Raw genomic sequence first — 57,671 nt, 5'->3', positions numbered from 1 at the left:
TCAAGGAAGGGGGTACTGCGGCGCTCTACGTGGGGATTATCGCTGAGCACAAGTCTAGCGAGGATAGTGAAGTGATGAAACAGATTTCGGAATACTATCATCACCTGTATCTGGAACGCAAGAAGGACGTGCCCGTGGTTGCCTTCATTGTCTATAACGGTGAGAATGATTGGGATCCGCTTGCGGAAACGCATTATGCTGAATATCCCGAGTTCTATCATGATATTGGTTATCCGTTCAAGACAATCTTTTTAGACGTGGGGCATGCTGTTGATGACGAAGAATTGAAGGACTTTTCGCCCTTTACTCTTGTCGCGCTCACGGCAATGAAGTATATTTGGAATGCTCAGCAGTTTTCAGTTTCCTTCCGCGAGGCTGCGATGCGTTTGCTCAAGTGGCAAAATACTGACAAGGGGAAGGACTTCATTAAACAGGCTCTTTCCTACTTTTTGTGGAAATGGCCTTACAAGCGGGGGTACCTCAAAATGGACAGGCCTGAAATTGTCGCGAACAAGGGTTACGAAACCTTCGCTGAGCACTTCGTGAATGAAGGAATCAAGAAGGAACGCGAAAAGAACGAAGCTGACAATGCCGCTCGAGATTCTAAGCGCGCTGATTTCTTGCGTTCGCAGAACGTGCCGGATAGTGTGATTTCGGCGATGCTCGCCCTGAAGTAGCAGAACTCTTTCCCCCTTCCCCGAAAACTTTCGTGCCCGGATCCGCTGGATTCGGGTGTTTTTTTTGATAGACTTTATTGATCCAGAATTTGTCGGAATTTCCGACAGGTTGATTCCGGGTCTAACGCATAGGGGGTGGGTGGTTGGGGAGCGGAGGCAGGGTTGGTGAATGCTTGAAATATCTTGACAATATCTAGATAGAATTGTACATTGATTACGCTTTTCCCTAGGAGGTAAAAATATGACAGACAAAGAACTTGCTTTGGCCCTTGAAAGGGAATACGAGGAAACGGGTGATAACGCGGGCGTGCGTATGAAAAAGGTTCCCTCGATGGCCGCGGCAGTAGCCATGGTCAAGAAGCGCAAGACCAAAGTCGGGACAAGTTTTGATCCGGGTGTCTTGGAAGCGTTCAAGGCGAAGGCAGAGCGCGTTGGCATTCCATACCAGACTCTGCTCAACTCTGTGGTCAAGCGCTATACTGAAAGCAAACTGGATATCGAGGTTGCGTAGCGTTTTACGCAAAAAAGTAAGATTTCTGTGATAAAATGGGCTCAATTCACCCTGAGTTACGTAAAAATTACTTATATTTGCTCAGAATAAATTCACATTCCGGTCGGACTGGGCGCAGCGGTGGTCGCTAAGCGCAAAAAAGGCCGGGTAACACCGAAGGTTGCGGCGCGTATGAAGATTTCTTTTTCTCCTCCTGATATCACTGATTTGGAAATTGAAGAAGTCTGCGAGGCCTTGCGCTCTGGCTGGATTACCACGGGTCCGAGAACAAAGAAATTCGAAGCTGAAATTGCCAAGGTGTGCCATACCGACAAGGCTGTCTGTTTGAACTCTGCTACGGCAGCCCTTGAACTGATTTTGCGTATTTTGGGCATTGGCCCTGGCGACGAGGTAATCACCTCTGCCTACACGTACACTGCTTCGGCTAGCCCGGCAATCCATTGCGGCGCGACCGTCAAGTTCGTGGACACCGCCAAGGATTCCTTCGAAATGGACTACGAAGCCCTCGAAAACGCCATTACTGAAAAGACCAAGGTGGTTATTCCGGTGGATATCGGCGGCGTGGTTTGCGATTACGACCACATTTTTGAAATTGTTGAACGTAAAAAGGCCCTGTTCAAACCGAATAACGAAATCCAGAAGGGCTTTGGTCGCGTGATCGTGGTGGCAGACTGTGCCCATGCATTCGGTGCAAAGTGGCACGGCAAGGTGGCCGGCGAAATTGCCGACTTCTCCAGTTTCTCTTTCCATGCCGTCAAGAACCTGACCACGGCCGAAGGCGGTGCCGCTACGTGGCGCACCCGCGATTTTATCGATAACGAAGCCGTTTACAAGCAGTTCCAGTTGCTTTCTCTGCATGGCCAGTCGAAAGACGCCCTGGCCAAGACGCAGCTCGGCGCCTGGGAATACGACATTGTTGCCCCCAACTACAAGTGCAACATGACCGACATCATGGCGGCCATTGGTCTCAAACAGTTGGAACGCTACCCGGGCCTTCTCGAACGCCGTCACCAGATTATCGAAAAGTACGATGCCGCGCTCAAGCCGCTCGGAGTAAAGACCTTGCCGCACGCTACAAACGACAGTTATTCCAGCGGACACCTGTACCTCTCGCGCATTCCGGGAATCAGCGCCGAACAGCGCCACGAAATCATTGTGAAAATGGCGGAACAGGGGATCGCGACCAACGTGCACTACAAGCCGCTCCCGATGATGACCGCCTACAAGAACTTGGGCTTTGACATCAAGGACTACCCGAATGCTTACGCCCAGTTCGCAAACGAGATTACGCTCCCGCTCCATACGCTGCTGACCGACGAACAGGTTGATTTTATTGTTGAAACCTTCGTGAAGACCATCAAGGAATACGAGGTATAAGGTGGCTTTAGCCAAGTGGGACAACCTGCCTGCCGAAATGCGCTGCGACGAAGTTCGCAGGTATTACGACATTCTGGCAAAGCGCCGTGGCCAATTGGCCTTGAAGCGTTGCTTTGACTTGGCTGTAGCCTTGATTCTGTTTGTGATTCTTGCGATTCCCATGGCTGTTATAGCTGTCATGATCAAGCTAGACAGCAAGGGCCCGGTTTTGTACCGCCAGGAACGCGTTACCACCAACGGCAAGCACTTTAGAATCCACAAGTTCCGCACCATGGTAAGCAACGCCGACAAAATCGGTTCTGCAGTGACCGTTGGGAACGACAGCCGAATCACGAGAGTAGGTGCGAAACTGCGTAGCCTAAGGCTCGATGAGTTGCCACAACTGTTCGATGTGCTTAATGGCGACATGAGCTTTGTGGGCACAAGGCCCGAAGCCGTGAAGTACGTGGAAAAGTACAAGCCCGAATACATGGCGACCTTGTTGATGCCGGCAGGAATCACCAGCGAAGCTAGCATACGCTACAAGGACGAAGATAAACTCTTGAACGCCGCCGATGACGTGGACAAGGTTTACATAGAAGAAGTTTTGCCGGCAAAGATGAAGTGGAACCTAGAATCTGTACAGAAGTTCAACTTCTTTAGAGACATGTTGACTATGCCCAGGACTGTTTTTGCCGTGTTGGGGAAGGATTATAACTGATTGCGGGTAGAATTATGGTAGAAGGTCTTGTTTCGATTATTATGCCCTCTTGGAACACTGCAAAGTTTATTGCAGAGTCTATCCAGTGCGTTATTGACCAGACCTACCAGAATTGGGAACTCTTGATAGTGGACGATTGTTCTACAGACAATACCGATGCTGTTGTAGAACCGTTCCTGAAGGACCCGCGCATCAAATATTTCCACAATGAAAAGAATCTGGGTGCCGCATTGACCCGAAACAGGGCTTTGCGCGAAGCCCAGGGGGAATGGATTGCCTTCCTTGATTCCGATGATCTGTGGACTCCGCTAAAGTTGGTGAAACAGATTGGATTCATGCAAGAACATGGGTATGTACTCTCTTACACGGAATACGAGAAGATTGACGAAGAGGACAAACCCTTAAACATCTATGTGACTGGCCCCAGAGTTGTTAACAAGCGCAAAATGTACAACTACGACTACATTGGCCAATTGACCATGATGTACAGCGCCAAACACTTTGGCTTAATCCAAATTAAGGACATCAAGAAAAACAATGATTACGCCATTCGCCTGCAACTGTACAAGAAACCTGGAACAGAAGCACACTTGCTCAAGGAAAATCTAGCGAAGTACAGGATTCGCAAGAAAAGCATTAGTCACGACAAATTGAGCAAGAAACTCCGCAGTCATTACGACCTGTTCCATATGTGTGATGGTAAACCTGCTCCGGTTGCCCTTTGGTACGCCTGTTGGAACATGTGGTATGGACTGTGGAAGAAAAGAATTTATGAAGTACTAAATTCTGACGCAGTTGTATAATTAATTCTGGTTATGGCATTTATGTATGCAGGAGCTCTTATGGGCAAGTCTAATGTTGAAGTGTTGATCTCAGCAATGCACCAAAAAGATTTTTCAATAGCGAAAAAAACAGGGATTGAATCTGATTGCTTGATAATCAACCAATGCGATAAGGATGATGTTGCTTATCTAGAGCATGCAACAAAAAAAATAAGGTGTATTTCAACAAAACAAAGAGGTTTAAGTCGAAGCCGAAATATGGCTTTAGATAACGCAAATGGTTGCTATTGCCTTTTAGCTGACGATGACGAAACTCTATACAATGGTTATGAAAGTAAAATATTACAAGCGTATGATAGAAACCCAAAAGCAGATGTCATATGTTTCCAAGTAAAAAGTCCAACAAAAAAATATTCCAAAAAAGAGTGCAAAGTCGGGTATATTAAAGCCCTAAAGATGTCAAGCTGGCAAATAACATTTAATAGGGCAAAAGTAGTTAATTCCTGCATTCATTTTGATGAAAAACTTGGTTCAGGAACACCCCAGGGGTATGGAGAGGAAAATAAGTTTCTTTATGACTGTTTGCGGAAAGGTTTAAATATATACTATGTCCCTATTTGTATAGGTGAAGTTATGCAAACGGACTCAAAATGGTTTCATGGTTACAATGAACACTATTTTGTGCAATGTGGAACTGTGAGTAGAAGAATTCTGGGAACTTTTTTTGGCTTCTTGTATTGTTTGTACACGGCGTTCACTAAGCGGAACCTGTATATATCTAATGTGACAATGTTAGTTGCCATGAAGAATATGTTTAGAGGATTTTTAAAAAAATTATAATAATGGCTTGGGGATTTTATGAATGCAGAAATGCTAAAAAAACTTCATTCAAGATTGTTGATGATCATAGACGAAATTGATCGAATTTGCAGAAAAAATAAAATTGCATATTTTTTGGATAGTGGAACGGCTTTAGGAGCTGTCAGACATAAAGGTTTTATTCCATGGGATGACGATGCTGATATCGGTATGCTTAGAGATGATTATGAACGGTTTATTGAAATTGCCAAAAGCGAGTTGAATGAGAAATTCTTTCTTCAGACATCTGAAACCGATAAAGAATATTCAAAATTAAGCGCCAAAATTCGAATCAACAATACTTTTTTTCCTGAGCATCGAAATGAAAATGCGAAAATGCACCAAGGTATTTTCGTTGATATATTTCCATTTGATTATGTTGCGGATGATTTTGAGAAAGCAAAAAAAGATATATTAAAGGCTCGAAGACTAAACAAGTTGTATGCATTAAGGCAGCGAAAACCAAAGAATGAAAATATTGCACGTCGAATTGTGCGTGGTTTCGTGAGGTTAATTCCCGAAGGTTTCGTTTATAAATTGTGTAGCAATCATTATAAAAAATATCAAAATAAAAAGACTAACACATGCACATGTTATGCTTATAAAATGTCGGATACAATGTTTTTGACGTTTGATGTTGATAAACTATTGCCAACAAAGGATGTTGAATTTGAAAATAGAATGTACGAGATAATGAATAATTCGGACTATTATTTAGGGAAAATGTATGGTGATTATATGCAGTTGCCTCCTATAGAAAAGAGAATTTGTCATTTAAGCGGAAATATAATATTTTGAAATTAATAGAGAATAATAGCGAAACTTTGATTGCTTTTGAGACAATACAATTATGGCTAGGTGGTCTATACATTGTATTCTCTAGAGCGTTGGAACCTATAGGGTGGATTAGCTCCAACCTTGTATGGATGATTGTTGGATTGCTTTTTATTTTTACATTAATATGTGATAATTTTCGTTTTAATGTCAATGGTGTCATTATTTTAGAAGGCCTTTTAGTTGTTGCATCTGCAGTTACTGGAATAATTGTTGCAGACAACAAAGAATTCTTTTTTGATGCATTGAAGACACTTTCGCTTTCATTAATTGTTGGATATTCAATGCTTAATATTACAATAAATCAAAAAAACGTAAACTGGTTTGTATATTCTTGGGTGCTTTCAGGAGTAATTTTATGCTTGTATATAATAAAAAGTGGTGGATATACTTTTGGAAAAATAGTTCGGATTTCGCTTAATGAAGCTACAAATGCTAATACATTGGCGGTCTTTCTTATGTTTTGCGTTTGGGGCTTGATTTTTTTGCTTACAACGAAAAAAGTTAAACCATTAATGATTGTGATATATGTAATTTTATTTGCACTATTTGTGTATGTAATACTTAATACGGCTTCTAGAAAAGCGTTCATTGGGGTTTTGATTATTGTTTCAATGTGGGCAATTTTTGGATTGATTCCGTTTTTAAGAAAAATGAATTTTATTTATCGTTCATTGGTTATTGCTTTATTGTTTTTCGTCCCTATTTTTGTTGTCAATCGCTTCGGTGATGCTTTTCTTTCTGCATTTGAATTGATGAATGCTAGAATGGAAATGTTGTCGTCTAATACAGAACGTTCTGATTTGATAAAAGATGCTTTTTTAGTATTTGAAAATCATCCTTTATTTGGTGTTGGACTGAATAATTATAAAATATTCTCGTTTAATGGAAAATATTCTCATAATACCTATGTTGAAATTTTGGCATGCACAGGAATTATCGGAGCTTTCTGGGCATATTGTATTTGGGGTTTGCAAATTTGGAAGATTATAAAAATGTTTAAAAATAGAGCGAATAAATTATTACTAGTAAATGTCTTATCATTATTTATTGTGTTGGCGTTTATTTGTGTTGGACAAATATTGTACTATAATATAGGTCTTCTTATGATTATGCATCTGTTGTACATTTTATCTCATAATTATTCCATGTTTGAAGTGGCGAAGGAATAGATTTATATGAATGTATTACATTATCTTTTTTCGATTTCAAAATTTATATTGAGTCAATTTTATACAATATTATTTGGTCGAAAATTGCTGCAAGAAAATATATGGCTGGTTGGTGAAAAGAAAACTGAAGCTAGAGATAACGGCTATCATTTTTTTAGATATTTGAGGCTTAATCATCCTGAAATTAAAGCCGTTTATGCAATTTCAAAAGATAGTGTTGATAGAAAAAAAGTAGCTGATTTAGGAGAAGTTGTTGATTATGGATCATTTAAGCACTGCGTCTATTATATTTCAGCTAAAATTCGTGCGTGTAGTCAGGTTCATGGATTAATCCCCTTTGATGACGTGATTGGATTACGACATTTTTGTGTTTATAAACGAAAAAATCAAAAACAGATCAATCTAAAACATGGTATTTCGAAAGATTTTAGGCCAGGATCGTTTAATTTCCGTAAAGTTGGTTTTGACTTATATATTGCTGGGGCAAAACCAGAATATGATGAAATAAAAAAACAGTTCCATTATCCGGATAAAAACATTGCTTTAACTGGGTTCTGTCGTTTCGATTCTTTACATAATTTGCCTAAACCGAAGAAAATTATTCTTATTATGCCAACTTTTAGAGCTTGGCTTAAAACCTCAGATTCGTCTAAAGTTAAAGCCACAGATGAAGAAATGCAAAAATTTAAAGAAAGCGCATATTATGAGGCCTATCAAAATCTATTGACTGATCAAGATCTGATTGATTGTGCTGCCAAGAATGGATATAAACTTATGTTCTATTTACATTATACGTTCCAACCATATGTGGGGGCATTTGAATCTGTAGCTAATGATTCTGTGACAATTTGCAGGCGGGGAGAGTATGATGTCCAAAATTTGTTAATTCAATCATCTATGTTAATTACAGATTATTCAAGTGTTTTTTTCGATTATGGTTATATGAAAAAACCAATGGCTTTTTATCAGTTTGATTTGGAAGAGTATCGAAATAAACATTATAAAGAAGGCTATTTTTCCTATGAGAGAGATGCTTTTGGCCCTTTAGTAAAGACTAAAGAAGACCTTGTTGAATATATACAGCATGTCATAAATCAAAATATGAACATGGATGAAATGTACAAGAAAAGAGCAGAGAATTTTTTTATTCCGTATGATGATAAAAATTGCGAACGCGTGTATCAAGCAACATTAAATTTATTAGAGGAAAATGATGCTCAAATTAAATAGATTTGTTTGGAAAATTTTAGAGTATTTACCAGATAGATTGTACTTGTCTTTGCGTTTTAAAAGATTGACTGGGTACAGTATGAATTGGAAAAAACCGGTAAGTTTTAATCAAAAACTCCAATGGATGAAACTGTACGACAGGAATCCCTTGTATTCAACATGTGCAGATAAGGTCCAAGTAAGAGATTTCGTTGCCTCGGTGATAGGAACATCGTATCTTATACCAGTTATAGGTGTATATGACAAAGCAGAAGATATTGACTATGATAAATTGCCTAGTCAATTTGTACTTAAGTGTAATCATGGGGCGAAATATAATATAATATGTAAAGACAAAGCTTTGTTCGATAAAGAGAAGACGACGCGATTGTTGAATAAATGGCTTAAAGAAAAGTACTATAGAAAATTGAGAGAATATCATTATAAAAATATACCTCCTAAAATTATTTGTGAGCAATATATGGAAAATTTAGCAACGGGACAATTGGAGGATTATAAGGTTTTTACGATTGCAGGAGAACCATATATGATTCAGGTTGATTTAGATAGATTTGGTGAACATCGGCGTAATATTTATGACACTAATTGGACTCTTTTAGATGTGGAAATTAGTTTCCCGAAGGGGCCTGCTGTCCCCAGACCTGTTGTATTAGAAGAAATGTTGTCTTGTGCGAGAAAATTAGCTGCTCCTTTTGCTGAAGTACGTGTTGATTTTTATATAATTAATGGAAAATTGTATTTTGGTGAAATGACTTTTTTCAGTGGTGCAGGTTTTTCTAAGTACAGACCATTAAGTTTTGAATTCGAAATGGGAAATAAGGTGATATTAAGGAGGTGACAGACAATGTTTAAGATGCTGAAAAAAATCATTATTAAGATAAAGTATGGGCAAAGGCTTATTGGAAGTAAATTTGAAATAAGGAAAAACGCCTCCATAAAGATTTCGCAAAGAGGTCTTGTTGAGCTGGGCAAATGTTTGATTAATGAAAATGCTTTTGTCTGTGCGTCTAATTTGGGAAAAATAACCATAAAAGATAATGTTACTATTAATAGGAATACAATTATAGTTGCAAAAAAACATATATATATTGGAGATGGTTCTTCTATTGGGCCGAATGTTTGTATTTATGATCATGATCATAAATATGATGCAAATGGCTTTAAAAAAGATGAATTTACTGCGGCTGATATATATATAGGAAAGAATGTTTGGATTGGTGCAAATGTTATGATTTTAAAAGGTTCAAACATTGAAGACAATTGTGTCATTGGCGCTGGAACTATAATAAAAGGGCTTGTTAGAGCTAATAGTATTGTATATAATGCAAGAGATATTATTGAAAAAAAAATGGTGTGATCTTTCGGCGTTTGAATTTACAAGTAAGAGGGATTTATTATGAAAAAAGTTATTACGGTTGGGGTTTTTGATTATTTCCATCTAGGGCATTTACGTTTATTTGAAAATGCAAAAAAATGCGGTGATTATCTCATTGTAGCTGTTCAAGATGGCAATTCTATTCTTAAAACGAAACCAGATGCGAATATTCTCTACACAACGGAGCAAAGAATAGATCTTGTGAAGGCTCTTAGAGTCGTTGATGAGGTAATTGTGTATCAAGATGTTGATAAGATTTTGCAAAAAGTTGACTTTGATGTTTTTGCTGTTGGCGGTGATCAAAATCATGAGGGCTTTCAAAGAGCAATTTCATGGTGCCATGAAAACGGCAAAGAAGTTGTAAAACTTTCAAGGACTCCTGGAATTTGCTCTTCGAAAATTAAAAATCAATTGGAAACGCTGAAATAACAATGCCTTAAGGTGATTAATATGGTTGATACTTCTTATATTCGTGATTCTGAGTATAAAAGCGATTTCCTTGAATTAATAAGCCGAGACTACTTAGTTGAAAGAAAACTTAAAGTTGAAGAAGTTGAAAGCGGAATATTCCTTCCAAGAAAAAAATCTCCGCCAAATGGCCCGTTACACGGAATTGGAGGAATCGTTGATAAAAGTGGAAATTATGTAAAGCTTTCTGCATGTATTGCATTAGGAAAAACAAAAGATCGTTTTAATAGTTCGTATTCATTTGATAGTCATAAAATAAAAGAATATGACGAAAATGTGATTTACTTGGGCCTCTTCCATAAACAATGGGGGCATTTTCTTGTAGATTTTGTTCCTCGATTGTGGTATTTTCTTTACCATAAAAATTCTTACAAGATTGTTTATACATCTGATTCCGGCGAAATCGCTGGGAATTACCTAAGATTTTTGCAATTGATTGGTATAGATGAAAATCGATTGCTATTAGTAACGGAACCAACCCGATATAGAAAGATTATAATTCCCGAAGCCTCGTATTTATGTGGAGGTTATTATACAAAAGAATTTCGTGAAATATTTAATGTTGTAAGCAATAATATTAATATTAATTGCGTCCCTTATAATAAGGTTTATTTGTCGCGAAGGCGTTTTAAATGGTATAAATGTAAAGAAGTTGGAGAAAAAGGAATCGAGGATGCTTTCAACAAGAACGGCTTTGTTTCGCTTTTTATGGAAGAATTGTCCTTAGATCAGCAAATATATTATATAAATAATGCAACGACGGTTGCTGCTTTGTCAGGAACTTTGTGTCATAATATTTTATTTGCAAACGAAAAAACAAATCTTGTTATAATTAATAAGACAAAAAAAATTAACGAGCACCAAGTGATCATCAATCAAGTCCAAAATAATAAGGTTACCTATATAGATGCATATAGGGAGCCTTTTGAAAAATATCCATTGTCTTATGGACGAGGCCCGTTTTGGATATCGAATTCTACAAGGGAATTTTCGGCTTTTTCTTTTGATAATTCTATGGATTACGGAAAAGATTCTTTTATGCTTAATTGTGGGTATTTTTTTGTCTATATATTGTTATGCTTGATGACAAGTTTAAAAAAGGCTGTTTTGTGAAAAAATGTCTTTGAGGAATAATAGAAAATGCAGGAAAATATGCGTGAATTGACTGAAAATCATATTATGTTGAATTGGAATCGGTCTGCATCTCCTTTAGTATCCGTTCGTTGTATTACATACAATCATGCACCTTATATTGCATGTGCATTGGAATCTTTTTTGATGCAAGAAACGAATTTCCCGTTTGAGATTGTAGTGCATGATGATGCTTCTACGGATGAAACTGCTGATATTATTCGAACATATGAATCTAGATTTCCACATATCATCAAAGCCATTTATGAAACGGAAAATCAATATTCGAAAAATGACGGATCATTGAAACGAATTATTGATTCTGAATGTTGTGGAAAATATTTTGCGTTTTGTGAAGGTGACGATTATTGGATAGACTGCAAGAAGCTTCAAAAACAAGTGGATTTTTTGGAGTCTCATCAAGAATACGTTGCTTGCGCTCACAATACCTTGTTTATTGAACTAAACAATAGAAAAAAAGATCATCTAATGTTTTCTCAAAAAGATGCTGTGTTAACTATAGATAATCTTGCTGAACGTTATCACGCAAGTTCCTTAATGTGTAGAAGTTGTGAATATTTAGACATTCCTCTTTTTTTCAGTTGTTCGTTGGCTCCTGGAGATGTAAAGCTTGCTGCATATCTTAAATTTAAAGGACCTATTTTTAGATCCGGAGAGGTTATGAGTGCCTATAGGCGTGGTGTTCTTGGATCCTGGTCGAAAACAAATGCGGATTGTAAACGAAATGTTGCGAATCGTCTAAATGTTATTAGTTTCTATGAAGAATTCGACGAATGGACTGACCATAAGTATGAATCAGTTTCTCATAGGATAGATTGGTTAAAATTTAATTTATTGCTGAAACAAGGCTTTTTCTTCAAAGCAAAACAGAAATACCCAGGCTTGTTCAAGAAAATGTCCTTGCATGAAAAACTTTATTATTTTTTTAAAAAATTTTTTAGACGCTAAAACTTCAACATCGTTCCGCCCCAGCTAAGACCTACGCCAAAGCCGGAAATCATCACTTTCATGCCAGAATAAATTGTCCCATTATCCAAGCAATCTTTCAGGGCAATCATCACCGTTGAGGAAACTGTATTTCCTGTTTCAGCTAAATTGATATAAAATTTGTCCTTTGGCAAATCACACATTTTGCGGATGGTCGAAAGCATAAATTTGTTGGCCTGATGGAAAACATAATAATCCACATTATCTGTAGAAAGTTTATTTTTTTCTAAAATTTGCTGCATCATTGGCGGAACAACATCAAGGGTGAAATTAAAAACAGCTCCTCCACCCATATAAAGGAAGTCGTCTCGACGGACGTGTCCGTCATCGTCTTCTTCCTTATGGCCATTGGCATCTGGTTGACGAGCGCCCCCCCTTTTCAATATCAAATTATCGGCTCCACTGCCATCTGTACCTAAAACAAATTCGCCAATTTCAGCAATTCCTTCCGTAGAAATTAAGCATGCTGCGGCACCATCACCAAAAATCGAGCGGTTACTCTTATCTTGCGGATGCAGATATTTGTTATAAGTTTCAGCTGTTAATAATAGAACATTCTTTGCAATTCCGGCGGCGATCAGACCTTTTGCAATAGCTAAACCATAAACGCAACCAGAACAGCCCAAGTCATAGTCAAAAGCGCCTGCAGATGTCGGAATTCCTAAGCGATGCTGCAAAATACAAGCTGTTGATGGTAAAAAATAATCTGGACTTTGCGTACATAATAAAAGGAAATCTACTGATTTCGGATCAACGGAGTATTCCGCAAATAGTTTCTTTGCGGCTTTTTCGGCCAGGTCTCCTGCAGTTTCATCTTTTGCCGCAATATGGCGAGAATCCACACCGACTTTCGCAGCAACCTTTTCCATACTCCATTCAGGGAATTCTTTTACAAGCTCTTCATTTGTTAGAACCTGTTCAGGGAGATAATACGATATTGCCTTTATGTACGCCATAGTCACCTTGTTACAGTACCAACGCTCCACCGGTTAAATCTATTGCGGAGCCAGTCATCCAAGATGAGGCTCCACTTAATAGATAAATTGCCAAATTAGCAATGTCTTCTGGATTTCCATAACGCTTTAACGGATAAGCTTTTTGAGCGCTTTCAAGTTCTTCCTTAGTCAAGGCATCTTGAAGAATTAGATTTGTCCAAACCATTGCTGGGCAAATACAATTAACGCGTATTTGACGGGGGGCTAATTCTAAAGCCAAACACTTTGAATAAGAAACAATAGCACCCTTGCTTGCGCTATAAACTGCATTTCCGACACTTGGCAACTCATATGCTTTTGAGGCTATAAAAACTATTGATGCCCCCTTATTTATTTTCTTGTTTGCAAGAATTGCCGCTTGCAACAAAACAGGGGCTTCGAAGTTTGGCATCATTACAGCAGCAATAGAATTCTTGTCCAAAGATTTGCATGGCACACGAGATCCCACTCCTGCACAATGGACGATTCCGTCTAGCACTGGAATACTTTGGATTAGTCGTTCAATCTCATCTTCTTTTGTAAGGTCTGCCGATACAAGAGCGTGATTTCCTTTCGGCATTTGTTGCAGAGTGCCTTGCAAGCGGGCTTCATTTCGAGCTGTTGCAACAACCGTCGCACCCATTTTAGCGCAAGCAATAGCAATAGCCTGGCCTATGCCTGATGATGCGCCAGTCACAAGGATCGTCTTGTTTTCTAAAGAAAAAGGATTTAACGAATTATCCATCTATTTTCCCATAATCAAATTGTACAAATCGGCAATCGTTTCGCAAGAATGTATTTCTTTTGCTGTAATAGGTTTGCCACACTTTGTTCTTACCATAGCAATTGTTGACATGGTCATCAAAGAACTCCATTCATCAAGATCTTGATAATTCGTATTCTCATTAAATAGAGAGGCGTCTGTGTCATCAAACATATTTGCGAATGCTTGGGTAAATTCAGTAAGATTCATAATTGTCTCCTGTTATTTTTCCTCATTAAAAGTTATCTGCATAATCAAGCCTGTTTCAGTCGTGTTAGGAACAGAAATTTCTTCTACTGCTTCTAGCCCCATCAGCTTATAAAACTTTACTAAAGGTTTATTTGATTTTCTAATTTCGCACTTAAAACCTTTTGATCCATTTTCTCTGGCGAAATCTATCATCTTTTGTATTAGCTCGACGCCATACATTTCTTTTTGATATTCTTTTTTTACGCATACATATGTTCCAAAAGAATATGCCGGAGCATTGTTGAAATAAGTGGCTCCGAGTCCAATTATCTCGCCATCAAGCTCATACTCAAAGATTACCGCATATTTGCACATCTTTACGGCCCAGTCTCTAAGATTTACTCTCACACTCATGGCTGGAACAAAATAATCGTCCGTTTCCTGTAAAAACAGAAACAATTTATTCTCGTTGTATTCGCCTGGCTGATAGATATTCATACTGCTTCTCGTCAATTTCGTTTTTATCCTACAACTACCTTTATATACTTGTTTGGCTCAGACACAACCTTTTCTTGAAAATCCTGTGAATCAAACTTGAGTACGAGCGTCCCTATGGCATTATTTGCACCATTGAACGCTTCGACATGATCGCCGCATTTGACCCATAAGTCCCTTTCAATCACGTAAGAATCTATTTCCTTTGAAACAGAAAGTTCTTTAAAAACACCATCCTTATCAGCATGCAAAATAATTTCTGCCCAATATCCTTCAAAGGAAGGTTCTTGAACCTTTTCTACGGAATCTCCCACGGCGGCTCGGGTGCAAGCCGTAATAAGGTCAACTCCCGTAGCATAGCGAAGCATCTCGGAAAGTCTATTTCCGCCACCACGGGGTGAAACCTCCATAATGTAAGGCTTTCCATTTTTACCGATTCTGGTTTCTATGTTGTATACAGACGTTTTCATGTCTAGCAAAGTCAAAAGACGCTGTAATTCAGCCCTCAATTCTTTTTCATAATCCTGGCCGAATGTTGAAGGCCAAGAATAAGCTGCAGGAACATATGGTCCTGCTGCATTTTCATCAAATCGTTGAGCTGAAAATGAACAGAAAACGAGCTTGCCGTCTAAAGAAAAAGAGTCGCTATCAGAGGAACATCCCATTTTTTCAATAAATTCTTCGACAATGATTTTCCCAGAAATGGAGTTTGCAAAAGCATGTTCCAATGCTGAGCGCAAAGAGCTTTCAGAATCAACACGTGTCACACCCTTGCTGCCAGCCGAATCGGTAGGTTTCACAATAACCGGATATTGGTACCACGCCAAATCAGCAAGAGCCTCTTCCATGGAAGAAAAACCCTTTGCCTTCGGAACAACAAAATCATGTTCTGTAAGGAAGTTTCGGAAAAGGTCTTTATTTTGAAGAATTCTAACGGATTCATATGGCCCAAACGCGGGTAATCCCATTTTTTCCTGGACATACGCCGCAGCGACAACTCCAGGATCTACACCGAAAGACATAATTCCGTCAATCTGTTTCTCTTGCGCTACACGGAGAACAGCCTCTTTATCAACAATGCTAACGTTTACATACTCATCCGAATACTTGTGCGCAATGTTGTCTGGAATATAATCACAGGTTATTACATAATAACCTTGTTTATGAGCAGCTTCAATTACGGGGAGCAAATAGCGAATTCCACCAAGGAGCATCAACTTTTTCATTATACATTCCCCTTATTGCAAATGAGTTCAATAACTCTAGAAGCATCGCCTTCAGTAAGTCCCGCGTGCATAGGCAAGCAGATTACTTCATCGGCCATGCGGGTTGCTACGGGGAGGTTTTCCTTGGTTGCAGACGGCAAGCCTCGATAAATAGCGAAACTCGAAATCAACGGATAGAAATAGCGGCGACCAAGAACGTTGTGCTCTTTCATCTTTTCGTAGAGGGCGTCACGACTGATACCGAATTCCTTTTCGTTCACGAAAATCGGGAAATACGAATAGTTATAGGTCACTTCATCGCGTTCCTTGAACATTGAAATGCCAGGAACATTTGCCAGCGCGGCGCGATACTTCTGGGCTACTTTTTTGCGAGCCGCAATGGCTTCATCGATGTGCTTCAGGTTGCAGAGGCCGTACGCCGAACGGATTTCGTCCATTTTGCTGTTGATTCCTGGGGCAACCACGGTTGTCTCACCTGCAAAGCCGAAGTTCTTGAGGTAGTCAATGCGCTTTTTGGTGCGGGCATCGTGGCAAATCAAAGCACCACCTTCAACGGTGTTGTATGTTTTTGTAGCATGGAAACTGAGCGTGTTCATGTCACCAGCATCCAAGATGGTTCTACCATTCACCTTCACATTGAAAGCGTGTGCTGCATCGTAGATGACGGCAAGACCATAACGATCAGCGATTTCTTGAATAGCTTCGATGTCGCATGGATTGCCGTAAACATGCACAGGCATAATGGCCGTCGTTTTCGGCGTAATAGCCTCTTCAATTTTCTGCGGGTCTAAGTCGCCCGTCGTCGGATCCACGTCCACGAATACCGGAGTAAGTCCGTTCCACCAGATGGAGTGCGTTGTTGCGACAAAACTGTACGGAGTCGTAATAACCTCGCCCGTAATACGCATTGCTTGGAGTGCTGTAATCAACGGGAGTGTGCCGTTAGTAAATAGACTGATGTATTCTACACCCAAGTATTCCGCAAGAGCCCTTTCCAATTCCTGGTGATAATGACCATTGTTGGTAAGCCATCTACGATTCCAAATGTCTTTTAGCAAAGGTTCAAATTCTTCTAAAGACGGAAGAAGCGGAGAGGTGACGGTAATCATTTTGTCAGACATAGGTATTCCTTCTCAATTGCACGAATATAGCTAAATATTCTTATTAGTTTTTTGATCTATAACCTTAAATACTGGTTTTTCCAACAACTGTATACGAATAAAATCAATTACAGTACATATAGCGTAAACTGCAAGAACGCTTACAATAGCATGTAGATAAATGTTTCCAGCATAGTTTCCTACATTATCAAGAGTGTCTTTCCACAACCACTGTCGCATGGCGTCGCTATTAGCGTGTATTAGCAGTACACCGAACGCGGAAGCTGCAATGGTATTGATAACCTTGCTATAACCAATATTCAGATTTTTGAAAAATAAAAAAGCACATACAGCGGTTATTACTGCGAGGGGCTTATTTGAGTCTGACACGAAAAAAAAGAAACTTATTTTTTTACCTAGCAAACTGAACATTTGTGCCCCCCCCCAGACGCTAATTAATGACATTACCATACACGCCATTGTTGCTAAGCCGGTATATCTTGTATTAAGAGACCATTGAGGTGGATAAAGTCTAAGATAGGCTGCAATAAGGTATACAACCATAAACCAGCTAACATAGCTATAACTTATGGGAATAATTGTCTGCGGAAAGATGCTGAAAACTGTTAAGCACAGTCCCAATAAAATCTGATATTGTTTTTGATTTATATTTTTTATCAAAATATTGATAAATGGTATGAAACAAAAAAATACAATGTAACAAGCAACAAATCCGTTTTTCAATGAGGTAATAGGAGCCAAATTCAGGAAAATAGCTTTGGGAGATATGTCTATATAACCATTTGCAACGAAAATGCAAAATAGTACAAAATTATAAAACTCTATCTGCAATAGTAGTTTTAAAGCTTTTCGTAAAGTAATCTGCGAGGTACACATAAAATAACCCGTAATCAAGACGAAGCAATTAATGCCTATTTTGCCGGCACAGCCAAATAATGTGAGAAATGTTGATTTTGCAGATGGAAAATCTGCCGTAATAATCGGCATAAGGCCGGAGTTTACCACATAATGATGTGCTACAATCAAAAGCATAACTATAATGCGGAAAAGCTCTAGATTGGATTTGCGAGGCTTAGATATTACGGCGTTTTCATTTGACATAAAAAACTTTTCTTCTAATCTAAATAATGAGCTATTTTTTGTGGTTAATCACCTTAAAAACGGCATTAGAAATGTAGCAAAAACTTTCAATTTTAAAGATTTTTGAAAGAATTGCGTAAATAGTGATTCCCAAAACAACCTGCAATACTAACGTAGGCACATCACTAAGTTCAGCAAATTGGATGCAATAAACCGCTACACCCATAAAGCAAGATAGAAGTATTTGCGGAAGCATATCCTTTAACTGCGCCAGATAATTATAGCCAAGAAGTTTTTTATTCGGCCAACTGTTAATGATTTGCCCTAAAATGCTAGTCACAAAAAGCGTGTAAGCCATTGCCATAACGCTGATATTCATTGTCAATAAAATAGCAATAAGGCCAACAATTTTCTTTATAATTTCAAGTTTAAGAAATAGGTCGCTGCGCCCCAAGGCTTTAATTGCATTTAGATTTGCTGTATGAACCGGCCAAAACGCAAAAGAGAAACAAAATATACGCAAAAAAGGAACGCAAGGAAGCCATTTCTCAGTAAGAATTATCCTAACTAAAGGCTCTGCGCAAACGGCAAGTCCCATCATAATTGGCATCATGACGTATGTGCTGATGCTAATAGCTCTACGTGTCATGGTCCGAACTCGTGCCCGGTCATCTTGTTCTGCTGACATTGCTGGCAAAAGTACGCTGTCAATAGATGCATTGATGTTTGTAACTATTATATTGGGAAAAAGGTGCCCCTGATTATAAAAGGCAAGATCTTTGGCTGTGTAAATACGGCCAATAACCAATTGACATAAATGATTGTATGCCGTATCTAATAGTGAAGAAACTAATAATTTCCAACCATAACTAAATAAATGCTTAAGGCGTTGTAACGAAAATATTAATTTTGGACGCCAACGAACGGTTGCCCATAAAATAAGTGTTCCTAAAGCAACATTTGCAAGTTGTTGACCGACTAAAGCCCATACGCCATAATCCATATAAGCCATTGAAATTCCGACGATAGCGGAACCGAAGGTACCCCCTGCTGTTGCAAAAAAGAATTTCTTAAAAATTAGTTTTTTTGAAACGTAGGCCTGCTGAATATTTCTAACTCCAGAAACAATTAGAGTTAGGCTAAGAACTCGAATAACTGGGGTTAAATGCGGACTGTGATAAAAATCGGCAATGAACGGAGCACTAAAGAACATTATTCCATACATTAGCAAACACGCAACGAGATTAAAATAAAATACAGATGAAAAATCTAAATCGTCTGCATTTTTCTTTTGAATAAGTGCTGTACCAAATCCACTATTGACAAATACTTGCAAAATACACGTAAAAACTGTTATAAGGGCGATTTCACCATAAACGGTTGGATCCAACAGACGGGCAAGTATAATTGATACAAAGAAAGATACTAGCTGAGAGCCGCATCGTTCAAAAAAACGCCAAAAAAAATTAGCTGTAACGGTTTTTGCTGAAGGCATAGCGCAAAGATAGAAAAAAACTTACATTTTGTTTATAAAATATGAGGGGAGAATATGGGAAAATACATTGTTATGTTCAGTGTATAAATAAAACCGCGTCATCGACCGTTGTTTGATTTCTTGGGAAAAGTTATAAAATTACGAACGATCCGCCAAACCTAAATCAATGCTGTTGCGCGGTCAGCGATTAGTTTGCTAGTGGCCAGCAGGGAACGCCCATAAAGATTCCTGCGTGGAAATTTGCATTTTGACACTTTGTGCTAAAAATTATGTTATTTTTGTTGCGAACGAGTGTAAAGTTTTTAAAGAAATCGAAGGAGAGAATATGAATATTGCGATTGTTGGTACGGGTTATGTAGGCCTTGTGAGCGGCACATGCTTTGCCGAGATGGGCGTCAACGTCACTTGCGTCGATGTGAACCAAGCGAAAGTCGAATCCCTACAGAAAGGCGAAATCCCCATATACGAACCGGGCCTCGACGAGATGGTGCTCCGCAATCAGCGCGAAGGTCGCTTGAAGTTCACGACAGATTTGGCAAGCGTCCTTGACGGAGTCGAGATGGTCTTCAGCGCCGTGGGTACCCCCCCCCCGACGAAGACGGCTCCGCCGACTTGCAGTACGTTCTCGCTGTCGCGCGCACCTTTGGTCAAAACATCAAGAAATACACGGTTCTCGTGACAAAATCCACCGTCCCGGTCGGCACCGCCAAGAAGGTCAAGGCCGCCATTCAAGAAGAACTCGATAAGCGTGGCGTCAATATTCCGTTCGACGTGGCGAGCAATCCGGAATTCTTGAAGGAAGGCTCCGCCATTACGGACTTCATGAAGCCCGACCGTGTCGTCGTTGGTGTGGAAAGCGAACGGGCCAAGGAACACATGACCCGATTGTACCGCCCGATGATGCTGAATAACTTCCGCGTCATCTTTACCGATATTCCTAGTGCAGAAATGATCAAGTATGCAGCCAATAGCATGCTTGCGACTCGCATCAGCTTTATGAACGATATCGCGAACCTCTGCGAACTCGTGGGAGCCGACGTGAACATGGTCCGTAAGGGCATCGGCAGCGATACCCGTATTGGCTCCAAGTTCCTTTACCCCGGTTGCGGTTACGGCGGAAGCTGCTTCCCGAAGGATGTGAAGGCCCTCATCAAGACCGCCGAGAAGAACGGCTACAAGATGGGTGTGCTGAAAGCCGTCGAAGAAGTCAACGAATACCAGAAGACTGTACTTTTCAAGAAGTTGGCGGCCCGTTTTGGCGGGGTTGAAAATTTGAAGGGCAAGACCATCGCCATGTGGGGCCTCGCATTCAAGCCGGAGACCGACGATATGCGCGAGGCGACCGCCCTCGTGTTGATTGACTTGTTGGTGAAAGCGGGTGCGGTTGTGCGCGTGTATGACCCGGTCGCCATGAACGAATGCAAGCGCAGAATGGCTGCAAGGGGAGACGCCGCGACCATCGCAAGCCAAATCGTTTACTGCAACGACATGTACGAGGCCTTGCTTGATGCCGACGCCCTGTTGCTCGTGACCGAATGGAAACAGTTCCGCATGCCGAGCTTCGGCGTGATGAAGAAGTCCATGAAGAACGCTCTCATCATCGACGGCCGCAACATCTACGACCCCAAGGAACTCGCCGAAGCTGGATTTGAATACAGTGCCATCGGGTGCTAGGGTTGGCTAAAAAATGACAAAAAAGGGGGCTAACGCCCCTCTTTTTGGTGTTTTAGCATTTTGCTATAACTTGACCGTTAATTTGCGAGGAATGAACTTCCTCGTTTTTCCATATAACGCAGTTTTGAATGCTGGCGTTTTTGATGACGCTGTTGTCGCCGATGGCGACATTGGGGCCGATGGTGCTGTTCTCAATGATTACGTTCTTGCCGATGTTGCAAGGGGGAATCAGCTTGACGTTGTTCATGGACTTGTTCTGGCTAACGATGTGGCAAATGTTGTTGAGTGTAGGCCTGTTCTGCAGTAGCCAGGTGTTAGTCTGAATTAGCGTCTCTGGGAGCCCGCAGTCCAGCCATTCGTTTACGGGGGCGGTGCGGAATTTGCAGCCCTGTTCGATCATCATCTGGAGAGCGTCGGTCAGTTGGAATTCTCCGCGGGTGCGGATGTCGTTGCTTATCAGGTGCTGGAGCGCGTTTTTGAGTTCCTTGACGTCTTTGATGTAGTAGATTCCGACGATAGCCTCGTCGCTTACGAATTCTTGCGGCTTTTCGATCAGGCGTTCGATTTGCTTGTCCGCGTTGGTGACGGCTACGCCAAAGCGGCGCGGGTCCTGGACCTTGTAGGTGTAAAGGACGTTCTCGGTGGCGTTTGCGAGGCTCTGGATGTCGGCGTCGAAGAGCGTGTCGCCCAAAATGATGAGCAGCGGTTCGTCGTCGTTTACGTAGGGGAGAGCGAGGCTGATGGCTTGCCCCAGGCCTTGCGGGTCGCTTTGGAGAACTGTGCGTGTGTTGCCCCATTCGGGCTTTGCCTTGAGGTATTCATCCATCTTCTCGGCCTTGTATCCGGTAATGAAGATGGTTTCGGTGGGCTTGAGCGGGAGGGTGTCTTCTACAATCCAGTCGATAATAGTCTTGCCGCCCACGGGCAATAGGCACTTGGGCAGGTTGTTGGTGTAGGGGCGCATGCGCTCGCCCTTGCCGGCGACTGGCAGAATGACTTTCATTTCCTTCTTATCCTCTGGTTTTGTGTCTCAAAATGGAGGGGGATGCACAAAGATAATAAAAATGTATGCTTTGCGTTGGACTGAATGCGCCGTTTGCTGTCATCCCGGACTTGTGCTATGAATTTGCTCTTGTCATTTGCTTGTCTTCCCGGCCTCCGAGCCGGGACCTCCTTCTTGTTTTTACATGTCATCCCCGGCTTGACCGGGGATCTCCTCTTGTAGGTGAAGAATCCGGACTTCTTTGTAAAAAATCGTTTGGAATGGTGTTCAGTAGCTTGAAAAAAGCGTGTATATAAGAGGGGCTGGCGTATAAAGCGCCGATCCTGTAAAAGTAACTAGACTGTATTGACAAAATGTAATACAATTTGTAAATTAATTATGAAGTTTATAGAACACGCATTCGAACGATTTCAGGAACGATCCTTCACTCCAGAAATGGCTATGAAGCTCATTAATGGAAAACGGCTGCTCATGTGTTCTAAGTCAAATCCAAACAGGTATTTTGCCATAGGTATGGTTGACGGTGAATGTTGGACGGTTGTATTAGAAAAGGATCTTTATACTGTTGTTACGGCCCGTAGGGCTCACAAGGACGAGGAAGAATTATGGAAAAATTCAAGATAGCAAAGAATCCTAAGATGTCTGAGGCGGAAACGCTTGAATTTGCCGGGAGCCTAGCTGACGAATTCCGTAAAGGCCTCGCTGATGGTTCCACGATAGTTTCCGACGGCCCGTGGGAAGAAACCGTCAAGGCAATCAAGGAACGCCGCAAACGCAACGAAACGAAAATGACTTCGTTCCGTTTACCGGTCTGGATTATTGAGGGGCTCAAGCGTAACGCTGCCAAAGGCAGCGTCAAATACAGCGAGTACGTCATCGAGACACTCGCTAAAGCCGCTATGTAATTAAAATTCCCGCCCACCCAACCCTATCGCCCTCATGTCTTCCCGGCCTCCGAGCCGGGATCTCCTTTGATGAATGGAAAAATGTAAAATTATTCCAAAATGGAATAATTTTATTGAAATTTGAATAAAAATTATATATATTATTCCAAAATGAAATAAATCCATTTTTACTAAAGGACTGAAAATGAAATAATAGGAGTCGTTATGCCGCAAGCAGTGCAACCGTGGGAATACAAGATTGCCCCGTGCTATTCGAAATCCACCGCTGAAAAAATTTCCAAAAAACACCCGCAGGAATTCCAAAACGTACTCAAGAATCTGGATACCTATAAAAAGACACTAGATGAAGGAGTTCCTTTAGAACAAGCCAAAAGAACGCTCCCGTTTGTTCATAACGAACAAAAAGGTTTGCTTGCTATAGATCAACGGCCTCCAAAAGGAGGTGTACAACTTAGGTTGTACATTTATCCGCAGGAACAAGTCCGGATAATCCACCTGACGTCTATTGGCGATAAACAATCGCAACAAAAGGACATTAAGGCTGGACATCAGTTTATCCAAACGCTATGAAGCGACATGCAACCCACCCCTCAGGAGATCAACATGGACCAGAGAATATCGACCATATCAGATTTAATGAACGAAATGGGAGTTGAAAAAGAGACTGTAAAACAAGTAACGGAAAACATCAAGAACTACAGCATTAGTCAAAACCTGACAATCCTCCGAGCCAAGGCGAATCTTTCTCAATCCGAAATGGCAAAGAAAATGAAGACATCCCAGTCTTTCATTTCTAAGCTGGAAAGTGCAAGCAACGATCAAATTAAAGTTGATGATATGTGCACGTTCTTGGCTACACTTGGCTACGAAACGACCATTACTATTTCTAAACCGCAAAATATCGCACAAAAAATCAAGGCGAGTTACTGTCAGTTAGTCGATTTGGTGAAAGAACTGCAAAAGTACGCCGTCAACGATGACGCTATTCTTGAAGGCATTGCCAGTTTTGAAATCGAAGCGACGCAAAACATGCTGAATTTGGCATCGATGCTTATTGAAAGTTCTTCTGCAAAACTCGACAAAATCCACCCGCGTCAGGAACCTCAGATTATTCTTCAGAACGAGAATGTGAATAAACCCAAAAAGGTTCTTGCTTCGGTATAGCTTCTAAAAGACAGAAGTCTTCCCTACCCACCCAACTCTGTTTAGGGCGTATTATGACGGGGGAGGGGGTGCTAGGAATTGTTGGCGAATGTGCCGCCGGATTGTCTTCCCGGGCTCGACCCGGGATCTCCTTTGATGAGTGCGGGAAATCTGTTTTTGGTGATTGATTTCTTCTGTCTGCGTCCCACTTTAGGACTGGCGCTCAATAAGGTTCTTTTTTTGCTGCATCAGGAAACTCACGCAATCCACAGAAAACTCCTCCTTCCTGTACATCGTGTCGACATACTGATCAAATTCAGCTTCACTTAAATGAGCTGATTTTACCATTTCAAGTTCTTTTTTGAAATTTTGCGAAACAAAAGAAATTTCAAAAGGATTTTTTTCTTTGGGCGGTTTCATTTCGTTTTGAGTATTGACCATTTTTTTATTCTTTTCAACAAAAGAAATCATGGTGTCAATATCTTTTTTAACCGATTCCGTTACATTCTGTTTTAAGTTTTGAAGTTCTTCCATCAATGAATCAAATATCAAATAATTGAGTTTTTCGTCATTGCCTATAATCTTAAAATCTTTTTCTTCAAGTAGGCGAACATTGTGCGTATCAACAAAGCCAAGTCTCGACATGTTATTTAAATAAAGTACGAGAAATTTTTGATATTCGGGGATTGCGTTCATATTTCCAACAATATTCAGTTCGTTGAATATCTTCAAAATGTGCAAATACACATTTCTTTTTATTCCCCAGCATAAGTTTAGATTTTTTATTAGCTCGTAACTAATGGTATGCACATTTTCTTTTTTGATATAAAAATCCAACAGACGGTTGAATACTCTGGAGTCTTCTTCGTGTAATATAAAAGCGGGCAATAACGTGTAAAACCAATCAACAGCAAGTCTCATGATGGTTGTATTATCTCTTTTGGGAGATAAATTACTATACAAAGATTTCATGAATGCGTGAAAGTTTGCATCTGGATTATCGTCATTTTTGTTAAGGACATGCTCTATGAATTGCAATCTTGCGTTTTCTAAATCAGTATATTCAGATTTTCCGCGCCAACGTAAATAACGAATCAACCTGTCTATTTTTTCGTTATGTTCCTGAGATTGCATGACTTTGATGTTTTCGAAGTTGTCGTCAAACTTTTTCATTTCCCTATTAATAAGGATATCAAACTTATAGTCAAAGATGCGGAATAGGGCAAAGGCCGTTTCATTATTTACATCTTCCATAAATTTTTGAGAATCCTGAGCTTGCATTTCAGGGATATCCCTTATGGCGATAGAATCCCCTTTCCAGTTAAACAATTTAAGTCTGCTAAAAGGTGTGGCAACATCTATCTGTTTGTATATTTCATAAACAAAATGCTTTGTGAAATAATAGGCATAAACTGCCCTGGCATCCTGTTTTAGCTGTGGCGTGTCTAGAGCCAAATTAACATCATTCAAATACAATTTTACTCTTCGGATATTTACACCATTGGGGACAAATTGAATGGTTAGGTCAGCGTTAAATAATTTCTTAGTGTAATACTCTGTATAAAAAGGCGTGAAAATGTCCTTTAATATTTTCGTGTCAATATTCGGTAAGGAACTTTTCTCGTTGTCATATACACGCTCTATTGTAGTGCGTAAGGAAACTGGAGTCAAGTCAACAACATAGGGAATGTATTTTTCTATATAATAACGATCTTGTTGGAGGAGGTTCAGCAAATTATTTTCGTTATAAAGGAATAGAATCTTGATGTTTTCGTTTGAACTGGTTAGTTGTTCTGACAAATAAAATATTTTTTCAACGATGGATTTTTCAGAAACGCGATCAACATCTTCTATTGCTATAAGAAGTTTTTTGTCGAGGTGACAAATTTCTGATTTTAGGGATTGAATTAAATTGGTATACGAATCTTGCCCCCATAGGAAGTTTGCAAGCCAAGACCAATTAGAATCCTTCAAAAGTCTTTTAATCCTGGTCGTTGAAGTTGAAAAATAGCCGTTATTTTCAAGTACATGACCAAGTTCTGAAATAAAATAGCTTTCTATGGAGTCAACCGTCGAAGCCATTGCTTCGATTGATACAAAATGGAACTTCTCATTAAGCCTACTTTTTAGAATGTTAAAAAGATATGTCTTTCCTCCTCCCCATGGCGCGTTGATGCCTACAACATTAATCTTCTCAAGATATTCTTCAATTTTGTCTAAATCATATTTTCTTTCAAAAAAATAGTTTGGAGGTTCTATAGCTTTCTTGTTTTTGCACATCTGTTTTGCAATAAGTCTGCAAATTTCAACAACAATCGCTAATCCTGATAATGCTGCAATTGTGTACCATACGCAACAGCTGCGATTAGAACTAAAGAAGTGAATCAAGGCAGAAGCAAATATCACAGGGATACAAACAGTAAGCCAAAGCCTTTTATTTCGTGATAAGGGATAAACAAAGATTAAAATTGCAAATACGCAAGAAAATATTATGAGGTAGTAGTGGTTGTCTACCCCTGGTATGTAAAACAGAATTGATGAAAATATCAATCCTACAAATAAAGAAATGAAAAATTGTTTTAAATTACGTATCATATCGTCCAATATAAAAAACAGTAGGAATGGCGAATATGCCGGAGCAAAGTACACCATATGCTTTTGGTTTATCACGGACAGGGGATTCTGCCCACCCATCTGCCGTGTTGAATTCTTCATAGATTCCTCAACTTATCAGAGAACATTGCCCGTACCCATCTCCCTGGATGAGGATGTTTTGGCGGGTTTGGCAAGAGAGTCGTGGATTAATGACTGTATTTATTTACACCGTCTGTTATAAATATGCGGAGAAAAGACTGCATTTTTGAAAAATGTTGTTGAATAATTTTGAGTCTATAATCATAAATATTTTTTTATTCTCTTTTTTGTAGGCTTGCATACAGAGAAAAAAATGGTCATACATCCAAAGTTAAACGCTAAATAGGTGGTAATTGCGAGACTAATTCGTCTCTGTTCCTATGTTGATTTGATCAGGATTTGATATTTCCTTATACAAAGCTTTAAAACGGATGTATTCGTCAAATTCTTCATATTTCGAAAAGGTGCAAAAAGGCAGTGTGATATCAAATGTTTGGAATGTTTTTGCTTGGCTTATTTCTGCTATTCCTGAATCAACTATGGCTCGATATTTTTCTTGAGAAGTTCCTTTCATCCTGGAATTACCTGATCCAATTAAAGGGAAATGGATGTCATTGGGTTCTTCGTTGGACCGAATCCATGCCCAAATTTTTGATAAAAATTCGTTTCGATGGAATTTGTTTATTGGTTCTGCGTGGCAACTGTCGTCAAAAGTCGTTAAAGCTGCAAGAATAAAAATTTTGTTCTTTTTTTCAATTCTAACGCATGTACCTAAAGGGTAGCTTTTTTGCTTACCTTTTGTTTTGTTGGGTCTTGGAGTAAAGGATACTTGTTGTTTCTGTAATTCAGTATCAATGAGTGCGTTGAGGGTCGTTAAGTCGTTTTTGTAGAATTTATTTATAAATTTTCCATGTAAAGACCTTGGGGATACGATACCATCGCCAACAAAAGTGTCGAATTCTTGATTTACGGGGATGATGATAATTCCTGTTTTCTTTAATATGTTCCCAAATGATAGTGAAATTTTTGAATCTGTTTCCTCAATTGAGTAATCGGTAAAAAAGCATTTTCGTAATAAAGCGATAATGCAAACTATTACAGGAAGTACGCCGAAGACCAAGTAATTTGAAAAATTTTCTAATCTTTCTGAACCTGTCAGAACGTATATCAATTCTTTTATTAATAGGAAACTTCCAATGGTTTCAATATATCGGGCAGAAAAAAGTTTGAAGATATATTTCATAATCCTAAGCCCTCATATGTAGAATCATCATAATAAAAAGGACCTGTCTTACCGTTTTTCAAGCATTGTTCATGAAATGTCGGCCATTGATTTAAAGCCTTTTGGATGATTTTTTGTTTGAATGCAATATGAATGGCTAGTTTGTCTTCGAGAATTGGTGGGCAAAATTCGCTATCAATATGTCGGATGCCGTTTATGTTGACTACAATTATTGGCAATTGTAGTCGAATGGCTTGCTCTATTTCCCACCGAACAAAACGATATAGAAATCGCGTGTGTTCTCCAACGAGTAATACGAAAATTTTTGTATTTTCAAAACGCTTTAGTAATTGTCTCTTAATAGATTCTTCTTGGCTTGAGTCACGCGCTGTGTTTATTCCGTGAGCGTCATAGAATTTGAATTCAAAATTGTCATTTTCGCTCCATGCTCGCATTAGGTTGTAATACGGCATGTCATTGTCGCCGTCAAAAGCAATGTATGTTCTATTCCTATAAGCCATGTTTTGATTCTCCTATATTGCTTAAATCCTCACCGGTATCGATTCCGGATGCCTTAGTTCATTGATCAATGAGTCCATGTGCGTACAGGGATTTTGATTGCTCGGCTTGTCTGTTGCCTTGTATTTCGACTTTAATGCGGCGGCTCTCTTGATGGCGTCTGCCTCGTTGCCCAAACTCGTGACCAACTCGTAGATTTTGTCGTTGCCCTTGGAAAGGTCGAAAATGGCTTCTGGATTATTTTTGTGCAGGGCGTTTCGGATAGCCAACTCCAGTTCCTCAAATAGTTCCTTGCGCCCGGTGGGGGCGGATACATCCTTGAAATGCAGCAAGAGCCACAGTTCGAAACATTCGTTGGACCAGGCACAATTAATGCTCTTGCTTTCGGCTAGGCTGATTGCCTCGTCAAAGTCGTCGAACTCGTCCTTGTCAAAGACCGCCCAGACTCGGTCGTATTCCTGGTTGCAGTTCTCTATTTGGCGAACGATCTTGTTGACGAGTGCTTTTGTGGCCTTGCCTTTGCCTTCGATGGAAATCTCGATGTTGAAACGGTTGGTTGCCTCGAGTTCCTCCTTGAGTACATTCAGGTAGTTTGGCTCGGTTTTCGTGCCTTCGGTTGCAATCAAAAAGGTGACCTTGACGAACCTTTCCCTGGGAATGCCTGTTGCGGGCTTCGGGGCGCGGAGCATCTCTTCTTGTGCGATTTGTTCTGCGGAGAGTTTTTTCACGTTAACCCCTCAAGTACGGAATTGCGCCGTATTTTCCGTTGATGTAGTCCTTTTCGTAAACCCTGTCGTTTCGGATTTTGTCTCCGTTCTGTTCCTTGATTTCGCTTAGCGGATAGATGTCGGTGGATTCGTCTTCGCGGTTCTTTTCGGCAAACCAGATCTGGTCCCTGCGGAATATCTTGTTGCTGAGGAGGTTCGTATCGTGCGTGGCGAATATCAGCTGCGCGTTGTACGGGTTTGTTTCGGGAGAGTTGAAGATGTCGATAATTTTCTTGGTGAGTAGGGGGTGCAGCTTGGCGTCGAACTCGTCGATGACAATCGCACTGCCATTGGATAAGGCTTTGGCAATAGGACTTGATATGTTGATGATTTTTTTGGTCCCTTCGGATTCCATTTTTTTATAGAAGAAAAACTCTTCTTTTGATGAACCGTCGTTATAATGAACTGTATGGCCTGTTTTTATAGTTGATACCTTATTCTGATCAAGTCTTTCGGATAAAAGTTCTTTGAGATTGTCGTGTGGCTTAAACTCGGATAAATTACTCAATAAAAGAGTTTTGACTCCGATTTCGCCTTTTCGAAGGCTTGTGAATCCTAGATCCATTGATTCAATGAATTTTTGAGCCATTGCGGACACAGAATTCTTGGTGAATAGGGATTCTGTTGACTGAAATTCAAAGTCGGAATCTTCTAAACCAGAAATAATTTGCATTTCTTCAAACCAGTTCATGATGGATGTCGAAATTTTCCCGTTGAGTTGAGCCACCAAGGACAGAAAAAGACGGTTTTCTGCAGTGGACTCTTCCTTTCCTACACCCTCTGGAAAATCCTTGGTTACTCCGATTCCTTCGTTATTCCTGATAAAAAATATTTTTTGTCGATCATTCCTGATTGAATACAGCCATTCGCCGTTGATCTTTTTGGGGGAGTATTCGAAGCCGTATTTGTATGTGTTGTCGTTTAGGGTGAATGTGACTTCGAAGAAAGTTGGTTTTTGCGTATATTGTTCGTCTAGTTTAAATATATCTGTTTTTAATTCTTCGGTTGGGTTGGTTTTTACGGACGAAAGTAAGATGTCTTTCATCATTCGTAATGCCGAAAGCAGGTTGCTCTTGCCGCTGGAGTTTGCTCCATAAATGGCTGCGACCGGCAGCAACTTGGCGTTGTCGCTTTCACGGACAAAATCCTTGTGCTCCTGGATGGATGCGGCCTTCATTGAGAAGGTCTTGCTTTCCTTGAATGAGCGATAATTTCCTACGGTAAATGACAAAAGCATAATTGTAGCCTTTCTGAATTTTGAGAGATTTTCTCAAAATTTATATAATTTTTGTTGAAAAAGCAATGTTTTGAGTAGAAATTTGGACGATTTGTGCGATTTTGTAGTGTGACAGGTCTTCTGCCCCGCATTTTGCGTTAGGCCTCCAGCCACTTGCGGCTATGCCGCTTAGTGGCTATGGTCCCCTTTAGGGGAGATCGAAGCCCGAAGGGCCGCGAGAGCGCGGTCCTGCGCAGCAGGGAACGCCTTTTTTCAAAAAAAAGAATTTGGGTATTGGACGGCAAAACTGACGTTTCGGTGCGTTTTGCCGATGAAGATGTATGGGTGACTCAGGTTCAGCTTGCCGAACTGTATGAGACCACTCAGCAAAATATAAGCCTGCACATCGACAACATATACAAGGACGAGGAACTGCCTAAGGAGGCAACTCACAAGGAATTCTTGTTAGTTCAACAAGAAGGAAAACGGCAAGCATACGGTTGCAGAGCTTATATACGAGCGTGTTGATAGTGAGAAACCGTTCGTCGGCATGACAAATTTCAAGGGAAACTACATCACATTCTAATTGCAGACCCTTGACGAAAAGCCGATGAAAATGCAGGACTGGGTTGCGGCTCTGGACTGTCAGATTGTCATGAGCCAGCGGAAAATCCTGGAAGGCAAGGGGAAGATAAGCCTCGGCTTCGTGCCGCGAGAGCCCACCCCTGCGCAGCAGGGAACGCCCGCAAGCCACTTTTGTCAACAATAGGTTGCTTAATTAACTTTTTTTGCCCCGGCTATTGACAACCGCCCCGCGTTTGTGTATATTTGATAGTGAACAAATGTGTAGATTATGGATGCGGTACGAATCGGTAATCAAGGCTGGCGAATCCTCTACAGTGGAATTCAAATCCTCTTTCAATCAAGAGGTTGTCGAGGCTGTGGGCGTGTTTGCCAACAAGCACGGAGGTGTCATCTTTGTTGGGCTACGGAGCCTGTGCAGGTCCCCGATGTTGAAGTCGTAAAGTACAAAGGGAAGACGCTTGTTGCGATAAATGTCAAGGAAAGCCTGATAAAGCCGGTGGCGGTGCAGGGACGCTACTTTATTCGGCACGAGAACAGTGTTCATGCGATGAGCCCGATTGAGATTGGGGATTGCACGTTGCGTACTCAGAATTCTAGCTGGGCTTTTTCCAGTCCCCGACAATAATCAAGGACAGGGGCGAAGCCCATGGCGATTTGGTGAGCCAGGTAGAAGAAATTTATGAGTTCGTGAAAAAGCACATCAATTGTCAGGTCGTCATAAGCGACAAGCTTGAAAATGATCTTGTTTGGGATTATCCGCTAAAGGCCATCAGGGAAATAATCTTGAACATGATTGTTCACAGGGATTATCGTTCGGCATCGGAATCGTGCGTCAAAATTTTTGATGATCGTATAGAGTTTTTCAATCCGGGAAAACTGATGGATGGGATGACTCCTGACGATTTGAATTCGGGAAATTACTTGTCCACTCTTCGGAATAAGGCGATTGCAAACCACTTCAATATGTTGGGCGAGATTGAAAAGTACGGTTCCGGTGTTACTCGCGTTATAGGGCTGTTCCAAGAGGCCGGTTTACCTGTTCCCAGGATTGAGGAAAATGGTTGCGGAATACGTGTGACCGTGCGGAAAACTGTTGACAGGGATACAGAAAAGGATACAGAAAAGGATACAGAAAAAGATACAGAAAATATTACAGAAAATCAAAGGAAGATTCTTTCCGCTATAGAGCAAAACCCCTCTGCGTCGCAGGAGGGAATTGCACAGGTTGTTGGGATTAACCGCGCCAATGTCGCTAAAAACTTGAAAAAACTTGTTGAAATGGGGCTTGTCAAACGTATTGGTCCCGATAGGGGCGGTCACTGGGAAGTCGTCAAGAAATAGCTTTTATAATCTAGGCAGTTTCACATCGCTAATGCAACAAATGCCATTCTTGCGATTGAGTTGGGCCTCCAGCCACTTGCGGCTGTGCCGCTTAGTGGCTATGGTCCCCTTTAGGGGAGATCGAAGCCCGTAGGGCCGGGAGAGTCTGCCTCTGTCCCTAGCCGGGTAACGCCCATTGTCTTTTGTTTAATCTACTTTTACAAATCTTGCAATCAATTGATTGCAAAATTGTCTTTTTTTGTAGCTAAATTTGAAATTTATGAATACGATTGTGTTTTTGTTCTGTGTCGGATTGCTAATGTCGAAATTCAAAAATATTGCGAAACTGAGTCCGAACATATTGACAATGTTAACGTTTTTAGTTATATTCTTTAGCAATAGTACTCGCCACGCGATCCCGTTCTTCGGGAGCGGACCACGGCGAGTCTTTTTTGTTTTTAGGGGAAGCTGGTGAAATTCAAAAAGAAGCCGACTTCCCTTGAAGAACAGGTTGCCTTGCTGAAAAGCCGGGGGGTTGAGATAGATAATGATTCGGCCATGCAAGTGTTGTTACTGCTCAATTATTACCGTTTTTGCGGTTACGGGCTTAATTTTGAGGAGTTTGATAACAATGGAAATCGTTTAGACAAGTTTTTGCCTCAAACGACGTTCAATCGTATTTACAATCTGTATTTGTGGGATGAAAAACTTAGAACGTTACTGCAGAAATATCTCGGACGTTTTGAAATAATGTTCCGCTCTGTTCTGAACTATGTCATGGTAACGGAGACGCAGGACCCATTTTGGTTTCTAGATGATAAGTTGTTTACAACTTCCATTGATTTAATCAATTTGAGACAGGAATGTGTAGATGCTTTGGAACGGGCGATAGACAATAATGAACTCTCCGCAGTACATTTTAAAACCACATATGCGGAATCAGATGTCCCTCCATGCTGGATTCTTTCTGAGTATCTCTCGTTCGGGAAATGGTCAAAAATCTTTGGTACATTTAAATTTCAATCGCATGTAAAAATGGTTGCGGCAAGGCTGAAAGCACCGCCTCACGACGTGGTGTCTTGGGTGCGTTGCTTGGTCATTCTCCGCAATCGATGTGCCCATCATGGACGTCTTTGGGGTTATCGCTTCAAAATTAGACCATCTCGGACTCCAGCCATGCAAAGGTTGCATTTGGGGAACGATTCGGTTGGAGCCTTGATATTCATCTTGCATGATCTTCTTTCGATGGATATGTCTGCCCAGAAGGAAATGACTTCCACTTTCAATGAGTTGATTTGGGCTTGCCCGGAAAACTTTGAGAATGCTTTGGGATTGCCGAAGGGCTTTAGATTTTAAAAAGGAATGTATCGCTAAGTTAAATGCCGAAGAAAAATGAAACCCTTTTATTTGCTAAAAAGTTCAAAAAGGATGTATATTGAGTTAAGTGATTCTATTTGCTTTTAGGTTTTGTTATGAATTATGACTTTAGCGTTTTAAACGATATTGATTTTGAACAAATGGTCAACAAACTCTTGATTGGCAAGACTAGAGTTGTTGAGCAGTATGCAGAGGGCCGTGATAGCGGGATTGATGGACTTGCTTGTGACATTCCCAAAAGGGCCCTTATCCAGGCGAAACATTATCTTAAATCGGGTTTTAATCAATTAAAGAATAAGATTGAGAAAGATGAACTCCCTAAAATTCAAAAAAAGCGTATTTCTTGCTATGTTCTTGCGACCTCGTTGAATCTTTCCCAAAGTCAGGCCGAAATATTGAGGAATTTGATAAAGGGGGCTGTTTCAAATGTTGTAGTATTGGGTGCGGTTTCAATAAGTAGTTTACTAGACAATGATACGGCGACCTTGAAATCCACTGTGAAATTATGGGCGACAAATGCCGATTTAGTTAGAGCAGTGCTGAAACCAGCCAACATGAATTGTTTTTATGAACTGCAGAATCGATGGGAAGGCTTAAATAATGTGTTCGTTGAAACACCTGATGTGAAGAATGTTGTGGATTCACTTGAAAAGAACCATGTGGCTGTAATCGCGGGGGAGCCTGGCGTGGGCAAGACGACCTTGGCAGAATACATTTGCCTTCTTTATTATAAGGAAGGTTTTGAGGTTCATTTCTTTGAAGATGAATTTTCACATGATGATTACGATTTAAGTGATACAGAAAAGAAGATTGTTTTCTATTTTGATGATTTTTTGGGTAGTACTTATTATGACTGTTACTCTGGAAAACAAGAGAGCTCTATAGTCAATTTCTTAAAACGAATTTCTAAAGAAAAGAACAAAAGATTTGTTCTTACGTCTAGGACGAATATCATTCAAAAAGCGTGTTTATATAGTCAATGCTATCGAGAATATCGTCTTGCGAAAAAGGCGTATATCGTTAGTGTGGGGGAGTACTCCGATTCAACAAAAGTTAGAATTTTGTACAATCATTTGCTGAATTCAAATATAGATGCTGATGAAATTGCAAATATTGTAAAAAACAAAGCTTATAATGCCATTATTAAACATCGAAATTTTAATCCCAGACTAATCCATTTTATTACAAAACAGGAAAATTTTGAAGATTCCCGACAAGAAAGTTATTTAGAGTTTGTCAATAAAACATTGGATGATCCCAAAGAAATATGGGAAAACTGCTTTACAAGGCATTTAGACGCTTCTCAACGTCTTTTAGTTCAATTAGTTGTTGCAAATAGAGGAAAAATTCTAGAATGTTTGCTAAGGGATGCCTATAGTAGAGCGCTGACCTTAATGGGAATAAAAAAGCCGGATCAAGAACGTAATGATTTTGATTATGTTTTAAGTGGTTGTCTTCGATCTATCTTGAGAAAGGATGTTGAAATATCGAGTGGTTCCAAGGAGTTTTTTGTATCCGTATTTAACCCGTCTGTTTCTGATTATGTCCTGCCCACCATTTTGGAAAGAGATGTAATTGTCAAGTTGAGCTTAGCCCTTGGTACAATTGATTCTATAGAAGTTATAGAGTATAACAACGAAAAGATTGTCGATGTTCAATCGGTTTACGGTGAACTTTTAAATAACTGTCCTAAAAATGAATGGACTGGCTTAAAGATTCATTTAGTCAGGCTTTTGGGTTTTGAATGTGGACTTGTGCCTAACTTGATAGAATCAATTCATGAAGGCGATGATATACTTATTGAATATAACAAATTTAATTTTTTCTGTATTGTTTTGGATAATTTGAGTAAATATGATTTTTCGGATTTTATTATGTGTTTCTCCTATTGTTTTTGTGATGATTATCATGATTTTGGGGCTATTTTAGAAGGTTACAAATCTTGTCCTTTCGTTAAGGATTATGTTGTTGAATTTTTGCAGGAATGCTTGTTTGAATCATTGGAAATCGACATTGACAATATTTTGGTAAATGAAACTGATGCTTTCATATGCACTTCAATTGAAGAAATTAAGGAAGAACTGGAAATTTTTTTGGAGGAAATACAGGATGATTATCCTTTTTTGAAAAAGAAAGAAATTGATAATCTTCGAAAAAATGTTGATTTTAAGGGTGTTATTGAGGGAAACCTGAAATTTTTTCATGCTGCAATGAATAGTGGTCCTAGGCATAATAAAGAAAAAGAAGAAAAGAATATTGACGCTTTGTTTGATGGTTTGATGTAGGCGGGAAACTCCTCAGAGATGTTGTTTCTCTTTATCAAGGCTAGGATGAGTTGTTGCATTTTTTGCAACAACTCTTGCCGATGGTAAAAATGGAACGGAAAAAATTTTAAAAAAATCCGTTCCAGATTCAAACAGGAATCGTCCTTCAAAAAGGCTTGTGACGGTTGCTTCCGCTTGATGGAATTTGTAAACCAAAATCCGAATGTTTCATCGGGGGAATTGGCTGAATCGCTAAATCTTAGTCGTCGAACAGTGGCCACATACCTTAAATATCTCGTTGAAGCTGAACTCTTAAAAAGAGTCGGCCCTGATAACGGCGGCTACTGGGAAGTTCTGGGTGACGGCAACTAAAGACGGTAACTTTGGGATGGATCTAAGCCCCATAAATGCGAAGTCCCACCGTGGTACGCATTGCAAAGAGGCGTGGTGGGAATTGTTAATAACAATATATTTTTTTTTCATACGTTTGTCAAATTATCAACAGTTTTCTCCTCCTTCCCACCAAAATCCATTTTGTCATTTTTTGTCAAAATGATAATCTATGTTTTATCTGAACATAGATTACGAGGTGTTAACATGTCTACTCCCCATATTGCAAACTACAACTTTTACGTGTATATCTTGACGAATCAATATCGCACGACGTTCTATACGGGCGTCACGAACGATTTGTGCCGCCGGATTATAGAACATAAGATAAAGATTAACGAAGGTTTTACGAATGATTATAACGTAAACCGGCTGGTCTATTACGAACATTTCTTTAATGTTGGCGATGCCATCGCCAGGGAAAAGCGACTCAAGCGCTGGAAACGTCTGTGGAAAATTGAGTTGATTGAAAAGATGAATGCCGATTGGAAAGACCTTGCTGAATCAATAGGCGTAACGCCAGAGATGGTTGAGAATGCGCGGAAAGCGATTAGCTCACCTAAATGACTTTTCCCGGGCTCTGCCCGGGATTTTTCATTCATAAAAGGAGATCCCCGCTTTCGCGGGGAAGACATCTTCTATCCTGTCTTGCCCGACTTGATCGGGCACCTCCATTTTCCTCTAAAACGGGAGATCCCCGCTTTCGCGGGGAAGACAATGAGTGAAACAGGAGATCCCCGGTCAAGCCGGGGATGACAATGAGTGGAGCCGGGGATGACAATAAGTAATACACTCTTTGCACGCTTTTTTGCCTACATTCCGTAAGTTTTAAATAATTTTACTATATTTTGTCCCAAATTTCGATTTTGCTAAAATTTTGGAGACTTACATGGCCGATAGCGAACAGCAGACGATTGTGGTTGGTGCACAGGCCCAAACGCCAAACAACACCATTACCTTGCTCGAGGCTTTGTTTATCCTTTGGAAAAGGCGTTACCTTTTGTGCCTGTTCCTTTTGGTGGGGGCCGCTATTGGTGTGGTGGTGGGCCAGTGGATTCGCCCGCAGTACACCAGCGATGCCCTGTTCCAGATAGACATTAAGGGTAACAAGTCGGCCCGCGCCTTGGGCGAGATGGGCTCTTTGCTAGAGGTGGCGAGCCCGGCCGATGCCGAAATTGAACTCATCAAGAGCCGCCTGGTCTTGAACTATGTGGTGGATCAAGAACACCTGATGTATTCGGCGACCCCCCAGGGGGCGCTGAACCGTTTGCTCCACCGCGAAGGCCGTATGGATATCGACTTCTTGGATATCCCTGAACTGGCCCGTGCCGACCGCTGGGAAGCGGTGGTCACAGGGGAGAACACTTATGCCATTTACACTCCCGAAGAAACGAAGCTGGTAGAAGGCAAAGTAGGCGATTTGCTCTCGGCCCCTTATGCGGGTGATACCTTGCGCATGCGCGTGAAGTTGATGCGTGCTACTTTGGGCGAAAAATTTGTGATAAAGCAGGGGAATCCTCTACTGGCGGTCCGGGGTCTTGCGGGGTCGTTGAAGGTTGCCGAGAAGGGCAAGCAGACCGGCGTAATCGGTATCTCTTACTCGCACCGTTATGCAGACCGTGCTGCCTCGATCCTCAATACCATTGCGAACACTTACGTGCGCCAGAATGTAGAGATGCGTAGCGCCGAGGCCGAAAAGACTTTGGAATTCTTGGAAACCCGGTTGCCGGGTATTAAGGCAACACTCGACAGTTCCGAGAAGGTTCTGTCGGACTACCGTCACAGTGTTGGCTCGGTCGACATGACGGGTGAAACTCGCGCCCACTTGGATAAAGAGGTAGACTTGCAGCGCCAGTTGCTCCAGTTGGAACAGCAACGTCAAGAGGCTACGCGCTTGTTTAAAGAAGAACACCCCTCGGTGCAGACCATCGTGAAGCAGCAAGATAAGTTGCGCGGGGAACTGGCCCGCCTCAAGAAGAGTGCAGAATCCATGCCGGTTACGCAGCAAGAAATGATTCGCTTGCAAGAAGATGTATCGCTGAACAACGCCCAGTACACCGCTATGCTCAACAATATCCAGCAGCTGCGCGTGGTGCGCGCGGGCGAGGTGGGTAACGTGCGCGTTGTGGATTTTGCCCAGATTGAACCGATCCAGAGTAAACCGAAAAAATTCAACATCCTCGTTTGCTCTATGGCTGCGAGCTTTATGGTGGGAGTGCTTTTGGTGTTTCTGTTGCGCATGATGCGTAACGGAATCCGCAGTTCTCAGGAATTGGAACACGCGACCAACGTGAGCGTGTTTGCGAAGATTCCAGAATCCAAGAACCGTTTGGTCAAAGACAAACGCCGTAAACTGACGCTAGTGGAATCTTCCCCTAACGACCAGGCGAGCGAAGCGTTCCGCACTTTGCAGACGGCTCTCGATTTTTCGCTTGAAGCGGGGCAGAAGGTGGTGATGACTTGCGGCTTGATGCCGGGGGTGGGTAAGTCTTTTGTGGCAAAGAACCTGGCGGCTGTGTATGCCATGAACGGCAAGCGTGTGTTGCTGATTGATGCTGACATGCGCAAGGGCGTGATTCGCAGTTCCAAGTACATAGGACTCACCGAAGTGCTTTCGGGCAAGGTGGAATGGCACGAGGCCGTTGCCGATGCCCGTTGCGAAAACTTGTTCGTGATGGGTTGTGGCAAACGTTTGATGTCGCCCAGTGAGCTGTTGCGCCACGACAAGTTCAAGACCTTGCTCGAAGATTTGAAGCAGGAATACGATATGATTATCGTAGATACCCCGCCGGTCAGCATGGTGACTGATGCCGAACTGATTTACCCGCTGGTAGACTTTACCTTGATGGTGGTGCATTACGGGGCCGATTCTTTGGAGCAAATCAAGGAAAATTTGGCCAATTTGCGCCGTTATGCCGATAAACCTTGCGCCTTTGTGTTGAACCATTGCGAATACGAACCGGGCCACTATTATGGCTATGGTTACTATGGCAAGGGGTATTACGGCAAGGGTTATTTCAGTAAATCTTAACATTTAAATAATTTATACTATATTTGTGTTTATAATCACAGTTACCGAAGAAGGAAACAAAAACATGAAAAAAATACTTGGGACTGCACTTCTGGCGGCTGGAATCAGCTTTGCCCAGATAGGCATGGAGGGCGGCACTGACGGTCTCCATCAGACTAACGCCAAGACCCTTGGCCAATGGAACTTTGCCGTTGGTACGGGTGGTAACATTGCCATTGACGGCTGGGCCCTTGCCCGTGGTGGTAAGTACAGCCAGGGTGGCAATGACTACAGCTTCAACTGGTGGGACTACACCCAGGCCGGTAACTTCTTCGTGAATGCCGGTTTGACCAACTGGATGGACGTGGGCGTGAGCCTCCCGGTTTACTACGAACACGCTAACTCCAATGGCCCTTCTGGCTCCAACAACATGTGGGGCACCAGCCGCGGCGACTTGAACGTGTGGTCCAAGATCCGCCTCCCGCTCGACACCAACAAGTGGTACGGCTTTGCTGCCATGCTCAATATGTACATTCCGACGGGTGAAACTAACGCTGGTGTGCGCCCCCGCCACGCCTGGTACCTGAACAGTAACGGCTACACCCAGCCTTACACCGCCGACGATTGGGCCTTCGGTCTCGGCCTCGTGGGTACCGCTGACCTCACCAAGCTCAGCAACCCCAAGCCCTGGCGCTTTAACTTGTTTGCCCAGTACGTTTACCCGCTCGACCTGGACGAAACCCAGGTGCTCGTTTACAGCGCTGGCGTGAACTGGCTCCCCAAGAGCTGGATGGATGTGTTCTTGGAATACTCTGGCGAAGCCCGCTTGCAGACCAAGGGTATGTACAAGTTTGAACCCAGCGAAGATCCTATGATTATTACTCCGGGTCTCCGCTTCCACCTGCCGTACAACATCGACTTTGCGATGGGCCTCGAAGTAGCCGTGCGTGCCTTCAAGAACCCGTTCTACCATGGCTCGGAAGAAATGGAAGGCTGCAACGACCGCATGGTCAACTTCCAGGGTGAAGATGGCAAGAGCTACGAATACTGCTATGCTCCGACCCCGCTCGTTGCCGGTGCCGCACTCCTCACTTGGTACTTCGGTGCCGACATGTGGCGTGATACCGATGGCGATGGCGTGAAGAATAATGCCGACAAGTGCCCGCACACCAAGAAGGGTATTAAGGTCGATGCCGAAGGCTGCCCGATGGATAGCGACAAGGACGGCGTGGTTGATTCTTACGACAAGTGCCCGAATACTCCGGAAGGCGTGTCTGTGAATACTGACGGCTGCGCCGACAAGGATTCCGTGATTATGAACGGTGACAACGACCAGGTGGATTCCGCTGCATTGAACGCTGCTGAACGCGCTCGTCTTGATTCCTTGAACCGTGTCGATACCGACAAGGACGGCATTGCCGATATTAACGACAAGTGCCCGAACACTCCGGAAGGCATTGTGGTGGACTCTGTGGGTTGTATGCTCGACTTCGATGTGGACGGCGTGCCCGACAACAAGGACAAGTGCCCGAATACTCCGGAAGGCGTCAGTGTCGATAGCACCGGTTGCCCGATGGACTTCGACCACGACGGCGTACCTGACAACAAGGACAAGTGCCCGAATACTGCCATGGGTGTGACGGTTGATTCTACCGGTTGCGCTGCCGATAGCGACCAGGATGGCGTTGCCGATGGTCAGGACAAGTGTCCGGGTACCGTTGCCGGCATGCCGGTGGACAGCGTTGGCTGCGTGCTCGATGGCGACAAGGACGGCGTACCTGATCCCAAGGACAAGTGCCCGAACACCTTGGAAGGCATCGTTGTTGACGAAGCTGGCTGCCCGGTGAACAAGAAGGAAAACCTTGATGAACTCAAGAAGGGGATCCAGTTCCAGACCGGTTCTGCCAAGCTCACCAAGAAGAGCTACACCACCTTGAACGACATCGCCATGTTGATGAGAAAGGTAAAGTCTGCCAACCTGGAAGTGCAGGGCCACACCGACAATACCGGTTCTGAAGCCACCAACCAGAAGCTCTCTGAAAAGCGTGCCAAGGCTGTGGTGGACCACCTGAAGAAGAAGGGTATCGAAGGTGACCGCCTGCGTGCTATCGGTTACGGCTCTGAAATGCCGATTGCCGACAACGAAACGAAGGAAGGCCGCGAACAGAACCGCCGCGTGGAACTCGTTCCGTTCGAAAAGTAATTCGTTGAATTATACAGGGGTCGGCTCCGCCGACCCCTTTTTTTTACTACTAATGTCATTCCGAACTCGTTTCGGAATCAGCATCCCACTAACGTCACCCTGACGTAGGTCAGGGTCAGCTTCCCACTCAAGTCATTCCGAACTCGTTTCGGAATCAGCATCTTGAATCTGAATAATGAAAAAGTTTATTGCAGCATTCCTTCTCCTTATATCAGTAGCATCAGCACAATCGGTTGTGGGCACCGAGCATAACCGCAACCTGCGCACGCTCGACTACCTCCCGATGCTTATGGACTACCACCGCCAGACGGTGGGCGAGTCACGTCAGTTCTTCACGTACCCGCGCCGCAATGCAGACTTTGTACGTAATTTCGCGAAGACCGAGCGCAACGCCCTGATCTATTACGCCGACTCCATCCCGGCGGCTACCGGTACGCCCCACCATTTTGCCCTTGCAGTTTCCCCAGTGATTGGGGTGGACTACCGCGGGGGAGAATCGCTAGGCGATACCATTTGGCCGGGCATTGATGGCGGTCTTTACTTGCGAGGCTACGCCGATTCGCTGGACTTTGATTTGGATGCCCGTATTTATTCCGAAGGTCATTCCGCTAAAAAGGCCAAGAGTTTTGATGGCGAAGTTTTTGATGAGCAGGGGCTTGATACCGATGCCGGTAACGATTACGTGAGCTATGCTCGCTACCGCGCCCATTTGAATTTGAATTATGCCTGGGTGCGCGCCTCTTTGGCACGCGATGTTTTGCACTGGGGCCCGGGTTATTATAACAATTTGACCTTGAACCAGTTTGCGCTTCCATACAACATGTTAAACCTGGAGATGCAGTTTGGTCCGTTGCGCGTGTTCAGCGCCTATGCAGACTTGCGGGTGAACAGTTGGAGTTACAGCAAAGAAAATCTGAATGATCGTAACCTGTATGCCCACCGCTACGAACTGGCCTTAGGGAACTTGACCTTGGGCATGAGTGAAATCCAGGTGTTGTACAACGAAAATAAACCCTGGCTTTTTGTACCGGTTATCCCGTTGTTCATGGAGAAAGGGAATTACACCGAACGCGTGAACAATGGTGCCTTGGCTTTTGATGTGAACTATCGTTTGTTTAGTCTGGTTCGTTTGTATGGAGAATTCTTCTTGGACGATATGTCGTCTCCAACATCTTTGTACGAGAACAAGTACAGCAATAACCGTTGGGCGGGAATGCTTGGCATGCAAGCGGGTTACGATTTGAATGTGAAGGGTAAACCTCTGCATTTGGGAACCATTGCCGAAATCGCTCGTGTAGAACCTTACACCTACTGTCATTACGATACCGCTATGGCACAGATGGCTCACCTGGGTAAACCGCTCGGCAACCCCAATGGCCCGAACAGCCTCGCTATTGACTGGACTTTGTATGGCGATTTGGGCTTGGGCGGATTTTCTAACTTGTTCGTAGGCATCCACCACAAGTGGTTGTGGAAGGGTACAGACGCCGGTAGCGATATCGAAGACCCCTACAAAACCGTTCGTAAGCGCTTTATTCATAGCGCCCCCTTGCATTATTCGCTCGCTCCCGCTGTGAGCTACCGAGGGGCGCATGTGGCCTTTATGGGGGAATACGGATTTTTTGATGATAAATTCGTAAACCTGCGTTTAACGTTTATGTTGTAAGGTAAGAATATTTTATATTTGGCGTATCAAAAGGGGCATTAGATGTTAAACGAGAAAGTCAAGAATTTGTTCAACAGCTTTAGACTGCGCAAGCGCATTCTGGCGGCGACCGATGCATTTATCGTGGTGGCGGCGGCGCTTTTTGCCAACTGGCCTTTGCCCGCGGTTGCTGAACGAATCAACCGCCCTGAACTTTTGATTATTTCTGTCACGTGCGTTTTCGGTTGCTTTGCGAGCTTGCTCTTTTTTGGTGCGTACAACAAGCTGTGGCGCTACTTTAGCAAGCGCGACTATCTGAGCTGCGTCAAGGGCGTGGTGTGCGGTATGGTGGTGGCGTACGGCTTTGTGTTTCTGTTCCAGCGCCAGGTCTTTGTGGAATTCGCGATACTCCATACCCTGGTGGCCCTTTTTGGCATTTGCGCCTTCCGTTACATATTCCGCGGTACGTTTGTGTCGCTGGTGCATACGGGTTACAAAGAGGCGAGCCTGGCCAACAAGACCCGCACCATGATTGTGGGGGCTGGTTCTGCCGCCCAGATGTTGATCAGGGAAATCCGCAACAACCAGGCCGACGAAGAAGAAGGCCTTAAGTCTAGCGTGGCGACCCACTTGAATCCGGTTTGCCTGGTTGACGATGACCGCTACAAGATTGGCAAGATGTTCGAAGGCGTGCTGGTGGCTGGTTCCACGACCGACATTCCTAAAATCGTGAGGGAAGAACGCATTGAGCAGATTATTCTTGCTATTCCGAGTTGCCCGCCTAAAGATCGCCAGACGATTTTGGATATTTGCGGTAAAACGGGCGTGCCCGTAAAGGTGTTGCCGTTTATCGGTAGCTTGCTTGATACCTCGAACGTGGGCGATGGCACCACGAGCTACGTGAACCAGATTCGCGATATTAACGTAGAAGACTTGCTGGGCCGCGACCCTATTCGCTTTGACAACAAGGATATTCGCGACTTTATCGAGGGCAAGGTTTGCATGGTGTCGGGCGGTGGCGGCAGTATCGGTAGCGAACTGGTGCGCCAGATTGCGAAGTACAATCCGAAGCAGGTGATTATCGTGGACATTTACGAAAACAATGCCTACGATATTCAGCAAGAACTGCGCATGGAATATGGCGACAAGCTGAACCTGGTGACGCTGATTGCCTCGGTGCGCGACTACTTCCGCATGAACCAGATTTTCAAGAAGTATAAGCCCCAGGTGGTGTTCCACGCGGCGGCCCATAAGCATGTGCCGCTCATGGAAAACAACCCCATGGAAGCGATCAAGAACAATGTGATCGGTACGTTTAACATGGGTACGCTCGCGGTGCTGAACGGCGTCAAAAAGTTCGTGATGATCAGTACCGACAAGGCGGTGAACCCGACGAACGTGATGGGTGCCTCTAAGCGCTGCTGCGAGATGATTGTGCAGTTCCTTGCCCAGCAAAAGAGCGGCGAGACGGAATTCGTGACGACTCGCTTTGGCAATGTGCTGGGCTCGAACGGTTCCGTGATTCCGCTGTTCAAGCGTCAGATTGAACAGGGCAAGCCTGTGACGGTGACTCACCCCGACATTATCCGCTACTTTATGACGATTCCGGAGGCGGTGAGCCTGGTGCTGGAGGCTGCCTCGATTGCTCACGGTGGCGAAATCTTTGTGCTCGATATGGGCCACCCGCTAAAGATCGTGACTTTGGCCGAAAACTTGATCCGCATGTACGGCAAAGTGCCTTACAAGGATGTCCCGATCAAGTTTACGGGGCTGCGCCCGGGCGAAAAGCTGCTTGAAGAGCTGCTCATGAGCGAAGAAGGCCTGCAGAAGACCAAGAATAAGTTGATTTACATCGGTAAGCAGATCGAAATCGACATGGACAAGTTCATTAACCAGCTGTGGAACTTGAAGAACGCCGCCAGCGCCAACGATGACCAGAAGGCCATCAAGGCGCTCCATGAGATTGTGCCCACCTTCACCACGCCTGAAGAATTCAACCGCACCGTCAAAATGCCCGCGGTGTAGCCTTAAGTGGCATCCTTAAGTGCCCGGCCTTCGACCCCCACCAACCCGACCCTAGTCACTTGTTTGTCGGCTAGGAATGCTGATGCTGAACCGAGTTCAGCATGACAAGCAGCGGGGGATGCTGATGCCAGGTAAAAAACTTAATTCGACAACCACGAGACTCTAGTCTACACCCAACACATTACAGGAGCGCGGCCAAATCAAAATACATCTGCCTCGTTTTGAGAGCTTCGTCCGCAGGAATGCTATTATACATTTTTTCTTGACATTCTTCCTTAAAAAGAAAGGAAAAATTGTTGTTGTCATTAGAATAAAAATGCAAAACGTCTTTTTTATTGTAGGCATCAACGACGATAAAACGACACCCCGTCTTGTTGTGGTCGCTTAAGAACCAAGCCTTTATAAAATCAATTATTTGCGAGCCTATTTTCTTGTTGCAATATTTTTGGCTAACGCCCAATCGCCCAATCAACACGGCTGGATAATTACGCCCCTGTTTGACCCATGGAATAAGCTTGACAAGCTTCCGTTTGGCATTATTCGGCAACTCCGCAACTCGAATCGCAGAATTAGACAGCGTAAAGACCGCTGCAATATCACCTTCCAAAGCAGACAGGAAACAATACGAACGACCAAGCAATTGTGCGTCGTAGTTAAAAGCGTCTTCCTGAAAAAATGCGTTAAGATCTTCGTCGCCACAATCAAAGGCTGGGAGTTTTCCGGCGAGTTCCTTGTTATAGCGGCGAAAAAGAAAATCTTTTTCTAGAATCAAATAAATCCGGCCTCTTTCAAAATCAAATCAGCCTTACGAATCTGCTCGGAAAAATCCTGCTTTTTGCGCACCTTTGTAGTGCGTTCGGCCGCGAGGGCGAACGCCAAGGCTTCTCGCCCTTTCAAGGTCGGTATAGGTCTGATCTCAAGTGCCATAGTTTAAATATAGAATTAACTCAACCAAAATGCAACAATACACGTAATAGAACACACCAAATCTAGACATTAAAAATGAAAATCGTGCAATCAGTTGGTTGCAAGGTTTGTAAAAAAATGCAGACCCTGAAACAAGTTCAGGGTGACGCGGCTAGAACTGGAAGTAGATGAAGGGGCAGGAGTCGGCGCTCATGAACTGGTAGATCACGAAGATGATGAACGCGGAGCTTGCCACCATGAGCGGAATGGGCTGCGAGGCAAACGCGATGCGGTAGCGGCTCTTGACCTTCTTGGGAATCCAGTGGATGAGCATGCCTGCGACGAACACCAGAATAATGTTGATGTGTTCCCAGGCGATTGTGCCAAGGGTACCCCATTTCCAGGCGGTGCCCATTTGCTGCACCATGTTCTTGGCGGTGTTCCAGGCGACTTCGTTGGCTTCGGCGGGGTCGAGGTTCGAACCCGCACGGAAGAACAAGCGTGTGAACGTGATGAAGATGAACGTGAGCGACACGTTCCAGGCCACGTAAATGCCGTGGATGTATTTGTCGCTGAACAGGCGGAAAATCAGCACCGAGTAAATGCCGGTAAACAAGATGCCAAAATAGGCCGCGGTAATCGCGAAAATGGCGATGTGGGTCTGCTTGAATATGATGGCGCTCGAGGCGAACAAAATGAATGAGGCTGCGGCGCGGAAGTTGCGGCTACGCTTGACCCAGATTTTGTTGAACACTTGGCCAAAGCCGTTTAGGCCGCCCCAAATGATAAAGTTCCAGCTGGCACCGTGCCACCAACCGCCCACAATCTGCGTAGACATGGCGTTCATGTTGGTGGTAATGAACTTGCGGGAATCGGGCTTGAGGTAGGCGTAAATGGCAATGTAAAGGAAGAACAGGCCGAGGGCGATACCCACCCAGACGCTGCCCGAAAGCATAATGGCCACGAGGCTGAGGAATCCCATCCAGAAGAAGGTGCCGACAGAGGCGCCGCGGTTACCGCCCAGCGGAATGTACAGGTAGTCGCGCCACCAGCTCGAAAGCGATATGTGCCAACGACGCCAGAATTCGGTGGGGCTGAGCGCCTTGTAGGGGCTGTTGAAGTTTTGCGGCAGGCGGAAACCCATGAGTAGCGCCACGCCAATGGCGATGTCGGTGTAGCCCGAGAAGTCGGCGTACACCTGCAGCGAGTAGGCAAAGAGTGCAATCAGGTTTTCGAGGCCGGTAAACAGCAGGGGAGTGTCAAAGACTCGGTCCACGAAGTTGGTGGCCAGGTAGTCGCTCAAGATGATTTTTTTGGCTAGGCCGTTCAAAATCCAGAATACGGCGATGCCGAAGGTGCGGCGCGGCAAGAAAAAGTTCTTGTACAGCTGCGGCACGAATTTATCGGCGCGAACGATGGGGCCCGCCACCAGCTGCGGGAAGAACGAAAGGTAAAAGCCGAAATCGAGGATGTTCTTGACCGCCGATATTTTGCCGCGGTAAATGTCGATGCAGTAGCTCATGGCCTGGAAGGTGAAGAACGAGATACCCACCGGCAGAATAATGGTGTCGACCAGCGAATGGGTGCCGAACATCTTGTTGCTTGCCGCCGCGAAGAAGTTGTACACGTGCAGCTCGATGCCGGTAAAGTCGTAGAGGGCGTCCAGGAAGAAGTAGGAATACTTATAGTAGCAAAGTACCAGCAGGTCGATGATGACCACGATGATCATCAGGAATTTCTTTTTCCACTGGGCTTCGGCGCGTTCGATCCACTTGCCAATAAAGAAGTTCGCGATGACGCAGAAAATGAGAATGCAAACGTAGCTGCCGCTCGTTTTGTAGTAGAAAAACAGGCTCGTGGCAAACAAGAAGGCGTTACGCAGCGCAATGCGGTTCTTGATTAAGGTGAGGAACGCGAAGACAACGGCGAAGAATCCCCAAAAGTAGAACTGCGTAAACAGCAGCGGGCTGTTAGCGTCAAATGCGAAAGTGCGCGTGAGGAAAGGTATTAAGTAGTCTAGCATAGGAGTAGGCAGTAGGAAGTAGACAGTGGTTAGGTTAGTCCTTTCTCTTTTCTGCTGGCAGATTGGCTATATGTTCTTGATATGATTGGATAATCGCTTTGTAGAACAGGTCGCCGAGCAGGTTGTAGCCAGCCAGCTTGAAGTGGACTTTGTCCGCCTTGGCGAGATCCGCCTTTTCCCACTTGGCCATGGAACCCAGGCCCCCCATAATTCCGAATTTGTCCCATACGCCGGCCTTGTGCTTGTCGGCGAGGGCGAAGAATGCCTTGCGGGCCACGTCGCCGTTCGGGTGCTGCACAAAGCGTTTCTTCTTGACCTTGCGGTACATGTCGTTGTTCGTCTCGAAGATAATCGCGACGTTCGGGTTTACCTTCTTGATGCGGGCAATTAGCCTGTCGTAATCGTCGCGGAACTGCTTGTCGTTGAACTTTTCGACGTTCGCGTCGTTGATGCCGATGGCGAAAATCACCAGGTCGGGCTTGTAGTAGGCGAGCTGCTTTTCGAACAGCGGGCAGATTTCTTCGAAGTAGTCGTGGACTTTGGCGCCGTTGATGCCGACACCCGTGTAGGTGATGCCGGGGTTGCTGGTTTCAGTGAGAATGCCGGTGAGCGTAAAGCGCGGGCGGGCGTTCTTCTTGGACGAATCGGGCGTGGCGACTGCTTCGGGGGCTGCCACGACGGCGTTGTTCGTAGAATCGAGCTTGGCGAGGCAGGCGGTGTCGAGCACGTCGCATTCACCCTGGAACATGGAGTCGCGTGCCACTTCGGGGAGCGCTACGTTGTTCGGAATGCGGGCGGGCGGCGCTTCAGGTTCCTTCTTGTTCTGGGCGGTGTCGCCGTTTGCCTTCTTGAGCGAATCTTCCTTGGCGCGGGCAATGGAATCCTGAATCAGCGAATCGGTAATGAACTGCGCGATGGTTGCCTGCTGCAGGGAATCCATCCAGCGGAAAACAATTTGAATGGTGTCGATGGGGCGCGGGCTGGTGAACACGTAGCTTTGGCTTGCGGTGTCCAGCTTGCCGTAAATGTCCATGGTGTCTACGCGGAGCACGGGCACCACGTCGTTGTTGTCGCTGTAGCCGAACAGGCGGAGCTTGGTTTCGCCCCACAGCGGTTCGGAATTGTACCTATCCAGGAGCAGAGTGATTTCGGCACGGGGGTCGCTGGTGCTCACGGCAATGCCGAGCAAGCCAAGCGGCTTCTTGATTTCGCTCTGCACGTTCTTGTTCATGTCCCAGATGCCCTTGTAGGCGCTGGCGTAGCTCGCCGGCGTGTTGGTGCGGGCGGCTGAGTAGGGGAACACGAAGCCGCGGCCGGCAGAGGCACCCGGGTATTCCTTGATAAAGTGTTCACGGATACGACCAGAGATCACGTCGGCCTGCAGGTGCGAACCACCGATGTGCAGAATGCGCACTTGACCGCGGTTTTCGAACACCAGGGTATCCATCTTGTTGAAGAACGGCGCAAACGAGGCGTTGCCCTTGGGGAACTGGATGCGGTTCTGCGTGGTATCGATAAAGTCGTAACGGGACAAGTCCAGGTTATAGGCGCCGGGGGCAGTCTTACCCTTATCGGCGGCGAATACGCTTGTGGTGAGGGCTGCAATCAAGGCAACGGTCAGAAATCTCACTTCTTAGCTCCTCCTTTTGCCTTCTTAGTTCTTCTCTTGACGTTCAAGAAAGTGCGTTCCGGAAGAACGTTCTTTTCTTTTTCGGCTTGTTCTTCGACGCTCCACTTGTGCAGTTCCTTGAGCTTTTCGTCGGTAATGTGGTGACGGTCGCGGAACTTGAAGTAGTCGTAATGCATGCGCAGTGCCGAGCAGAACAGGTCGCCCATGTAGGCGGCACCGCGGCGGGTAAAGTGGATGTGGTCGGTAAAGCCGAGGGCCGGTTCCTTGTTGACCCACTTGATCATGGCGCCGTTACCACCCATCACGCGGTGCATGTCCCAGTATGCCACACCGTTTTCAAGCGCCACTTCGCGCAGCGCCTTGATGGTCATGTTCAGGCCCGAATACGTTTGCCACTGGCCGTCTTTTTGGCGTGCCATGTCGGCGGGGCCGATGAATAAAATGTCGGCATCGGGGTTCGCCTTTTGTACCGCCTGAATTTGGCGCGTAATGATTTTCTTGGTCCAGTCGATGTTGCTCGAGGTAACGCTCGGGACCATGTTGCCGCCATATTCCATAATAATCAGGCGGACGTTCATTGCCTTGTAAGATTCAGCCAAGAGTTCGGAATCGATGCGGTGGAAGATGGTGCCCGAAGAGCCGCGCATTGCCACGTTGTCGACAGCCACACCGTAAGCGCCGTCTGCTGCGATGGCGTAGATTTCTCCGTTGCCCGAGAGGTACATCTTGGCGATCGAGGTGGTGTCCTTCAGCTTCCAGGTGAACACTTTTAACTTGTTGTAAGTGTCAATAGTCGGTTCGCCGGCGTCGACCACCTTGGTGCTACGCTTTTCTTTGACGGTGCCGTCGTCGTTTTGACCTACTGTGTCGACTACGGTCAGGTTGACGTTGAGCTTAGCCTTGATGTGTGCCGACTTGTTGGTCAGGAGCTTGATGGTCTTGTAGCCACCCACGTGCGGGAACTGACCCTTGCGTTCTTTGCGGCGCTGGATGGTAATGGCGGCATCGCCCTGGAGCTTTGCCAGCTGTGCGAGCGGTCCGTAGCGGCTGTGGTCGGCTTCTTCGTCCTTGGGTCCAAACAGAATGTAGCGCGAAAGGGCGCCGGTGCTGGCGTGGCTGGTGGTTTGCGAGGGAACCGTCATAATGATAGGCATCATGCCGGGGCCTGCACCGCCGAATTCGTCTTGCAAGTCTTCGCGGATGGTGGCGGAGATTCGGTCTTCTTCGAGCTGCGAGTCGCCGTAATGCAGAATGTGTACCACGTTCGAATCAAGCGAGGCGAGTTCCATGTGCAAGAAGAATCGGTCGAACCACGTAGGGTCGTTGTTGGGTAAATCGAATCGGGTCCTGCCCTTTTCGAAAAAGTCCTCGTAGAACTTGAGGGAATCGCTGAAGGCGGCGAATTGCTGCCGCTTGGTCGCTTCCATCATCTCACGGATTGCTTCTTCGGGGTCGACTGCCGCGGAATCGCCGAGCGAATCGCTTGCGGACTGCTTTACGAAGATTTCGGTGAGCTTCGGGTAGCGGAGCGTGGAGTCGCCAATGTGAATGCCGTCATTCGGGTAGATGAGGGCTATAATGCCCAGCACCGCGAACAGGCTGATGATAGAAAGGAGGACTTTTAGGGGGGACATCATAGCCGTTCAACAATCGCCTGGGTGTTGCCTACGAACATTTCGCCGGTGCGCATGTCCTTGTATTCGAATTCACCTGCGGCAGCCTTGGAACCGTCGACGTACACGACGATTTTCGCGCCTTGATAGTTGGCCTGGTCGAGCTGCTTGCCCATCTTCATGGGGGCGAGCGGGTGGGAAACCTTGCTTCCGTCTGCGCGGAATACCTGGGCGGTTTCGAACACCTTCTTCATGTCGTTGGTAAAGCTTGCGATGTAGAAGTCCACGCTCTGCTTCGGGCTCGGGAGCAAGTTGTGTTCGGCGAGCAAGTCAGCGAGTACCACGTCGCCCATGCCAAAGCCCACGCCCGGGATGCGTTCGCCACCGAGCTTTTCGGTGAGGCTGTCGTAACGGCCACCGCCTGCGATGGCGCGCATGGATTTACCCTTGTCAAAGACTTCGAACACGATGCCTGTGTAGTAGGCGAGGCCGCGAACAATGGAGAGGTCCAGATTCACGCATTCGCCGTAACCTGCGGCGGTAAGCGTTGCGAACAGGTCTTCGATTTCGGCGAGGGCTGCAGTTGCGTTTTCGCTCTTGACTGCGGCGCGAACTTCTTCGAGGCTCTTGCAGCTCATGAAGTCGTCGAGTTTTTTCACTTGGTCTTCACTGAGACCTGCGTCGGCGAGTGCCTTGGCGAATGCTTCGGGGCCGATTTTTAAGCGGCGGTCAAGCACCGGGTACACCAGCGCCGGATTCGGTGCGCCGATTTCTTCGAGGTAAGTGGCCAAAAGCTTGCGGCTAGAAACGCCAATCGCAAATTCGCCGTCCTTGAGGCCGAACTTGCGGAGCATTGTAGCGATGGCTGCCATCAGGTCGGCTTCGGCGTAAATGCTTTCGGTACCAATGATGTCCATGTTCAGCTGGAAGAATTCGCGCAGGCGACCCTTCTGCGCCTTTTCGTAACGGAACAGGCGCGGCATGCTGAACCATTTGAAAGGCTTCTTGAGTTCGCGGGCCTTCTGGATCACGAGGCGGGCGAGCGTCGGAGTCATTTCGGGGCGAAGTGCAATTTCGCGGTCGCCCTTGTCTTTAAAGTTGTAAAGCTGGCTTACGATTTCTTCGCCGGACTTGCCCGTATACAGCTCCAGATGTTCAAACATCGGGCCTTCGTATTCTTCGTAGGCAAAAGATTCGGCGACGCTACGCCAGGTGTCAAAAATGTAATTCTGGATGCGCTCGGCTTCCGGGTAAAAATCGCGTGTGCCCTTAGGCAACTGGGGGATAGAAATGCTCATAGTGAGCACAAATATAGTTATTTCACCTCAATCATCGGGCTGGTTTCGCTGAGCAAGTAGGTCCATTCTTCGCGAATCTTGTTGTATTCGGCCGGGTCGGCGTAGAGTGCGAAGGTGGTCCACTTGATGCTGTTCTTGCCGTCGAAATTCTTCTCGTAGCTCACGTAATCCGGGTCGCGATTAAGCGGCTTTGGGCCGGTAATCTTGACCGTCTTGCCGCTTGCTGCCGTGACGCTTAATTTGTATGCAAACTGCGTTTCGTGCGGCATGCGAATCGGGTGGTGACGCTTGGAAACCTTCGGGAGCTTGAACAGGCTGCGTTCCCACACGTTCGGGAATCGGCCCTTAAGTTCGGAACCGCCCTGGCCAAAGTAACCCTTCGATGCGTAAGTCACAATCAGGGCGAGCGGCTTGTTGAATTCGGCGAGGTTCTCGATGCGGATGTTTCCGATGCTTACGTCGGGGATACCCGAAGCGAGGAAGTCTTCCATCAGCTTTTCCTGTTCCTTGGCGTCGCGGCCATAGAAACGGTTACGCATCACGCTGGCGAACTTGCCCTGCAGCGAAATCGAGTCGCGGAATTCGCAGGCGCCGTCGTTTCCGATAAACAGGCGGTGTTCAATGCCAATCTGGTGTTCCTGATTGTCTTCCAAAATCGGCGTGGTGACCACATGGCTGCTGTCGTCGTTGATGACGAGCGCGACCTTGCCTTCCATATCGAGCGGCACGGGGCGATCGTTGCCGGTTTTGTCGGTGGCGTCAACCCAGCGTTCAGTGACTTGACCCTGTGCCGGAATGTAGAGAATCATGTGGTTGAACTGCTGAATCGTCGGGAGGCCGGCGAAGCCTTCTTCGGTCAGGTGAATGGCCGTGAGGTAGCTCTTGATGCCAATCGATTCAAGCATTTCCTTGAGCAAGAGCGCCATATCCTTGCAGTCGCCCTGGTGCTTTTTCAGCGTGACTTCGGCGGTTTGCGGAATCAGGCTGTGTCCGCCGAATCGCACGTCGCGGTAGCGGATGTCGTGGCGCACAAAGTTCACGATTGCCTTCACAGCGTTGTCGTTGGCCTTGCTGCCGCGGACTTCGCGGGCCTTTTCACGTACGCTTACGGCCTGCTTGAACTGGTGCTTGATCAGGTTCTGGTAATCTTCGCCCACGTTTTTCCATTCCTGCTTGCCGGTAAGCATCAGGCCTGCGCCAAAGTCGCGGTACACGGGCATGTAGAGTTCTTTGCGGATAATGACCGGGTTTTCGATCTTCCATTCGATACCGCCCTTGATTGCTTTCTTTTCCAGCGGGCCGTATTCTTCGGTCACAAAGCGGGCGGTGTCGGCGTAAATGCGGAAGCTGGACTGTCCGACAGGAACGTCCTTGCTGCTCACGAAGTCGGTGTAGGGGATCATGCCCTTGTTTTCGATATTCGTGCGGCTGAACTGCAGGTAAATGAAATCGCCCGGTTCAAGCTCTTGCAGCGGGAAATGCGCTGTCTGCGATTCGTTCTGGCCACCGATTTCGGTGGCGTAGGTAATGTAGGCGCCGTTCAGGTTCGCCTTCTGCTTCAGGTTCCAGTTGCTGTCGTAGACTTCGAGCGCGTTCAGGTAAATGCGGTCGAATCCCGGCAAAAAGTCGAAGGTGAATTCGCGATAGATGGCGGCGCCGCGAATGTCGAGGATTTCCATGAGCATTTCGTCGGTGCGGACCCAGTTTGCGCCCTTTTCGGCTTTCAAAGTCTGCTTGTTGTAATGCACGACGGCGGGGAAGTCGCCTTCGGTGCCTTGCTTTTTGGCGCTTTCGCTGAGGAGTCCCTTCAGGTTCTTGGTGCGTTCTTCTACCGGCGTAATCGGCTTTTGCAGCGTGCGGTTGTCTGCCTTGCCGAGGAATGCTTTCGTGGCGCTGAGGAAGCTCTTGGCATCTTCGTTATCGGGTTTGAGGGCGAGTGCCTTGGTGAGCGACTTTTCTGCGTCGCGGTAGTTGCGGCTGTAGAAGAGAATCTTGCCCTGCGTGGTCCAAATCTTGTAGTCGTTGCGGTCCTTGGCCAGCGTTTCTTCGCTGATGGCGCGGGCTTCTTCGTAGCGGCCAAGGAACATGAGGGCATCCATCAAGGTGGTGCCGAGTTCCACGCTCATGCCAAAGCGGCGGCGCACCTGGTAAAGAATATCAACTGCTTCGGCGTACTGGTCGAGGCCCATGTAAGTCTTTGCGAGGTAGACGCCCAGGCGGCTGCTCGGCTGCGTGTCGTAAAGGCGTTGCACCACCACGAGTGACTGGTTGCGCTGACCGAGTCCCCAGAGGGCGTCGCTCAAGTTGATTACGTATTCCGGATTGTTCGGCGTGTAACGGAGGGCTGCTTCGGCGCATTCGCGGGCTCGGCCGTAGTCGAACAAGGCTTCGTACATTTCGCCCAAAATCGAGAGCAGTTTGCCGTTCTTTTGCACCAATTCGCGCTGGCTTTCAAAGTGGCTGATGCCTGGGCCGTAAAGTTCCTTCATCTGGTACACGAATCCGCAGTTGATCAGGTAGAGAGGCTCTTCGGGGTCCATGCGGTTTGCGCGTTCAAAGTAGCTGAGGGCTACGAGCGGCTGGTTTTCGAGTAGGCGCAGAATGCCCACTTGGCTCATGATGGCGGCGTTGAATTTTGCCTGTTTTTTGGCGGATTCGGGGTCGGCGGCTGCGTTTTTGGCGGCCGGATTTTCGCCCACGGTCAGGCCTTCGATACCGTGCTGCATGACCTTGGCGTATTTCTTCTTGTTCACGCCCTGGGTCCAGCTCACGATCAAGATTCCGCGGCCGTCATCATAGAAATAGCGGCCTGTGTAGTAGAAGTCGAACTTGTTGACCACGTGAGTCAGGGTAAAGTCCTGCGCGTAGCGGTCGCCGACCTTTTGGCGGTGCATTTCGAGCGTCGGATTGTTGGGGTCTACGCCCAGGCGCACGAGCAGCACCTTGAACAAATCCTGCGAATTGACGGCGTCGCTTTCTACAGTCGCGCCGTAAACGAACAGCGAAACGTCTTCGGCCTTGTTGCTGAGCACCAGGTCGGGGTCGTCGTTCTGGCGGGCAATACCTGTCCAGTGATGCCAGAGAGTATCCTTCACAGCCCAAGTGTAGCCGAGGGCGGGGGAGTTAAAGCTTTGCACATTGTTCGGCGAGAGTTCCGGGCCTTCGCTGGCGGCGGTTTCGCGCATGCTGAAGTTGGCGAAGAATTCCTTCCATTCGTTCTTGAGTTCGCCTGGCTGGAGCGGCGTGTCGGTGGCAGAAAGCGTGAGCGTGTACACGCGGCTCCCTGCGCCTGTTACAAAGCCGACGGCCTCGTAGGGGCTGTCGTAGCGCTTGCCTGCAACGTCAAAGAAGACGCCTGTACCGCCGAAATTTTCTTCGGGGTAGGTCTCGGCGAGAGTAGCCTTCTTGCCGCTCGATTCAAAAGCCTGCATTTCCATCTGGGCGCGGTCCATGAGTCGCATGGGTTCGCCCTTCGGGAGTTCGATTTCGACCAGGACCGCGCGGCGTCCTGTCGTGGCGTTATAAAATTCGTAGGGGACGCCGCTCTCGTGGGCGCTCCCGTCGTCATCGCCCACGAGCGCCCAGTCACCGGAGCCACCCTGAGGCAAAATGAAGCTGAAACCGTCGGAACTGAAACTGTTGGCGGTGTTTCTGCGGGCCGATTTGGTGCTCGCGTCCGAATTTACAGCCGAACCATCATCAAAATAGTCGTCCGTGTAGCTCCCGGAACCCCCGTTCCCAGCCCCTTCGGACGTTTTTGGGTCCGATTCTGTCAGCGGCTGGCCGTTACCAGCGCAAGAAATCAAAGAAACTACGAAAAACAGCCCGAATACGGGCTTCAAAAGCCTAAAACGCGATTTAAAAGCAGAAATTTTCATTTGTTTCCAATATAGAAAAAGACACTTTTCCCGAAAGTGGCGTATTAATAAATAGGGGTGCTCCTATTTCACCCTGTAAAATAAACATATATTGACAAAGTGTACATACATAATGTATATTTATTATGAACATAACAAAGCATGCTTTACAACGAATGACCGAGCGCGGTTTTACACCGGAAATGCTTGTTGCCTTGATGAATGGAAAATATGTCATCAAAAGCAGTTTGCAGGGACGGTTTATCGTGATCGGTCAAGTAGATGGAAATATTTGGGCTGTTGTGTTAGATTCGGATTTTTATACCGTAATAACAGTAAGACGAGCTCACAAAGACGAGGAGACTTTATGGACTTTAAGATAGTAGACGATATTAATATCTCTAAAGAAGAACTGGACTATTTTGAAAATCATGACTTTGGCGAGGAAATCCGCAAGGGTTTAGAAGACGGTACGGCAATTGTCTCCGAAGGCAACTGGGACGAAACGGTCAAGGCGGTAAAGGCGAAAATGGCCGCCAATGCCACCAAGGCAATCACCATCCGGGTACCGGTTCGCGTCATCGAACGCTACAAGAAGCGTGCCGCCGCTGCAGGCATCGGCTACCAGACGCTCATGAAGCAGATGTTGGAGGCCGCTCCGGTGTAACCGACCGCCGATGCCGGTTTGGGGTACCTTCGTCGGCAAAATCTCCCTTTTTTTACGATTATACTACACAACGGCCCCGTTTTTTTGTATCTTTGAGCCCAAGTTCGCACCACCCTTACCGGTGGGTAGCAATTTCAACAATAAACAAAAGGATCCAATAATGGCTCTCAAACTCGGTATCAATGGTTTCGGTCGTATCGGCCGTATGGTCTTCCGCGCTGCTGTGGAAAACTTCTCCAAGGACATTACTGTTGTCGGTATCAACGACCTTCTCGACGCTGACTACCTCGCTTACATGCTGAAGTATGA

Annotated in this window: 52 protein-coding genes and 2 pseudogenes (2 of these 54 cut by a window edge); 32 read left to right on the top strand and 22 right to left on the bottom strand. The window is 44.9% G+C overall.

Annotated features, from left to right (window positions below; all coding sequences use genetic code 11):
• The 14 genes from BUA40_RS05010 to BUA40_RS04945 form a co-directional block, all read left to right on the top strand.
• Nucleotides 1-677, top strand: partial view of an Rpn family recombination-promoting nuclease/putative transposase gene (locus tag BUA40_RS05010; RefSeq protein ID WP_072799072.1) — the 3' portion only. 316 nt of this gene lie to the left of the window's left edge; the window shows 677 of its 993 coding nt (coding positions 317-993); its start codon lies off the left edge, out of view; its stop codon occupies nt 675-677.
• Nucleotides 678-918: 241 nt separating this feature from the next.
• Entirely contained in the window at nt 919-1,188 is a 270-nt protein-coding gene (locus BUA40_RS05005) for a hypothetical protein (RefSeq protein ID WP_072799070.1), read from the top strand.
• Nucleotides 1,189-1,359: 171 nt separating this feature from the next.
• Complete coding sequence (locus BUA40_RS05000; protein WP_072799068.1) at nt 1,360-2,565, top strand: DegT/DnrJ/EryC1/StrS family aminotransferase; 1,206 nt, start codon at nt 1,360-1,362, stop codon at nt 2,563-2,565.
• Between the two features lie 37 nt (nt 2,566-2,602).
• On the top strand, nt 2,603-3,265 hold the full coding sequence (locus tag BUA40_RS04995) for a sugar transferase (RefSeq protein WP_072799306.1): 663 nt from the start codon (nt 2,603-2,605) through the stop codon (nt 3,263-3,265).
• A gap of 14 nt (nt 3,266-3,279) precedes the next feature.
• The gene (locus BUA40_RS04990) at nt 3,280-4,068 is read left to right on the top strand and encodes a glycosyltransferase family 2 protein (protein ID WP_072799066.1); all 789 of its coding nucleotides are present in this window, start codon (nt 3,280-3,282) and stop codon (nt 4,066-4,068) included.
• 39 nt (nt 4,069-4,107) lie between these two features.
• Nucleotides 4,108-4,887 carry a glycosyltransferase family A protein gene (locus tag BUA40_RS04985; RefSeq protein ID WP_072799064.1) on the top strand — a complete coding sequence of 260 codons (780 nt, stop codon included), beginning with the start codon at nt 4,108-4,110 and terminating at the stop codon, nt 4,885-4,887.
• Nucleotides 4,888-4,905: 18 nt separating this feature from the next.
• Nucleotides 4,906-5,703, top strand: coding sequence for a LicD family protein (locus BUA40_RS04980; protein ID WP_072799062.1), 798 nt, complete (start codon nt 4,906-4,908; stop codon nt 5,701-5,703).
• Nucleotides 5,700-6,911: an O-antigen ligase family protein gene (locus BUA40_RS04975; RefSeq protein ID WP_072799060.1), complete on the top strand. Its 1,212-nt coding sequence runs from the start codon at nt 5,700-5,702 to the stop codon at nt 6,909-6,911. The genes BUA40_RS04980 and BUA40_RS04975 overlap by 4 nt, the downstream gene beginning before the upstream one ends.
• 6 nt (nt 6,912-6,917) lie before the next feature.
• Nucleotides 6,918-8,141: a CDP-glycerol glycerophosphotransferase family protein gene (locus BUA40_RS04970; RefSeq protein ID WP_072799058.1), complete on the top strand. Its 1,224-nt coding sequence runs from the start codon at nt 6,918-6,920 to the stop codon at nt 8,139-8,141.
• Entirely contained in the window at nt 8,122-8,979 is an 858-nt protein-coding gene (locus BUA40_RS04965; protein ID WP_072799055.1) for an ATP-grasp fold amidoligase family protein, read from the top strand. The genes BUA40_RS04970 and BUA40_RS04965 overlap by 20 nt, the downstream gene beginning before the upstream one ends.
• A gap of 6 nt (nt 8,980-8,985) precedes the next feature.
• Nucleotides 8,986-9,498, top strand: a complete 513-nt coding sequence (locus BUA40_RS04960) for an acyltransferase (protein ID WP_083585285.1) — start codon at nt 8,986-8,988, stop codon at nt 9,496-9,498.
• Between the two features lie 39 nt (nt 9,499-9,537).
• Nucleotides 9,538-9,945 (top strand): FAD synthase family protein, encoded by a 408-nt coding sequence (locus BUA40_RS04955; protein WP_072799053.1) that lies wholly within the window; start codon nt 9,538-9,540, stop codon nt 9,943-9,945.
• 21 nt (nt 9,946-9,966) lie between these two features.
• Nucleotides 9,967-11,097 (top strand): glycosyltransferase family 61 protein, encoded by a 1,131-nt coding sequence (locus BUA40_RS04950; protein ID WP_072799051.1) that lies wholly within the window; start codon nt 9,967-9,969, stop codon nt 11,095-11,097.
• A 39-nt stretch (nt 11,098-11,136) separates the two neighbouring features.
• Nucleotides 11,137-12,084 (top strand): glycosyltransferase family 2 protein, encoded by a 948-nt coding sequence (locus BUA40_RS04945; protein WP_218588181.1) that lies wholly within the window; start codon nt 11,137-11,139, stop codon nt 12,082-12,084.
• On the opposite strand, the gene BUA40_RS04940 is transcribed toward BUA40_RS04945, so the two are convergent.
• Genes BUA40_RS04940 through BUA40_RS04905 form a run of 8 tightly spaced genes read right to left on the bottom strand, consistent with a single transcriptional unit; the run spans nt 12,081 to nt 19,466 of the window.
• Nucleotides 12,081-13,079: a 3-oxoacyl-ACP synthase III family protein gene (locus tag BUA40_RS04940; protein ID WP_072799047.1), complete on the bottom strand. Its 999-nt coding sequence runs from the start codon at nt 13,077-13,079 to the stop codon at nt 12,081-12,083. The genes BUA40_RS04945 and BUA40_RS04940 overlap by 4 nt on opposite strands.
• Before the next feature lie 10 nt (nt 13,080-13,089).
• Nucleotides 13,090-13,842, bottom strand: coding sequence for an SDR family NAD(P)-dependent oxidoreductase (locus tag BUA40_RS04935; protein ID WP_072799044.1), 753 nt, complete (start codon nt 13,840-13,842; stop codon nt 13,090-13,092).
• Nucleotides 13,843-14,070: an acyl carrier protein gene (locus tag BUA40_RS04930; RefSeq protein ID WP_072799042.1), complete on the bottom strand. Its 228-nt coding sequence runs from the start codon at nt 14,068-14,070 to the stop codon at nt 13,843-13,845. It abuts the gene before it with no gap.
• A gap of 12 nt (nt 14,071-14,082) precedes the next feature.
• Complete coding sequence (locus BUA40_RS04925) at nt 14,083-14,547, bottom strand: GNAT family N-acetyltransferase (RefSeq protein ID WP_072799040.1); 465 nt, start codon at nt 14,545-14,547, stop codon at nt 14,083-14,085.
• A 23-nt stretch (nt 14,548-14,570) separates the two neighbouring features.
• On the bottom strand, nt 14,571-15,770 hold the full coding sequence (locus tag BUA40_RS04920) for an ATP-grasp domain-containing protein (protein WP_072799037.1): 1,200 nt from the start codon (nt 15,768-15,770) through the stop codon (nt 14,571-14,573).
• The gene (locus tag BUA40_RS04915) at nt 15,770-16,891 is read right to left on the bottom strand and encodes a DegT/DnrJ/EryC1/StrS family aminotransferase (protein WP_072799035.1); all 1,122 of its coding nucleotides are present in this window, start codon (nt 16,889-16,891) and stop codon (nt 15,770-15,772) included. The genes BUA40_RS04920 and BUA40_RS04915 overlap by 1 nt, the downstream gene beginning before the upstream one ends.
• A 30-nt stretch (nt 16,892-16,921) precedes the next feature.
• A complete protein-coding gene (locus tag BUA40_RS04910) occupies nt 16,922-17,992 on the bottom strand; it encodes an acyltransferase family protein (protein WP_072799033.1) in 1,071 nt (356 codons plus the stop codon).
• Between the two features lie 31 nt (nt 17,993-18,023).
• Complete coding sequence (locus BUA40_RS04905; protein ID WP_072799031.1) at nt 18,024-19,466, bottom strand: lipopolysaccharide biosynthesis protein; 1,443 nt, start codon at nt 19,464-19,466, stop codon at nt 18,024-18,026.
• A 325-nt stretch (nt 19,467-19,791) separates the two neighbouring features.
• Between BUA40_RS04905 and BUA40_RS04900 the strand changes: the two are divergent.
• Nucleotides 19,792-21,140 (top strand): annotated as a pseudogene (locus BUA40_RS04900) (UDP-glucose/GDP-mannose dehydrogenase family protein).
• A 52-nt stretch (nt 21,141-21,192) separates the two neighbouring features.
• On the opposite strand, the gene BUA40_RS04895 reads toward BUA40_RS04900, so the two are convergent.
• Entirely contained in the window at nt 21,193-22,143 is a 951-nt protein-coding gene (locus tag BUA40_RS04895; RefSeq protein WP_072799029.1) for a sugar phosphate nucleotidyltransferase, read from the bottom strand.
• 605 nt (nt 22,144-22,748) lie between these two features.
• Here BUA40_RS04895 and BUA40_RS04880 point away from each other — a divergent pair.
• From BUA40_RS04880 to BUA40_RS04870, 3 genes are all read left to right on the top strand, one after another.
• Nucleotides 22,749-23,048, top strand: a complete 300-nt coding sequence (locus BUA40_RS04880; protein ID WP_072799022.1) for a hypothetical protein — start codon at nt 22,749-22,751, stop codon at nt 23,046-23,048.
• A 204-nt stretch (nt 23,049-23,252) separates the two neighbouring features.
• Nucleotides 23,253-23,618 (top strand): hypothetical protein, encoded by a 366-nt coding sequence (locus tag BUA40_RS04875; protein WP_072799019.1) that lies wholly within the window; start codon nt 23,253-23,255, stop codon nt 23,616-23,618.
• Between the two features lie 33 nt (nt 23,619-23,651).
• Entirely contained in the window at nt 23,652-24,212 is a 561-nt protein-coding gene (locus BUA40_RS04870) for a helix-turn-helix transcriptional regulator (protein WP_083585284.1), read from the top strand.
• Between the two features lie 189 nt (nt 24,213-24,401).
• On the opposite strand, the gene BUA40_RS04865 is transcribed toward BUA40_RS04870, so the two are convergent.
• From BUA40_RS04865 to BUA40_RS04845, 5 genes are all read right to left on the bottom strand, one after another.
• On the bottom strand, nt 24,402-26,906 hold the full coding sequence (locus tag BUA40_RS04865; RefSeq protein WP_083585283.1) for a P-loop NTPase fold protein: 2,505 nt from the start codon (nt 26,904-26,906) through the stop codon (nt 24,402-24,404).
• 280 nt (nt 26,907-27,186) lie between these two features.
• Entirely contained in the window at nt 27,187-28,068 is an 882-nt protein-coding gene (locus tag BUA40_RS04860) for a macro domain-containing protein (protein WP_072799013.1), read from the bottom strand.
• The gene (locus BUA40_RS04855; protein ID WP_072799011.1) at nt 28,065-28,568 is read right to left on the bottom strand and encodes a TIR domain-containing protein; all 504 of its coding nucleotides are present in this window, start codon (nt 28,566-28,568) and stop codon (nt 28,065-28,067) included. The genes BUA40_RS04860 and BUA40_RS04855 overlap by 4 nt, the downstream gene beginning before the upstream one ends.
• A 21-nt stretch (nt 28,569-28,589) precedes the next feature.
• Nucleotides 28,590-29,294, bottom strand: a complete 705-nt coding sequence (locus BUA40_RS04850) for an RloB family protein (protein WP_083585282.1) — start codon at nt 29,292-29,294, stop codon at nt 28,590-28,592.
• A gap of 1 nt (nt 29,295) precedes the next feature.
• Nucleotides 29,296-30,570, bottom strand: coding sequence for an AAA family ATPase (locus BUA40_RS04845; RefSeq protein WP_072799009.1), 1,275 nt, complete (start codon nt 30,568-30,570; stop codon nt 29,296-29,298).
• A gap of 264 nt (nt 30,571-30,834) precedes the next feature.
• On the opposite strand from BUA40_RS04845, the pseudogene BUA40_RS14895 reads away from it, so the two are divergent.
• The 5 genes and pseudogenes from BUA40_RS14895 to BUA40_RS04815 form a co-directional block, all read left to right on the top strand.
• Nucleotides 30,835-31,246: pseudogene (locus BUA40_RS14895) on the top strand (hypothetical protein); the annotation flags it as partial.
• Nucleotides 31,247-31,406: 160 nt separating this feature from the next.
• Nucleotides 31,407-31,574 (top strand): AlbA family DNA-binding domain-containing protein, encoded by a 168-nt coding sequence (locus BUA40_RS14775; RefSeq protein ID WP_255369207.1) that lies wholly within the window; start codon nt 31,407-31,409, stop codon nt 31,572-31,574.
• 247 nt (nt 31,575-31,821) lie between these two features.
• Complete coding sequence (locus tag BUA40_RS14770; RefSeq protein ID WP_255369206.1) at nt 31,822-32,475, top strand: ATP-binding protein; 654 nt, start codon at nt 31,822-31,824, stop codon at nt 32,473-32,475.
• Between the two features lie 450 nt (nt 32,476-32,925).
• Entirely contained in the window at nt 32,926-33,810 is an 885-nt protein-coding gene (locus BUA40_RS04820; protein WP_143149692.1) for an Abi family protein, read from the top strand.
• A gap of 116 nt (nt 33,811-33,926) precedes the next feature.
• The gene (locus BUA40_RS04815) at nt 33,927-36,116 is read left to right on the top strand and encodes an nSTAND3 domain-containing NTPase (protein WP_072799299.1); all 2,190 of its coding nucleotides are present in this window, start codon (nt 33,927-33,929) and stop codon (nt 36,114-36,116) included.
• A gap of 12 nt (nt 36,117-36,128) precedes the next feature.
• Here the strand turns inward: BUA40_RS04815 and BUA40_RS14515 are convergent, their stop codons facing one another.
• Entirely contained in the window at nt 36,129-36,311 is a 183-nt protein-coding gene (locus tag BUA40_RS14515; RefSeq protein WP_178299550.1) for a hypothetical protein, read from the bottom strand.
• On the opposite strand from BUA40_RS14515, the gene BUA40_RS14890 reads away from it, so the two are divergent.
• The 6 genes from BUA40_RS14890 to BUA40_RS04785 all read left to right on the top strand — a co-directional run bounded on the left by BUA40_RS14890 (nt 36,294) and on the right by BUA40_RS04785 (nt 45,368).
• Nucleotides 36,294-36,467, top strand: a complete 174-nt coding sequence (locus tag BUA40_RS14890) for an HTH domain-containing protein (RefSeq protein ID WP_083585281.1) — start codon at nt 36,294-36,296, stop codon at nt 36,465-36,467. The two genes, BUA40_RS14515 and BUA40_RS14890, sit on opposite strands and share 18 nt — an antisense overlap.
• Before the next feature lie 225 nt (nt 36,468-36,692).
• Nucleotides 36,693-37,052, top strand: coding sequence for a GIY-YIG nuclease family protein (locus BUA40_RS04805; protein WP_072798997.1), 360 nt, complete (start codon nt 36,693-36,695; stop codon nt 37,050-37,052).
• Nucleotides 37,053-37,374: 322 nt separating this feature from the next.
• On the top strand, nt 37,375-39,516 hold the full coding sequence (locus tag BUA40_RS04800; RefSeq protein ID WP_072798995.1) for a polysaccharide biosynthesis tyrosine autokinase: 2,142 nt from the start codon (nt 37,375-37,377) through the stop codon (nt 39,514-39,516).
• A gap of 64 nt (nt 39,517-39,580) precedes the next feature.
• Nucleotides 39,581-41,698 (top strand): OmpA family protein, encoded by a 2,118-nt coding sequence (locus tag BUA40_RS14855; RefSeq protein WP_072798993.1) that lies wholly within the window; start codon nt 39,581-39,583, stop codon nt 41,696-41,698.
• A 175-nt stretch (nt 41,699-41,873) separates the two neighbouring features.
• Nucleotides 41,874-43,364, top strand: coding sequence for a hypothetical protein (locus BUA40_RS04790; protein WP_072798991.1), 1,491 nt, complete (start codon nt 41,874-41,876; stop codon nt 43,362-43,364).
• Nucleotides 43,365-43,406: 42 nt separating this feature from the next.
• A complete protein-coding gene (locus BUA40_RS04785) occupies nt 43,407-45,368 on the top strand; it encodes a polysaccharide biosynthesis protein (protein ID WP_072798989.1) in 1,962 nt (653 codons plus the stop codon).
• 181 nt (nt 45,369-45,549) lie between these two features.
• Here the strand turns inward: BUA40_RS04785 and BUA40_RS04780 are convergent, their stop codons facing one another.
• The 7 genes from BUA40_RS04780 to BUA40_RS04755 form a co-directional block, all read right to left on the bottom strand.
• Nucleotides 45,550-46,140, bottom strand: coding sequence for a hypothetical protein (locus tag BUA40_RS04780; protein WP_083585280.1), 591 nt, complete (start codon nt 46,138-46,140; stop codon nt 45,550-45,552).
• The gene (locus BUA40_RS14510) at nt 46,137-46,295 is read right to left on the bottom strand and encodes a hypothetical protein (protein WP_178299546.1); all 159 of its coding nucleotides are present in this window, start codon (nt 46,293-46,295) and stop codon (nt 46,137-46,139) included. Before BUA40_RS14510 ends, BUA40_RS04780 begins: the two co-directional genes overlap by 4 nt.
• A gap of 151 nt (nt 46,296-46,446) precedes the next feature.
• Nucleotides 46,447-48,297, bottom strand: a complete 1,851-nt coding sequence (locus BUA40_RS04775) for an MBOAT family O-acyltransferase (RefSeq protein WP_072798985.1) — start codon at nt 48,295-48,297, stop codon at nt 46,447-46,449.
• 34 nt (nt 48,298-48,331) lie between these two features.
• Nucleotides 48,332-49,927: a GDSL-type esterase/lipase family protein gene (locus BUA40_RS04770; RefSeq protein WP_072798983.1), complete on the bottom strand. Its 1,596-nt coding sequence runs from the start codon at nt 49,925-49,927 to the stop codon at nt 48,332-48,334.
• Entirely contained in the window at nt 49,924-51,564 is a 1,641-nt protein-coding gene (locus tag BUA40_RS04765) for a GDSL-type esterase/lipase family protein (protein ID WP_255369205.1), read from the bottom strand. Before BUA40_RS04765 ends, BUA40_RS04770 begins: the two co-directional genes overlap by 4 nt.
• On the bottom strand, nt 51,561-52,838 hold the full coding sequence (gene hisS, locus BUA40_RS04760; protein ID WP_072798978.1) for a histidine--tRNA ligase: 1,278 nt from the start codon (nt 52,836-52,838) through the stop codon (nt 51,561-51,563). Before hisS ends, BUA40_RS04765 begins: the two co-directional genes overlap by 4 nt.
• 17 nt (nt 52,839-52,855) lie before the next feature.
• A complete protein-coding gene (locus BUA40_RS04755; protein ID WP_072798976.1) occupies nt 52,856-56,716 on the bottom strand; it encodes a DUF3857 domain-containing protein in 3,861 nt (1,286 codons plus the stop codon).
• 125 nt (nt 56,717-56,841) lie between these two features.
• On the opposite strand from BUA40_RS04755, the gene BUA40_RS04750 reads away from it, so the two are divergent.
• The 3 genes from BUA40_RS04750 to gap form a co-directional block, all read left to right on the top strand.
• On the top strand, nt 56,842-57,078 hold the full coding sequence (locus BUA40_RS04750; protein ID WP_072798974.1) for a DUF4258 domain-containing protein: 237 nt from the start codon (nt 56,842-56,844) through the stop codon (nt 57,076-57,078).
• Nucleotides 57,063-57,362 carry a CopG family antitoxin gene (locus BUA40_RS04745; protein ID WP_072798972.1) on the top strand — a complete coding sequence of 100 codons (300 nt, stop codon included), beginning with the start codon at nt 57,063-57,065 and terminating at the stop codon, nt 57,360-57,362. The genes BUA40_RS04750 and BUA40_RS04745 overlap by 16 nt, the downstream gene beginning before the upstream one ends.
• Nucleotides 57,363-57,522: 160 nt before the next feature.
• A protein-coding gene (gene gap / locus BUA40_RS04740) for a type I glyceraldehyde-3-phosphate dehydrogenase (protein WP_072798970.1) crosses the window boundary here: on the top strand, nt 57,523-57,671 show its start. It continues 853 nt past the right edge of the window; 149 of the gene's 1,002 nt are visible here — the first part of the coding sequence; the start codon lies at nt 57,523-57,525; the stop codon falls past the right edge of the window.

This window comes from Fibrobacter sp. UWT2 (genome assembly GCF_900142545.1).
Taxonomy (GTDB): Bacteria; Fibrobacterota; Fibrobacteria; order Fibrobacterales; family Fibrobacteraceae; genus Fibrobacter.
Note: the sequence above shows the minus strand (reverse complement) of the source record. Positions and strands in the feature narration are given on the sequence as shown.

Bases quoted from the DNA above. Each gene is read 5' to 3' on its own strand.
- BUA40_RS05005 (WP_072799070.1), top strand. From the start codon at position 919: ATGACAGACAAAGAACTTGCTTTGGCCCTTGAAAGGGAATACGAGGAA.
- BUA40_RS05000 (WP_072799068.1), top strand. From the start codon at position 1,360: ATGAAGATTTCTTTTTCTCCTCCTGATATCACTGATTTGGAAATTGAA.
- BUA40_RS04995 (WP_072799306.1), top strand. From the start codon at position 2,603: ATGCGCTGCGACGAAGTTCGCAGGTATTACGACATTCTGGCAAAGCGC.
- BUA40_RS04990 (WP_072799066.1), top strand. From the start codon at position 3,280: ATGGTAGAAGGTCTTGTTTCGATTATTATGCCCTCTTGGAACACTGCA.
- BUA40_RS04985 (WP_072799064.1), top strand. From the start codon at position 4,108: ATGGGCAAGTCTAATGTTGAAGTGTTGATCTCAGCAATGCACCAAAAA.
- BUA40_RS04980 (WP_072799062.1), top strand. From the start codon at position 4,906: ATGAATGCAGAAATGCTAAAAAAACTTCATTCAAGATTGTTGATGATC.
- BUA40_RS04970 (WP_072799058.1), top strand. From the start codon at position 6,918: ATGAATGTATTACATTATCTTTTTTCGATTTCAAAATTTATATTGAGT.
- BUA40_RS04965 (WP_072799055.1), top strand. From the start codon at position 8,122: ATGATGCTCAAATTAAATAGATTTGTTTGGAAAATTTTAGAGTATTTA.
- BUA40_RS04960 (WP_083585285.1), top strand. From the start codon at position 8,986: ATGTTTAAGATGCTGAAAAAAATCATTATTAAGATAAAGTATGGGCAA.
- BUA40_RS04955 (WP_072799053.1), top strand. From the start codon at position 9,538: ATGAAAAAAGTTATTACGGTTGGGGTTTTTGATTATTTCCATCTAGGG.
- BUA40_RS04950 (WP_072799051.1), top strand. From the start codon at position 9,967: ATGGTTGATACTTCTTATATTCGTGATTCTGAGTATAAAAGCGATTTC.
- BUA40_RS04945 (WP_218588181.1), top strand. From the start codon at position 11,137: ATGCGTGAATTGACTGAAAATCATATTATGTTGAATTGGAATCGGTCT.
- BUA40_RS04940 (WP_072799047.1), bottom strand. From the start codon at position 13,079: ATGGCGTACATAAAGGCAATATCGTATTATCTCCCTGAACAGGTTCTA.
- BUA40_RS04935 (WP_072799044.1), bottom strand. From the start codon at position 13,842: ATGGATAATTCGTTAAATCCTTTTTCTTTAGAAAACAAGACGATCCTT.
- BUA40_RS04930 (WP_072799042.1), bottom strand. From the start codon at position 14,070: ATGAATCTTACTGAATTTACCCAAGCATTCGCAAATATGTTTGATGAC.
- BUA40_RS04925 (WP_072799040.1), bottom strand. From the start codon at position 14,547: ATGAATATCTATCAGCCAGGCGAATACAACGAGAATAAATTGTTTCTG.
- BUA40_RS04920 (WP_072799037.1), bottom strand. From the start codon at position 15,770: ATGAAAAAGTTGATGCTCCTTGGTGGAATTCGCTATTTGCTCCCCGTA.
- BUA40_RS04915 (WP_072799035.1), bottom strand. From the start codon at position 16,891: ATGTCTGACAAAATGATTACCGTCACCTCTCCGCTTCTTCCGTCTTTA.
- BUA40_RS04910 (WP_072799033.1), bottom strand. From the start codon at position 17,992: ATGTCAAATGAAAACGCCGTAATATCTAAGCCTCGCAAATCCAATCTA.
- BUA40_RS04905 (WP_072799031.1), bottom strand. From the start codon at position 19,466: ATGCCTTCAGCAAAAACCGTTACAGCTAATTTTTTTTGGCGTTTTTTT.
- BUA40_RS04895 (WP_072799029.1), bottom strand. From the start codon at position 22,143: ATGAAAGTCATTCTGCCAGTCGCCGGCAAGGGCGAGCGCATGCGCCCC.
- BUA40_RS04880 (WP_072799022.1), top strand. From the start codon at position 22,749: ATGGAAAAATTCAAGATAGCAAAGAATCCTAAGATGTCTGAGGCGGAA.
- BUA40_RS04875 (WP_072799019.1), top strand. From the start codon at position 23,253: ATGCCGCAAGCAGTGCAACCGTGGGAATACAAGATTGCCCCGTGCTAT.
- BUA40_RS04870 (WP_083585284.1), top strand. From the start codon at position 23,652: ATGGACCAGAGAATATCGACCATATCAGATTTAATGAACGAAATGGGA.
- BUA40_RS04865 (WP_083585283.1), bottom strand. From the start codon at position 26,906: ATGAAGAATTCAACACGGCAGATGGGTGGGCAGAATCCCCTGTCCGTG.
- BUA40_RS04860 (WP_072799013.1), bottom strand. From the start codon at position 28,068: ATGAAATATATCTTCAAACTTTTTTCTGCCCGATATATTGAAACCATT.
- BUA40_RS04855 (WP_072799011.1), bottom strand. From the start codon at position 28,568: ATGGCTTATAGGAATAGAACATACATTGCTTTTGACGGCGACAATGAC.
- BUA40_RS04845 (WP_072799009.1), bottom strand. From the start codon at position 30,570: ATGCTTTTGTCATTTACCGTAGGAAATTATCGCTCATTCAAGGAAAGC.
- BUA40_RS14775 (WP_255369207.1), top strand. From the start codon at position 31,407: ATGCGGTACGAATCGGTAATCAAGGCTGGCGAATCCTCTACAGTGGAA.
- BUA40_RS04815 (WP_072799299.1), top strand. From the start codon at position 33,927: ATGAATTATGACTTTAGCGTTTTAAACGATATTGATTTTGAACAAATG.
- BUA40_RS14890 (WP_083585281.1), top strand. From the start codon at position 36,294: ATGGAATTTGTAAACCAAAATCCGAATGTTTCATCGGGGGAATTGGCT.
- BUA40_RS04805 (WP_072798997.1), top strand. From the start codon at position 36,693: ATGTCTACTCCCCATATTGCAAACTACAACTTTTACGTGTATATCTTG.
- BUA40_RS04800 (WP_072798995.1), top strand. From the start codon at position 37,375: ATGGCCGATAGCGAACAGCAGACGATTGTGGTTGGTGCACAGGCCCAA.
- BUA40_RS14855 (WP_072798993.1), top strand. From the start codon at position 39,581: ATGAAAAAAATACTTGGGACTGCACTTCTGGCGGCTGGAATCAGCTTT.
- BUA40_RS04790 (WP_072798991.1), top strand. From the start codon at position 41,874: ATGAAAAAGTTTATTGCAGCATTCCTTCTCCTTATATCAGTAGCATCA.
- BUA40_RS04785 (WP_072798989.1), top strand. From the start codon at position 43,407: ATGTTAAACGAGAAAGTCAAGAATTTGTTCAACAGCTTTAGACTGCGC.
- BUA40_RS14510 (WP_178299546.1), bottom strand. From the start codon at position 46,295: ATGGCACTTGAGATCAGACCTATACCGACCTTGAAAGGGCGAGAAGCC.
- BUA40_RS04775 (WP_072798985.1), bottom strand. From the start codon at position 48,297: ATGCTAGACTACTTAATACCTTTCCTCACGCGCACTTTCGCATTTGAC.
- BUA40_RS04765 (WP_255369205.1), bottom strand. From the start codon at position 51,564: ATGATGTCCCCCCTAAAAGTCCTCCTTTCTATCATCAGCCTGTTCGCG.
- hisS (WP_072798978.1), bottom strand. From the start codon at position 52,838: ATGAGCATTTCTATCCCCCAGTTGCCTAAGGGCACACGCGATTTTTAC.
- BUA40_RS04755 (WP_072798976.1), bottom strand. From the start codon at position 56,716: ATGAAAATTTCTGCTTTTAAATCGCGTTTTAGGCTTTTGAAGCCCGTA.
- BUA40_RS04750 (WP_072798974.1), top strand. From the start codon at position 56,842: ATGAACATAACAAAGCATGCTTTACAACGAATGACCGAGCGCGGTTTT.
- BUA40_RS04745 (WP_072798972.1), top strand. From the start codon at position 57,063: ATGGACTTTAAGATAGTAGACGATATTAATATCTCTAAAGAAGAACTG.